Raw genomic sequence first — 56,421 nt, forward strand, 5'->3', positions numbered from 1 at the left:
GGGCTGGCATCGTCCGAAGCTCGCCAGTTCTGGCTGGCCCAGCTCGAAGGAGTGACCGAGGACACAGAGGCCGACCTAGCCGGCCCGCACCGGACCCCTCCTCCGGGGGCCTCCCGCCCCCGACCCCGTGCACGTGTCGACGATGAGGTTGAGCATGTCCGTGATCTCGCGGTTCGCCCGGGTGGCCATGGTGCCGCTGGCGACGCTGGCGCTGGTGCTGGCGCTCTGGCAGGCGGTCACTGCCGGCGGCCTGTTCCGCCCCGACCAGTTCCCCACCATGACCGCCACGCTGCAGGCGCTGGCCACCGCGCTCGGCACCGAGGCCCTGTGGTCCACCGTCGGCGCCACCCTGCAGGGCTGGGCCATCGGCCTCGCCGTCGCCGCTGTGCTGGCCGTCGTCGTCGGCTCGCTGCTGGCGGCCAACGACACCGCCTTCCGCAGCGCGGCCAGCGTCATCGAGCTGTTCAAAGCGATCCCGGCGATCGCGATCCTCCCGCTGGTGATCCTGGTGCTGGGGTCGACGCTGGACATGAAGGTCTTCCTGGTCGCCTTCGGCGCCTTCTGGCCGTTGGTGGTCCAGGTCGTCTACGGCGTCCGGTCGGTCGACCCGACCGTCCGCGACACCGCCCGGGTCCTCGGCGTGCGCGGGATCCGGCGGTTCCTCACCGTCACCATCCCCAGCGCCTCGCCGTACATGGCGACCGGGCTGCGGATCGCCTCGGCCAGCGCGCTGATCCTCTCCGTCGTCGCCGAGCTCGTCGGCGGCGCCGAGGGCATCGGCCGGGCGATCCTCTTCGCCCGCAACGCCGGCGTCACGTCCTACCCGACCATGTACGCCTACATCCTGGTCTCCGGTCTGCTCGGCATCGTGCTGACCGGCGCGTTCTTCCTGGTCGAGAAGAAGGCCATGCACTGGCACGAGAGCCAGCGCAACGCCAAGAACAACGAGTTGGGGGCCCGATGACCACCGCGACGACCGGCAGCACGGCAGCGGGACAGGACGCCGGCCGCACCGGCTCGGCGAGTGCCAGCGGTGTCGCGCCGGGCGCCGCCGTCCCGGTCACCGACGTGCCCAGCACTCAGGTCACCGGCGCCCCGGGCGGACGCCGTCCGAGTCGGGCCCGGGCCCGCGGCCGCAACGTGTTGCTGGCGCTCTGGCTGCCCGTCGTCCTGCTGGTCGGCTGGTGGTTCCTGTCCGCGAACAGCACCTCGCCGTACTTCCCGCCGCTGCAGCAGATCCTGCAGTCGGTGTGGGACGAGTGGGTTGTCGGCGACGCCAAGCAGCAGCTGCTGCCCAGCCTCCGCAACCTCGCGGCCGGCTTCGTCGGGGGCTCGCTGATCGGCGTGCTCGGCGGCGCGCTGCTGTGGCGGCTGCCGGTGCTGCGCAAGGGCGCCAACCCGGTCGTCTACTTCCTCTACGTGCTGCCCGCCCCGGCGCTGCTGCCGGCGATGATCGCGCTGTTCGGGCTGGGCGAGGCGCGGCAGATCGCGCTGATCGCCTTCGGTGCCACCTGGCCGGCGCTGCTGAACACCCTCGACGGCATGCGGGGCATCGACCAGGTCAAGTTCGACACTGCCCGGGCGATGCGGTTCAGCTCGCTGCGCACCGTCACCTCGGTGGTGCTGCCGGGAGCCTCGCCGCAGATCGCCGCCGGCCTGCGGGCCAGCCTCCAGGTCTCGATCATCCTCATGGTGGTCAGCGAGATGATCGCCGCCTCCGAGGGCATCGGGTACTTCATCCTCCAGGCCCAGACCGTCTTCGCCATCGTGACGATGTGGGGCGGGATCGTCGTCCTCTCCGTGTTGGGCACGCTGCTCAACTACCTGTTCGTCTTCGCCGAGCACCGGCTGCTGCGCTGGTACTACGGCTCCCGCGCCGTCGGCACCGACAAGTCCTGACGGCCCCTCCCGCACCCCCTCCTCGCACCTCCCCGGCACGGAATCGGAGACACGGCATGACCCAGACCCTCGGTGCACACGCGGCCGGCTCGACCCCCGGCGGCTCCGCCGTCCTCGACGTCGTCGGCCTGCGCAAGGTGTTCAACGCCGGCCGGCCGGACGAGCGGATGGCCATCGACGACGTCACGTTCAGCGTGGCCAAGGGCGAGTTCGTCTGCATCGTCGGGCCCAGCGGCGCAGGCAAGACGACGCTGCTGCGCTGCATCTCCGGCCTGTCGGCGCCCAGCCGGGGGAGCGTGGTGTTCGAGGGCACCCCGCTCTCCGGCGTGCCCGATCAGCTGGGTGTGGTCTTCCAGGACTACGGCCGCTCGTTGTTCCCGTGGTTCACCAACGGCAGCAACATCGCCCTCCCGCTCAAGGCGCGGGGGGTGGGCAAGGAGGAGCGGCGGAAGCGGGTCGCCGAGGTGCTCACCGAGGTGGGCCTGGGGCACGTGGAGAAGCAGTACCCCTGGCAGCTGTCCGGCGGCATGCAGCAGCGGGTGGCGATCGCCCGCACGCTGTCCTACCAGCCCGACCTGCTGCTGATGGACGAGCCGTTCGCCTCGGTCGACGCGCAGACCCGCTTCGACCTGGAGGACCTGATCCTCAAGGTCCGCGAGGAGGTCGGCATCACCGTCGTGCTGGTCACCCACGACATCGACGAGGCGATCTACCTGTCCGACCGGATCGTCGTGCTGTCCGGCTCGCCGAGCAAGGTGCGGGAGATCGTCGACGTGCCCCTCGGGCGCCGGCGTGACCAGGTCGCCACCCGCTCGAGCGAGCAGTTCCTCGAGCTGCGCAAGCACCTGCTCTCCCTCGTCATGCCGCACTGACGTGACCGCCGGTACGACGATCGGGCGGCCTCCCTCGGCGACCACCACGGTCGTCGAGCAGCTCGCCGCGACGATGGCGGCGCTGGGGACGACGGACCTGTTCACCCTGATGGGCGCGGGCAACCTGCGGCTGGTGCACCACCTGGCCACCGGGCACGGGGTCGCCGTGCACCACCTGCGGCACGAGAACGGCGCGGTGGGGGCGGCCGACGGGTGGGCGCGGGTCACCGGCCGGGTGGGTTGGTGCACCGTCACCCAGGGGCCGGGGTTCACCAACACGCTCACCGCCCTGCTCACCGCCGACCGGGCGCACTCGCCGGTCGTGCTCATCACCTCGGACTCCTCGGGGCTGTCGGCCCGGCAGGCGCCGTTCGCCGGCGGCGTGCAGGGACTGGACCCGGAGCTGCTGCTCGACCCGCTCGGCCTGCCGGTGGTCCGCGCCCGCGCGGAGACCGCGGCCGCCGACCTGGTCACCGCCCACCGGCGCGCGGTCGAGGAGTCGCGGGTGGTGGTGTTCGTGGTGCCCGTCGGCATCGACCTGCTGCCGGCCGGCGACCCGCCGGCCGTCGCGGCCCCGGTCCGCCGCCCGGTCCCCGAGCCGGACGCCGCAGCGCTGGCCGCGGCGGTGGCCGCGATCGCGTCGTCCCGCCGTCCGGTGGTGGTGGCCGGCCGGGGAGCCGTGGAGTCCGGCGCCGGGCCGGCGTTGCGCCGGCTGGCCGCGCTCACCGGCGCCCACCTGACGACGACCGTGCGTGCGCTCGGGCTGTTCGAGGGCGACCCGGCCGACCTCGGCATCCTCGGCGGCTTCTCCACCCCGGAGGCGGCAGCGGTGGTCGCCGAGGCCGACTGCCTGGTGGCGGTGGGCACCTCGCTGAACTTCTTCCACACCCGCCGGTCGCAGTTCGTCACCGGCCGCACGGTGGTGCACGTCGACGCCGACGCCGCCGCGTTCACCGCGTTCGACGAGCCGACGGTGGCGGTGCGGGGCGACGCCCGGGCAGTTGCCGAGCGGCTGGGCGCGGAGCTCGCCGGCCGGGTGGGGGAGCGGGCGCGGGCGGTCGCCCCGGTGCCTGGCGGCTTCGCCGACGTCTCGGCGCCCGGCCGGATGGACCCGCGCGCGGTCTCGGTCGAGCTGGACCGGCTGCTCCCGCGGCCCCGCCGGGTCTACGTCGACAACGGGCACTTCGGGGGCTTCCCGATCATGCACATGACCCACGACCGTCCCGGCTCGCTGGTCTGGCTGCCGGAGTTCGGCGCGGTCGGCAGCGCGCTGGCCGCCAGCGCCGCCGGCGCGCTCGCCGAGCCCGACGGGCAGGCGGTGCTGTTCATCGGCGACTGCGGCTTCTACCTGACCATGGGCGACCTCGAGCTGGCCGTGCGCGAGCGCCTGCCACTGGTGGTGGTCTGCATGAACGACGGGGCGGCGGGGTCGGAGCTGGCGCACATGAAGGACTGGTCGGTGCCGCCGGAGCAGGCGGTCTTCGGCTACGCCGACCTGGCCGCCGCCGCGCGGGGCATGGGTGCGCAGGCCGCGCTGGTCCAGGAGGTGGCCGGGCTGGCACCGGCGCTGCGCGACTGGGACCCCGCGGCCGGGCCGATGTTCCTGGACTGCCACATCAGCCGGGACGTCCGCTCGCCGCTGTACGACCACGTCTGACCGTCGGGCCGGTTGAGGGCGGGGCGCCGCCCACCGGCCCGACGACCTCAGCCGGTCGGTGCGACGAAGGTCTTGGCGGCGGAGCCCCGGCCCTCGGCCAGCTCCGCGAACGCCGCGGGTGCCTCGTCGATCGTCACCAGCCGCACCGACTCCGGCGGCCGCACCGTCCCGGCCCGCAGCCAGCCGACCGCCCGCTCGAAGTCGGCCCGGTCGAAGCAGTTGGCCCCGACGATGGAGATCTCTCGGCGGATGACGGAGAACCAGGGCAGCTCGGTGACGTCGCTGTGCAGCCCGACCATCACCACCTGACCGCCGGCCCGGGCCAGTTGCACGCCGGCGGCCCGGGTGGCGGCGGTGCCCACGACGTCGAACACCACGTCGAACCCGTCCTCGGCCCGCTGGGCCGCCAGGGGGCCTGCCTCCTCGGTCGACCCGACGGTGACGTCGGCGCCGGCCTCGGCGGCGGCGGCCCGGCGCCGGGGGTGCGGCTCGACCACGGTGATCTCCGGGATGCCGGAGAGCCGGGCGGCCTGCACCAGCAGCCCACCGACCGAGCCGGCGCCGATGACCAGGGCCGCCCGCGGCCGGGCGGGCAGTGCGAGCTGGACGTCGTGGCACGCCTGGGCCAGCGGCTCGGCGGTCGCGGCGAGCTCGTCGCTCACCCCGTCACCCAGGGCCACCAGGTTGCGCACGGGCGCCGCGACCCGCTCGGCGAATGCGCCGGGCCGGTGCACGCCGATGATCTCCAGGCGCGGGCAGAGGTTGTCCCGGTCGCTGCGGCAGGCCCAGCATTCGCCGCAGGTCACCTGCGAGTTGACGGTCACCCGGCAGCCGACCCAGCCCTCGTCCGCGGCGTCGCCGACCGCGGCGACCACGCCGGAGAACTCGTGCCCGCGCACGTCACCGGGCCGGGCGATCCCCATCCGCCCGCGGTAGGCGGAGACGTCGGAGCCGCAGATGCCGGCCCGGTGCACCGTGACCACCGCCTCGCCCGGGCCGGCGACCGGCTCGTCGGCGTCGGCGGCGGTCATCTCGTCCGGGCCTGCCCAGCGCAGCGCCCTCATGCCGGCCGCGGCAGTCCGCGGGCGGCCTCGGCGCCGCCCAGCCCCTCGTGCATCGCGCTGCGGAAGAAGATCAGCGGGTCGGCGTCGTGCCGGTTCGTGGCGGCGGTGACCGAGCCGATCAGCAGCATGTGGGTCGCCTGCTCCAGTGCCGCGGACAGCGTGCACTCGATGGAGCCGGCGGCGCCGGCCAACAGCGGGGCGCCGTTGCCGCCCGCCGCCCAGTCGACGTGGGCCATCTTGTCCGGCTCGCGGGAGGCGAACAGCCGGGCCACGGCCTGCTGGTCGGCGGCGAGGATGTTCACCGCGAAGCTGCCTGCGGCCTCGATCGCCTGCCAGGTCCGGGACTGGCGGGCGAGGCAGACGATCACCTGCGGCGGTTCGGCCGACAGCGAGGTGAACGAGTTCACCGTGCCGCCCTGCGGGCCGTCGGGCCCGGTGCTGGTCACGACCGTCACGCCGGTGGCGAAGGTGCCGCAGACGGCACGGAAGGCCAGCGGGTCGGGCGCGGGCAGGAGCGGTGCCGGCGGGGTGGCCTCGATCGTCATCCGGGTGGTCCTCTCCTCGCGACGTCGTCGTCGTCCGATCGGCACGTGCGCAGCACGGTGGCGCCGTTCTGTCCTGCTCTGTCTACGGCAGCGGACGGCTTCTCCGCCAATGCCCAGATAATTCCTGTGATGCCGTTCCGTGCTCTGTGCAGGAATGGCGCGGCCGCTCATTCCCCGGAGTTATGAGCAACGCACTGGTGCTCATCACTCGGGCATCGAGAATGCGTCATGGATCGCCTAGGTTCAGGACGACGGCGGCGCAGTCGGCGTTTCCCACGATGACGTAGGAGCTGAGCATGACGACCGTAGAAGTGGACCGGACGACCTCGGTCACGGGGTTCGACGCCGGCGCGGTCCTGCACGATGCCGCAGCGCTGCACGACCTGGTCGACGGGCACGGACCGGAGAACGACCGGGCCGGGCGGATCGCTGAGCCGGTCGTCGAGGCGCTGTACGCCAGCGGGGCCATCTCGGTCTTCACCCCCCGCGGGCTGGGCGGGGCGGAGATGAGCCCGCGGCAGTCGATGGACCTCTTCCGCACGTTGTCCTACGCCGACCCCTCCACCGGCTGGGTCACCATGGCGCTGGGTCTGGCCACCGGCCTGGCCGGCGCCTTCTTCGACCGGGACACCGCCGAGGAGCTGTTCGCCACGCCCCGGCTGGGCATCGCCGGTCAGGGGACCCGCCCCGGGCGGGCGGTGCCGGTCGACGGCGGTCACCTGCTCAGCGGGGAGTGGGCCTTCGCCTCCGGCATCAAGCACGCGACCCACCTGCACACCGCCGCGGCGGACACGGCGACCGGGGAGTCCCGGTTCTTCATCGTCCCGGTCGAGCAGGTCACCTTCATCGAGAACTGGGACGTCCTGGGGCTGCGCGGCACCGGCAGCATCGACTACACGCTGTCCGACGTCTTCGTGCCGGCCAGCCACAGCTACCCGAGCCTGAGCACCGAGCCGGTGACCGGGGGCGATCTCTACCGGATCGGCATCGGCAACTTCGCCAGCCTCAACCACGGCGCCTGGGCGCTGGGGGTGGGCCGTCGGCTGCTCGACGAGCTCGCGGCCGTGGTGCGCGCCAAGGCCGGGCAGCCCGGTGGGCAGGCCAGCAGCGACAGCTTCGCCGAGCAGTACGCCGCAGCCGAGGTCCGGCTGCGCGCCGCCCAGGCCCTGCTCTACGAGGTCTGGGAGGAGATCGAGGCGGTGCTGGCCGCCGGCGACGCCCTCCCGCTGCGGCTGGAGACGCTCAACCGGGCTGCGCTGAACAACGCCACCTGGAGCACGCACGCGATCGCGGAGTTCGTCTACAAGTCCGGCGGCACCGGCGCGCTGCGCTCCGGGACCATCCAGCGGCTGTTCCGCGACGTCCACGGCGGGACCCAGCACATCTCGTCCTCGCCGATGATCATGCAGTCCGCCGGCCGGGAGCTGGCCGGCCTCGCCGACGGCAAGCGGTGGGTGCACTTCTCGCTCAAGTGACCGCTGGGTCCGTGCCGCCCGACCCGAGACCGAAGGAGTTCTCACCATGAGCATCGACACCCATGCCGCGCCGGCGCAGGAGTTCGGCGACCAGGCGGACCTGCAGGAGCTGTACCGCGACCTCGCCGCGGTCGACCTCCGCCCGCTCTGGACGATCACCGAGCAGTTGCTGACCCCGACCCCGCGGCCGGCCGCCGTGCCGTGGTTGTGGTCGGCGGCGACGATGAAGCCACTGGCCCGCCGGGCCATCGAGCTGGTGCCCGTCGAGCGCGGCGGCGAGCGGCGGGTGCTCAGCCTGCAGAACCCCGGGCTGGGCGGCCGGCCGTACGCCGTCGGCACGCTGTGGGGTGCGCTGCAGTGCCTCGGGCCGCGCGAGGTCGCCCCGGCGCACCGGCACACCCCGGGCGCCATCCGCTTCGTGCTCGAGGGGGAGGGTGTCTGGACGACGGTCGACGGCGACGCCTGCGACATGCGCCCCGGCGACCTGGTGCTCACACCGTCGATGAACTGGCACGACCACACCAGCAGCGTCGACGGTGAGATGTTCTGGTTCGACGGCCTGGACCTGCCGATGGTGGCCGCGCTGGACGGCGTCTTCTTCGAGGAGTACCCGGGGCCGGGGGAGTCGCAGCCCGAGCCTGCCGAGCACAACCTCTCCGAGCGCCGGTACGCCGGCGGCACGCGGTACGTCTCCGGTGCCGTCGCCGAACAGCTGAGCCCACGGCACTCCCGGCTGCTCAACTACCGGTGGGTCGACACCAGCGCCGAGCTCGACCGCCTCGCGGCGGCCTCCGACGACCCGCTGCTCGCGGTCGAGTACGTCGACCCGGAGACAGGTGCGAGCGTGCTGCCGACGATGGCGTGCGCGGTGCACCGGGTACGCGCCGGCCGCCGCACGGCTGCCGAGCGCCGCGCCGGCAACGCGATCTACGTCGTCTTCACCGGCACCGGCTCCAGCGTCATCGACGGCCAGCGGTTCGACTGGGGCCCCGGTGACATGTTCGTCGTCCCGTCCTGGGCGGCGGTGGAGCACGCCGCCGACGAACAGGCCGACCTGTTCGTCGTCTCCGACGAGCCGGTGCTCCGGGCCCTTGGCATCGCGCGCGCCGAGGTCCTCGCCGAGCCGCAGGCCGTCACCCGCACCTTCACCGCCCGCTGACCCCGAGGAGTACGCGATGAAGCTGGCCCTGTTCGACTCCGCCGACGGCCCCGCCCGCCTCGGCATCGTCACCACCGGCGCGGACGGCGACCGGGTCGTCGACGTCACCGGCGCGCTGCCCTGGCCGCACGACCCCGACCCGCTCACCGCGGGCTGGTGGCGGGCGCTGTGCCGGGACCTGGACGCGGTGCGGCCGGCGCTGGAAGCGGCCGCCGCCGCCGGCACCCCACGCCCGGTCGACGAGGTCACGTTGCGCGCCCCGGTGCTGGGACCGACGAAGATCGTGGCGGCGGCGAGCAACTACGGCGCGCACGTCGAGGAGATGCACGGCGTCCAGGAGCGCACGCTGGGCAAGGTCGAGCCCTGGATGATGGAGTTCGACGTCTTCCTCAAGGCGCCGTCGTCGATCGTCGGGCCGGGCGCCGACATCGTGCTGCCGCCGGAGGTCGTGGCGGCCGGGCACGAGGTGCACCACGAGTCGGAGCTGGTCATCGTCATCGGCAGCGGCGGCCGCGACATCCCGCTGGAGCGGGCGATGGACGCCGTCCTCGGCTTCACCGCGGGTCTGGACATCACCGTGCGGTCGGCCGCCGACCGCTCCAAGCGGAAGTCCTACGACTCGTTCAGCCCGCTGGGGCCGTGGATCGTGACCCGTGACGAGGCCGGCGACGGCGGCGACCTGGACATCCTGCTGACCTCCGGCGGCGACGTACGCCAGTCGGTGACCACCGCCGACCTGGTCACGCCGGTGCCACAGATCGTCGCCTACGCCTCGACGATCATGACCTTGAACCCCGGCGACGTGCTGTTCACCGGCGCACCGCCCGGGGTCGGCCCGATCACCGCAGGCGAGAAGCTCGAGATGAGCATCAGCCGGATCGGCTCGATGACGGTCCAGGTGGTCTGAGTGGACGACCAGCGCGCAGCGGTGCTGGACCGGCTGTTCGACGTGCGCGGGCTGGGGGTGGTGGTGACCGGCGCGGCCAGCGGCCTCGGGTTCGCCATCGCCGAGGTGCTGGCCTGCGCCGGTGCCCGGGTGACCCTCGCCGACCGGGACGCCGAGCGGCTGGACCGCGCGACCGGCGAGCTGGCCGACCGCGGGACGACGGTGCGCAGCCAGGTGGTCGACGTCGCCGACCCGGACGCCGTCGACGACCTGCTCCGCGAGGCGGCGGAGGCGCACGGCGGGCTGCACGTCGTGTTCGCCAACGCCGGGATCTCCGCCGGGCCCGGGCCGACGTCGGAGACCGGGCAGCTGACCGCGGTCGACCGGGCGCGCTGGGACCGGGTGCTGGACGTGAACCTCGGCGGGGTGTTCGCCACGCTGCAGGCGGCCGCCCGGCACGTGACCCCGGACGGCCGCGGCCGGGTGGTGGTCACCTCCTCGGTGGCCGGGCTGGGCGGCGACCCGATGGTCGGCTACGCCTACGCCGCGTCCAAGGCCGCGGTGCTCGCCCTGGTGCGCCAGGCCGCCGCGGACCTCGGCCGGCGCGGCATCCTCGTGAACGCGATCGCCCCGGGCTCGTTCCGCACCGAGATCGCCGACGGCCGGATCCGGGAGCCCGGCGTGGCCGAGCAGTTCGCCGCCACCACGCTGGTCGGGCGGCTGGGTGAGCCGGCGGAGCTGCAGGGGCTGGCACTGTTCCTGGCCTCCCCGGCATCGAGCTACGTCACCGGCGCCACCTTCACCGTCGACGGCGGAGCCACCGCGATGCGCCCACCACCGTGGGTGGCCGGTCACCCGGCAGCGCCGGTCGGCGGCTGAGGACAGCGTCTCGCCGCTCTGCACCGCCGGCCGCGGCTCCACCGGGCGGACGGTGGGCGAGCGCGCCCGCTCGGCCAGGCCGTTGTCGGGCGACAGTGGTCTGATGGGGCAAGTCGACGGCGAGGAGGCCGACGTGCAGCAGGTGAGGCTCGCCTACGGGCGCACAGGACTGACCGTCGAGCTGCCGGACGACGCGGCGGTGATCACCCCGGTCGAGCACGCGGCCGCCCCCGACGTCGCCGCTGAGCTCCGCCGGGCACTGCGGGAGCCGGTGGGCGGTGCGCCGCTGCGCGAGCGGGTGCGGCCGGGGCAGACGGTGGCGATCTCGGCCTGCGACGGCACCCGCGCCCAGCCCCGGCACCTGATGATCCCGGCGGTGCTCGAGGAGCTGGACGGCATCGTGCGACTGGAGGACGTCGTCGTCCTGGTCGCCACCGGCACCCACCGGGCCAACACCGACGCCGAGCTGCGCGCGATGTTCGGCGACGAGGTCGTGGACACCGTGCGGATCGTCAACCACGACTCGCGGGCGAGCGACACCCACCGCTGGATGGGCACCTTCGGCGACGGGGTCCCGGTCTGGCTCAACGAGCAGTGGGTGGACGCCGACGTCCGGATCACCACCGGCTTCGTCGAACCGCACTTCTTCGCCGGCTTCTCCGGTGGACCGAAGATGGTCGCCCCCGGCCTGGCCGCGCTGGACACGGTGCTGGTGCTGCACGACGCGAAGCGGATCGGCGACCCGCGGGCGACGTGGGGCGTCACCCAGGGCAACCCGGTGCATGACGACGTCCGGGCTATCACGGCGGCCACGGACGTCACCTACTCCTTCGACGTCGTGCTCAACACCCGGCAGGAGGTCATCGCCGCGTTCGGCGGGGACACCCTCCAGATGCACGCGGTGGCGATCGAGCGGGCCCGCGAGGTGGCGATGGCACCGGTGGACGCGCCGTTCGACGTCGTCGTCACCACCGGCTCGGGGTTCCCGCTGGACCAGAACCTCTACCAGTCGGTGAAGGGCATGTCGGCGGCCGCGCAGGTCACCCGGCCCGACGGGCTGATCGTCTGCGCCGCCGCCTGCGAGGACGGCTTCCCCGACCACGGCTCCTACCGCGAGGTGCTCACCTCGGCGGCGTCACCGGAGGCGCTGCTGGAGCTGATCTCCGCGCGGGAGCAGACCGTGCCCGACCAGTGGCAGGTGCAGATCCAGGCGCGGATCCAGTCCGCGCACCGGGTCGTGATGCACACCGACCACCTCACCGACGCCCAGCTCGCCGAGGCGCACCTGGCGCAGACGACCGACATCGCGGCCACCGTCGCCGAGGCGGTCGCGGAGGCGGGGTCCGGCGCGCGGGTCTGCGTGCTGCCGGAGGGCCCGCAGACGATCCCCTACGTGAAGGGCTGACGGTCCGCCCTCCGGCCCGGGGTCACCGCCGGGGGAGCAGGAGGGCCTGGTCGGGGTAGCACCAGGCCCAGTGCTCGCGGGGCTCGGCGGAGGCGACCACCGGGTGCCCGGTCGCGGTCGCGTGCGCGGTGGCGTGCCGGCTCGGCGAGGAGTCGCAGCAGGCCACGTGGTCACAGCTCAGGCAGCGCCGCAGGTGCACCCACTGCCCGCCGTCCCGGAGGCAGTCCGCGCACGCCTCGGCCGGGCCGGGTGCGGCCGGCAGCCCCTCGGCATGCCGACAGACGGCGTCCCCGTCCACCCGCCAGGACATGGCCGGTCAGTGCGTCCGGCTCAGCGGCAGCCGGACGCAGAACGTCGTCCCCTCCGGACCGGTCGTGTACGTCAGCGAACCGCCGTGCCGCCGCTCGATGATCCGCCTCGCGTTGTCCAGGCCGAGCCCGCTCCCGTCGCCGGCCCGCTTGGTGGTCACGAACGGCTCGAACAGGTCCTGGCGCACCGCCTCCGGCACCCCCGGGCCGTCGTCGGTGACCTCCACGAACACCGCGTGCTGGTCGGCCCGGGTGCGCAGGGTCAGCACCCCGGACCCGTCCATCGCGTCGGCGGCGTTGTCGATCAGGTTGGTCCAGACCTGGTTCAGCTCGGCCGGGTAGCCGGGCACCGGGGGCAGGTCGGCGGCGTAGTGGCGGTGCACCTCGATGCCGGTGAGCTTGCGCGCCAGCATCACCAGCGTGCTCTCCAGCCCGGGCTTGACGTCGACGTCGGAGTGCCGGGCCTGGTCCAGGTGCGAGTACTGCTTCACCGCGCCGACGAGGGAGGAGATGCGGGTGGTGGCCTCCTCGATCTCGTCCATCAGCGCCTCGGTCTCCAGGGTGTAGCGCAGCCAGCCGAACGCGGCGTCCCACTCCAGCCCGCAGTCGACCTGCTCCACGACGTCGTCCACCCACTGTGCGTCCATGCCGGAGCCGGCGAACACCGGCGCGAGCTCCAGCGCCTGCTCGACGCCGATCTCCTCCAGCCGATCGGCGATCGCGTCCTCGAGGTCGCTCTCCTGGAGCGCGGTCAGCTCGGCGTGCGGCTTGAGTGCCCGCTCGACGGACATCTCCTGCGTCTTGATCAGCCGGCCGACCAGCTCGGGGGAGAGCCCGGCCTCCGACAGCAGGCCGAGCTTCCGGCGCATGCCGGCGACCCGGGAGCGCAGCTGCTCGGTGGCCCGCACCGCGGCCGCTGCCGGGTTGTTCAGCTCGTGGGCGAGGTTGGCCGACAGCGCCCCCAGCTGCACCAGGTGCTCGCGCTGGCGCATCGTCGACTCGGTCATCCGGATGCCCTCGTACAGGCCGTCGAGCAGGTGCACCGCCATCGGGCACAGCCGGTGCACCAGCGCGGCGAAGTCCTCGGCCGGCAACCGGAGGAACCGGCTGGGCCGGGTGGTCCGCAGCGTGGTCTGGAAGTTCGGGTCACGGCTCTGGGTGAACGCCCGGACGGCGCCGGCGTAGGCACCGCGATGCGTCGTGTCGTTGAGGACGACGTCCTCGCCGTCGGTGTGCTTGGACAGCAGCAGCCCACCCTCCAGCAGCACGTACAGCGCGTCGGAGGGCTGTCCCTCGGCGAAGACGACGACGTCGGCGTCGTACACCCGCACGTCGCTGCGCTCGGCCACCCAGCGCTGGTCGACGTCCTCGAGCTCGGCGAACAGGAACAGGCTGCGCACCTCGGCGAGGTCGACCCCCGAGGAGGGCCCGTGGCTCGCGGTCATCTCAGTTCGCCTCCAGGTAGCGGTGCACGAGGGTGACGGCCATCGCGCCCTCGCCGACGGCGGAGGCGACCCGCTTCACCGACTCGGCGCGGACGTCGCCGGCCACGAACACGCCGGGGACGGAGCACTCCAGGTGGTACGGGGCCCGGGTGAGCGGCCAGTCCCGCGGCGGGCGGCCCGCCTCGTCCAGCAGCGCCGGCCCGGTGCGCAGGAAGCCGCGTTCGTCGCGCAGGAACGCCTCGCCCAGCCACTCGGTGGGCGGCGAGGCGCCGATGAACACGAACAGCCGGGACGCCGGGACGACCTCGGTCGCACCGGTACGGGAGTCGGCGAGCACCAGTCGCTCGAGGTGGTCGGCGCCCTCCACGGACTGCACCTGGGTGCAGGTGCGCACCTCGATCAGCGGGTCGGCCTCGATCCGGGCGACCAGGTACTCGGACATGCTCTGCCGGATGTCGGTGCCCCGGCAGAGCACCACCACCTTGCTGGCGAAGCGGGCGAAGTGCAGCGCGGCCTGGCCGGCGGAGTTGGCCGCGCCGACGACGAAGACCTCCTCGCCGGCGCAGTCGGCGGCCTGGTGCGCGACGGCGCCGTAGTAGACGCCGCGGCCGGTGAGGTCGGCGGCGCCCTCGGCCGGCAGCAGCCGCCAGGAGACGCCGGTGGCCAGCACGACGGCGTGCGCGGCGACCTGGCTGCCGTCGGCGAAGAGCAGCGCCCGGCCGTCGCCCTTGGGTGCGATCTGCACGACCTCGGCGGCGGTGAGCAGTTCGACGCCGAACCGCACGGCCTGGTCGCGGGCCCGCTGGGCGAGCTCGCTGCCCGACACCCCGAGCGGGAACCCCAGGTAGTTCTCGATCCGGCTGCTCTGGCCGGCCTGCCCGCCGGTGGCGGTCCGCTCGACGAGCAGGGTGCGCAGCCCCTCGCTGGCCGCGTACACCGCCGCGCCCAGTCCGGCCGGCCCGCCGCCCACCACCACGACGTCGTAGAACGGGCTGCCGGCGGTCGTGGCCAGCCCGACCTGCTGCGCGACCTGCTGCAGGGTGGGCCGGCGGAGCACGGTGCCCTCGGGGAAGAGCAGGGCCGGCAGCGTCGCGTCGTCCGCCAGGTCCGCGGCGGTGCGGATGCCGGCGGCGTCCTCGCCCTGCAGGTGCCGGTAGGGCACCTGGTTGCGGGCCAGGAACTCCTTGAGCTGCTGGGTCTCCGCCGACCACTGGTGGCCCAGCAGCGTGATGCCCTCGAACGGCGCCCGGGCGGTGCGGGTCCAGTCCTCGAGCAGCTCGTCGAGCACCGGGTAGAGCAGCTCCTCCGGCGGGTCCCAGGGCTTGAGCAGGTAGTGGTCCAGGTCGACGTCGTTGATCGCCCGGATCGCGGCGTCGGTGTCGGCGTAGGCGGTGAGCAGCACCCGCTTGGCGGTCGGCGCCAGGTCCATCGCCTGCTCCAGGAACTCCACGCCGGTCATCCCGGGCATCCGGTGGTCGGCGAGGAGCAGGGCGGTGGCCTCGCCGCGCGCGGTCAGCTCACGCAGCACGGCGAGCGCGTCGCGGCCGCTCTCCGCGCGGACGATCCGGTAGCGGTCGCCGTAGTGGCGTCGCAGGTCGCGGGCGACGGCGCGGCTGACCGCCCGGTCGTCGTCGACGGTGAGCAGGACGGGTCGCGCGGGCACAGCACCTCCGGTCGGCGCCGTCGAGGTGGACCGCCCCGGTGGGCAGGCCCCCGATGGCACCTCCATCCAACCGGGTGCAGGTGAACGGCGGTAGTCCCGACCGCCAGCTCTGGCACACCGGCGCCCGGCGCGGCAGGGTGACGTCATGACCGCGCCCGCGCACGAGCCCGGAACCCGTCGATGACCGCGCCGGTCGAGACGCTCGGCTGGTGGGAGGACGGCGAACGGCTCCTCGGGACGGCGCTGGGCCGGCTGACCGACGAGGAGCTCGACGCGCCGTCCCTGCTCACCGGCTGGTCGCGGCGGCACCTCCTGGCGCACCTGGCGGCCAACGCCGACGCGCTGGTGAACCTGCTGACCTGGGCGCGCACCGGGGTGGAGACGCCGATGTACCCCTCGATGGAGGCGCGGGACGCCCAGATCTACGAGGCGGCGCAGCTGCCGGCCCCCGAGCTGCGCGCTGCCGTGGTCGCGGCGACCGGCCGGCTGGCCGCCGCGGTCCGTGGCCTGCCCGAGGAGGCGTGGACAGCCCAGGTACGCACCGCGCAGGGGCGCCAGGTGCCGGCCGCGGAGGTGCCCTGGATGCGCTGTCGGGAGGTGTGGGTGCACGCGGTCGACCTGGACGAGGGCGTCGCCTTCACGGATCTCCCGGACGACGTCCTGGCCGCGCTCGTCGACGACGTCTTCCGGATGTGGGACCGCCGCGACTCCGTGCCCGACGTCGCGCTGTTCGCCGGTGACCGGGAGTGGGGCACCGGCACCCTGGCCGTCGCCGGTCCGCTGCCGGCGGTCGCGGCGTGGGTCACCGGCCGCAGTGCGGGGGAGGAGCTGCAGGCCGACGGTCCGCTGCCGACGCTGGCGCCCTGGCTCTGACCGGCCTGCCGGCTCAGCCGGCAGGACGGTCCCGCGGCATCGCCAGCGCAGCGAGCATCGCCGCACCCAGGACGGCGGCACTGACCGCGAAGGCGACCTGGTAGGAGAAGGCGTCGGTGAGCCAGCCGGCGACCAGCGGCCCGGCCACCGCGCCCAGGTCGGCGACCATCTGGAACACCGCCACCACCCGGCCGCCCCGAGCCGGGCTGACGTCGCCGACCACCGCGGCCGGCACGCTGGCCAGCAGTGAGGCGCCCAGCCCGAAGGTGGCCATCGAGAGCAGGAACGCCGCGGTGGTCGGCGGCAGCACCAGGACGGCGATCGCCGCGGTGGCCAGCCCCGAACCGAGCAGCAGCGAGGGACGGCGGCCCCAGCTGTCCGCCAGCCGGCCGGCCCGCAGCAGCCCGATCGCCTGCGCCACCGACCCGGCCAGCAGCCCGGCGCCGGCCCAGGCCACCGTCTTGCCCAGCTCCTCGGTCACGTACAGCGGCACCAGGGAGTTGCGGACGCCGAACAGCACCCAGCCCACGCCCAGGTTGGCGACCAGCGCCGCGACGTAGGCCCGGGACCGCAGCGCCGCGCGCAGCCCGCCACCGTCGGCGCCCGCGGGGGGCACGGCCACGGCCGACGGGCCGCCGCCGCGCACCTGGTCAGCGGCGGGGGCCGGGTCGGCGGCGGGATCCGGGTCGGCCGCCGCCCCGGCGACCGGGGGCAGCGCGGCCGGGCGCAGCAGGACCAGCGCGACCACCCCCGCGACCAGCAGGAAGCCGCCGTAGACGAAGAACGGCAGCCGCGGGGAGACCTCGGCGAGGAACCCGCCGACCGCCGGGCCGGCGATGCCGCCGAGGATGAAGCCGCCCTGGTAGGTGGCCGCGGCCCGGCCGCGCTGGGCCGCCGGAGCCGTCCGCAGCAGCAGCGAGAGGGCGGCCACGGTGAACATCGCGCTGCCGATCCCGCCGGCGGCGCGCAGGGCGACGAAGAGCGGGAAGTTGCCGGCCAGGGCGGCCGCGGCGGTGGCGACCGCGACGATCGCCAGCCCGGCGGCGAGCACGGCGCGCTCGCCGATCCGCTCGACCAGGGAGCCCCCGGCGAAGGCGGAGATGAACCGGAAGAAGGCGAACGCGCTGACGGCGAACCCGACGGCGGTGGTGCCGACCCCGTAGTCGCGGACGAACAGCGGGATCGCCGGGGCGACGATGCCGAAGCCGAGGGCGACGACGAAGGCGACGATCGCCAGGACACCGACCTCGCGGGGGAGCGGGGCGTCCTTGCTGCGATGTCGCACGAGCGCCGATCCTCACACGCGGCCCGGCACGCCGCTGCGGGGCGTCAGGGGATGAGCACGAGCCGCCCTGCGACGTCCCCGGCGCGCAGCCGGTCCAGCGCATCGTTCACCTGGGTCAGCGGCAGCGTGCCGGCCACCGGTGGCGCCAGCTGCCCGGCCGCGGCGAGGGCCACCGCCTGCTCCAGCTCGGCCAGCGTGTTGCCCACGCTGGCGATGACCCGTTGCTCGGCGACCACCAGCGCCAGCGGGCTCACCGTCAGGGCGTCGGCGCTGTAGCCGACCAGCACCAGCCGGCCGCGGCGACCGAGCACCGCCGTCGCGAGCTCCAGCGTCGCCGTGACGCCGGCGAGCTCCACGACGACGTCGGCGCCCTGCCCGCCGGACAGCCGGGCCACGGTGTCGGCGAGTTCGGCGGGGGCGACCGCGGCCACCGCCCCGGCGGACCGGGCAGCCGACCTGCGGGCGTCGTCCCGGCTGACGGCCACGACCACGCCGCCGCGTCGCCGGGCCTCCTGCACCGCGGCCAGCCCCACGCCGCCGGCGCCGAGCACGACGACCACGTCACCGGGCTCGACCGCGGCCTCGGTGAGCGCGTGCACCGCGGTGGTGCCGGCGCAGCACAGCGGTGCGGCAGCCTCGAACGGCAGCTCGTCGGGCAGCCGGACCAGGCAGTGCGCCGGCACGACCAGCTGCTCGGCGAAGGCGCCGTCCGCGGCGAAGGCGAGCACGCCGCGCGGGGTCAGGCACAGGTTCTGCCGACCGCGCAGGCACCAGCGGCAGCTGCCGCAGAAGAGGTAGTAGTACACGGCGACCCGGTCGCCCTCGGCCCAGCCGGTGACCGCCGACCCGACCGCGTCGACCGTGCCGGCGGCCTCGTGGCCCAGCGTCATCGGCGTCCGGGACGGCGCGTACAGGCCGTCGGTGAAGTGCAGTTCGGTGCCGCAGACCCCGGCCGCGTGCACCCGCACCCGCACCTCGTCGGGGGCGGGTTCGGGCACCGGGACGTCGTCCAGGGCCAGGGGTCGACCGGGTGCGTGGAATCGAGCAGCGAGCATCGAGCAGCTCCCTCCGCCGGCATGAACCGGATCAGGTGTGGACGGTCGGCGGTGGTCGTCCGCCTTCTCAGCCCGCGCCCGGGCTCCCGTGTGCGCCGCTGAAGCTACCGCAGCGGGGGAACCGGCTCGACGCGGCGCAGGAACGACCGGATCGCCAGGTGGTGGGAGAGCTGCTCGCGGTGCGCCTCGCACGCCGTCCAGGTCTTCTCCCGGTCGGGGGTGTGCACCTTCGGGTTGTTCCACACCAGGACGACGGTCGCCGGCTCCCGGCAGCCCTTCGCCGAACAGATCACGCCGGCGTCCCCGGCCGGCCTCGCGTCCTCGGTCATGGGCCGAGTCTGAGCCGGTGCACACGGAACTGTCAGGAGGGGGTGCCAGGGTCGGTCCGGCCGCACTCCCTGACCCCGGGTGCGGCCACCAGCCCCCGCGGCCGGAAAGGCGCTCGCGGAGGGTGAACCCGGCCATGGGGGCGGGTAGGGCGAGGTGCATGACCGACACCAAGCCCCTCGCCCTCGTCACCGGTGCCTCCAGCGGGATCGGGTACGAGCTCGCCAAGCAGTTCGCCCAGCACGGTTTCGACCTGGTGATCGACGCCGAGGACCCGACGATCGACACGGCGGCCGCGAAGCTGCGCGCCGAGGGCGCCGAGGTGACCGCCGTCCAGGCCGACCTGCGGACCCCCGACGGGATCGAGCAGCTGTGGACCCGGGTGCAGGGCCTCGGCCGCCCGCTGGACGCCGCCGCGCTCAACGCCGGCGTCGGCCGCGGCGGTGCGTTCGTCGACACCGACTGGGCCGATGACCTGGAGGTCATGCAGCTCAACGTGGTCTCCACCGCCGCGCTGTTGAAGCTGGTGCTCGTGCAGATGACCGGTCGCAACGCGGGCCGGGTGCTGGTGACCTCCTCGATCGCGGCGACCATGCCCGGCGCCTACCAGCCGGTCTACAACGCCTCGAAGTCCTTCGTCCAGTCGCTGACCGAGGCCGTGCAGCAGGAGCTCAAGGACTCCGCCGTCACGATCACCGCGCTGATGCCCGGCCCCACGGACACCGAGTTCTTCTCCCGGGCCGACCTGGACGACACCGCCATCGGCCAGGGCCCCAAGGACGACCCGGCCGAGGTCGCCGCGCAGGGCTTCGAGGCGCTGATGGCCGGGGAGGAGAAGGTGCTCGCCGCCTCGCTGAAGACGAAGGTGCAGGGCGCGGCGAACAAGCTGCTCCCCGACTCGCTCAAGTCCTCCGCGCACGAGGCGATGGCCAAGCCGCGCGACTGACCCGCTCCGACGACGCCCCTCCCGGTCCGCCGGGAGGGGCGTCGTCGGCGTTCCGGGCGACGCCGGCTTCCGGTCAGTGGTCGGCTCCACTGCACCGAGCCGGGGCGGAGCTGGCAGAGTCAGGGCATGGACGACGTCGTCATCTGTTCCCCGGTCCGCACTCCCGTCGGTCGCTTCGGCGGGGTCTTCGCCGGTCTGTCCGCCAACGAGCTCGCCGCCACCGCGCTGCGGGGTCTGGTGGAGCGGACCGGGCTGGGGGAGGGCGAGGTCGACGACGTCATCCTCGGCAACTGCAGCCCCAGCGGTGAGAACCCGGCGATCGGCCGGATCGCCGCCCTGGACGCCGGCCTGGGCGTGCAGGTGCCCGGCCTGCAGATCGACCGGCGCTGCGGATCCGGCCTGCAGGCGGTCATCTACGCCGCGATGCAGGTGGCGGCCGGCGCCGGCAAGGTCGTCGTCGCCGGTGGGGTGGAGTCGATGAGCAACGTCGAGCACTACGCACTGGGGCTGCGCAGCGGGGCCAAGGGCGACGGCGTCATGCTGCACGACCGGCTGGCGCGTGCCCGGGAGACCGCCGGTGGCCTCCACCACCCCGTGCCCGGCGGCATGCTGGAGACCGCGGAGAACGTCCGCCGTGAGTACTCGGTCGACCGGCTGGAGCAGGACGCCTGGGCGTTGCGCTCCCAGCAGGCCGCCGGCGCTGCCATCCGCGAGGGCCGGTTCGCCGAGGAGATCATCGGCGTCGAGGTGCCCGGGACCCGCAAGACGCCGGCCCGCACGGTCACCGAGGACGAGCACCCCCGCCCGGACACGACGATGGAGGACCTGGCCGGCCTGCGCCCGGTCATGGGCCGGGTCGACCCGGAGGCGACGGTGACGGCCGGCAACGCCTCCGGCCAGAACGACGGCGCCGCCGTCTGCGTGGTGACCACCCGCGCCGAGGCCGACCGCCGTGGCTGGCAGCCGTTCGTCCGGCTGACCGGCTGGGCCGTGGCGGGCGTGCCGCCGGAGACCATGGGCATCGGCCCGGTCCCGGCGACGGCCAAGGTGCTGGAGCAGACCGGGCTGACGCTGGCCGACATGGACCTCATCGAGCTCAACGAGGCGTTCGCCAGCCAGGTGCTGGCCTGCCTGGGGGAGTGGGGCCTGGGCGGGGACGACCGCGACCGGGTCAACGTCAACGGGTCCGGCATCTCCCTGGGGCACCCGGTGGGGGCGACCGGCGCCCGGATCCTGGCCACGCTCGCCCACGAGATGCGCCGCCGGGAGGCCCGCTACGGCCTGGAGACGATGTGCATCGGCGGTGGGCAGGGGCTCGCCGCGGTGTTCGAGCGGGTCGTCTGACCGCACCCCCAGGTTCTCGATCGGGCAACGAGGGCGACGACCGGTTAGTTAGGTAAGGCTGCCCTCAGGTAGAACAACACCATGTTGCTCTCCCGGTCGCTCGCGCGACGCACGTCCACCACCGCCGTGGTCCTCCCTGTCCTCGCGGTCGCCGTCCTGGCCGGCTGCTCGTCGGAGTCCGACGAGCAGCCGGCCGAGGCCGCCGCCGGCTCGGCAGCCGAGGCCGCCTTCCCGGTCACCATCGAGCACGCCTACGGGACGACGACGATCCCGGAGGAGCCCGAGCGGGTGGTCTCCCTCGGCTACACCGAGCAGGACGCGATCCTCGCCTTCGGTGTCGTCCCGGTCGCCGTCCGCTACGCCTTCGGCCCCGAGGACGACGTCTTCTTCCCGTGGGCCGACGAGGCGGCCGGGGACGCCGATCCGGAGATCCTGTCGCGGGCGGAGGTCGACCCGGAGCAGATCGCGTCGCTCGACCCGGACCTGATCATGGCGGTCACCGCCGGGCTGACCGAGGACGAGTACGAGACGCTCAGCGCCATCGCGCCGACGGTCGTGCAGCCCGAGGAGCACATCGCCTTCGGCACCCCCTGGCAGGAGCAGACCCGGATCACCGGCGAGGCGCTCGGTCAGCCCGACCGCGCGGAGGAGCTGATCGCCGACGTCGAGGAGCAGATCGCGGCGGCGCGGGCCGAGCACCCCGAGCTGGAGGGGAAGACGGTGACCCTCTCCGGCCCGGCCTACGGCGGGGAGTACCCCTTCCACACGTCCGACGACACCCGCACCCGGTTCTTCCTGGACCTGGGCATGGTCGTCGACCCGGCCCTGGACGCCGCGGCGCAGAGCGACTTCTACGGGACCGTCAGCCGGGAGGAGGCCCGGATGCTGGACGCCGACGTGCTGGTCTTCCAGTCCGGGTCCGAGGCCGAACGGGCGGGGATCGAGGGCGACCCGGTGCTGTCCGGGCTCCCCACCGTGACCGAGGGCCGGTCGATCTTCATCGAGGACGAGGACTACGCGGCCCTGCAGTTCGCCAGCGCCCTGAGCCTGCCCTACCTGCTGGACGGCTTCGCGCCGGAGCTGTCCGAGGTGGTCGGCTGAGCTGGGGGTACCGCGGGGCCGCCGTGGACACCTCCGCGGCGGCCCGGCGGCCGCGCAGGTGGTGGTGCGGTCGACCCGCGCTCGACGAGCACCGGGGTCACCAGCTCGGTGTGGCGCGACGGGAGGTCCTGCGCGCCGGTCGTCAGCTGACCGAGCAGCAGGTCGGCCGCGCCGACGGCGAGCAGGGCGGCGCGGTTGTCGACGGTGGTGACCGGCGGCGACCACCACTCGTAGAACGGTTCGTCCTCCGTGCAGATCACCGACAGCTGGTCGGGCACCCGCAACACGCTGTCGCCGATCACCGGCAGCGCCCCGAACGACGCCTCGTGGTTGGTCACCAGCAGCGCCGTCGGCGGCTCGGGCAGGCCGAGCAGCTCGGCGGCGGCCCACCGGCCGAAGTCGGGTGTGAAGGGCCCCCGGCACACCAGCTCGTCCAGGACCGGGACGCCGGCCGTCGCCATCGCGGCCCGGAAGCCGGCGTCGTGCAGTCGGCCGGAGGTCACCGCCGGCGGGCCCTCGATCGCGGCGATCCGGGTGTGCCCCAGCTGGAGCAGGTGCTCGGTGGCCAGCCGGGCTGCGGTCTCGTAGGCGGACATCACCGACGGGGCCAGGGAGCCGGGCACCTCGCGGTTCATCGTCACGACCGCGTGCCCCGCCTCGACCAGGGCGTTGACCAGGTCGGTGTTCGCGCCGGAGCCGGCGATCACCACGCCGTCGAAGTGGTGCTGGCGCACCGTCTGCAGGAACGAGGCCTCGCGCGCCGGGTCGCCCCCGGTGGTGCAGACCAGCAGCTGGTACTCGTGCTCGGCGGCCCAGCCCTGCAGGGTCTCCGCGATCGTGTGGAACGTCGCGGTGCGCAGGCTGTTGACGACCAGGCCGATCAGCCCGGTACGCCGGGTGCGCAGTGCGCTGGCCGTGCGGTTGGGCTCGTACTGCAGGGCCGCAGCGGCCGCCTCCACCCGGGCGCGGGTGCTGGGCAGCACCGCCGGGTGACCGGACAGGGCGCGGCTCGCGGTACTGGTGCTGACCCCCGCGGCCGCAGCCACGGAGCTCAACGTCGTAGGCACAGCGCGCTTTCTACCGAAGTGGAGAAAGGGGGAAAGCGCTGGGCCGTGCACAGCCGGCGGGTGTAGGTGTGCTGTCCGGGAAGGGCACATCCGTCTATGTGTCTTTCGATGTACGAGTCCATGTGTCCTCACGTGGCCGGTCGGCGCGCCCACAGGACGGCGACACCCACGGCGCGCCGCACGAGGAGCAGCACGCGGCCCGTCGTCGGGCCCGCCCGGTTGCTCACCCGGCCTGCGGGCTGTGTGATGGTCCTCACGTCCAGTACGCCCGGATGGACCATCGCGTGACCGCCAGCGTGTCGAGACGAGGAGCCCTCGTGTGCCAGCTCCGCACCACCCCAGCACGGTCAGTCCAGCCCGGCCCGAGGAGCGCGACGTGAGCGGCCCCGCGCGCTCGTCCAAGCAGGGCATCGCACGGTCCGTACCGGTGGCGGCGTCGACCACCGGCGGCGATCCCGATGCCGAACCGGAGCGGATCGCCGAGTCGGCCACCGGGCTGGACATGATCCTGTCCGACGCCGCACTCGGGCCGCTGCGCCGGTTGGTACCGCCGGTCAGCAGCAGTCTCCGCTTCACCGCGGCGCTGGCCCGCCGTCCGCGCACCGTGCTCGGCCACACCGGCCGGCTCGTCGGGGAGTGGGGTCGCATCGGGCTCGGCCGTTCCGAGGTGGCGCCGAACGCCAAGGACAAGCGTTACGTCGATCCCGCCTGGTCGGGCAACCCGGTGCTGAAGCGGGCCATGCAGGCGCACCTGGTGACGGCGCAGACGGCGACCCGACTGGTCGACGACGCAGCCCTGCCGTGGGCCCACGACGAGCGGATCCGCTTCTCCGTGACCAACATCGTCGAGGCCCTGGCGCCCAGCAACAACCCGGCGCTGAACCCCTCGGCGTGGAAGACGGCGATCGACACGGGCGGGCGCAGCGCGGTGTCCGGCACCAGGCGGCTGGTCCGTGACCTGTCCTCGGCGCCCCGGGTGCCCTCGATGGTCGAGCCGGACGCCTTCGAGGTGGGCAAGGACCTGGCGCGCACCCCCGGCGTCGTCGTGCTGCGGACGCCGGTCTTCGAGCTGATCCAGTACCAGCCCACCACGCCGACGGTGCACGCCGTCCCACTGGTGATGGTGCCGCCGACGATCAACAAGTTCTACATCGCCGACCTGGCCGAGGGCCGCAGCATCGCCGAGCACATGGTCGCCGACGGGCAGCAGGTCTTCATGATGTCCTGGCGGAACCCCGATGCGCGGCACGCCGACTGGGGCCTGGACACCTACGGGCAGGCGGTGCTCGACGCGATGGCCGCGGCGGAGCGGATGACCGGCGCGCGGCGGACCAACCTGATGTCCTTCTGCTCCGGCGGGATGATCACCGCGATGGTGCTCGGGCACCTCGCCGCGATCGGCGAGCAGGAGCGGGTCGCCTCCGTGTGCTTCGCCGTGACCGTGCTCGACCAGGCCCGCGGCGGGACGGTGGGGGCGTTCCTGGACGAGAAGTCCGCCCAGTCGGCTGTCCGGGCGTCGACGAAGAAGGGGTACCTGGACGGCGCGACGCTGGCGGAGGTGTTCGCCTGGCTGCGGCCCAACGACCTGATCTGGAACTACTGGGTCAACAACTACCTGCAGGGCAAGCCCCCGCCGGCGTTCGACATCCTCTACTGGAACTCCGACACGACCCGGATGACCGCGGCACTGCATCGGGGCTTCCTGGACATGGCCGTGCACAACTCCCTGACCAAGCCGGGTGCGGCCACCATGCTCGGCACGCCGGTGGACCTGTCCGCGGTCACGGTCGACGCTTACGTGGTCGCCGGCATCGCCGACCACATCTGCCCGTGGCAGTCCTGTTATGCGACCACCCAGCTGCTCGGTGGGGACACCCGCTTCGTGCTCTCCACCAGCGGGCACATCGCCTCGCTGGTGAACCCGCCGACCAACCCGAAGTCGACCTGGCGGACGGGCTCGCCCAACCTCCCGGACGCCGACGAGTGGCTCGCCGCCGCACACACCGAGAAGGGGTCGTGGTGGACCGACTACGCCCGGTGGGTGGGTGAGCGGGCCGGCGACGGGGCCGACGCGCCGGCGGAGCTCGGCGGCGGCCGGCCCACCCTGGGCGCGGCTCCCGGCACGTACGTGTTCGACAAATGAGCGCCGGGCAGGGAACCCGCCGGGCCGGCGACCCCCCGCTGCGCACGGTCACCGTCGGGGGCCGGACGCTGCGTGTCTCGGTCCACCCTGGCGACGGCACGCTGCCGCCGCTGCTGTTGCTCAACGGCATCGGCGCGAGCCTGGAGGTGCTGCAGCCCTTCGTCGATGCGCTCGATCCCCGGCGTGAGGTGATCCGGTTCGACGTCCCGGGTGTGGGCGGCTCCCCGAGGCCGGTCATGCCCTACACGATGATGACGTTCGCGCCCGTCGTGGCTGGGTTGCTCACCAAGCTGGGCCACCGGGAGGCCGTCGACGTCCTCGGCTTCTCCTGGGGCGGCGGTCTGGCGCAGCAGTTCGCCGTGCAGCACCGGCGGCGGTGTCGGCGGCTGGTGCTGGCCGCGACCGGGACGGGGTCGCTCATGGTGCCGGCGCACCCGCGGGTGCTGTCCAAGATGCTCACCCCACGGCGGCACCGCGACCCCAGCTATGCCCGGACGATCGCGGGGGAGATCTACGGCGGCACGATGCGTCAGCACCCCGAGCGCGCGGCCGAGGTGCTGCACGCCGACTCGCGGCTCGGCCCGCGGCGCGGCTACTACTACCAGCTGGCCGCAGGTGCCGGCTGGTCGAGCCTCCCGCTGCTCCGCATGATCAAGCAGCCCACCCTGGTGATCGCCGGCGACGACGACCCGATCATCCCCGCGGTGAACCCCCGCCTGATGGCCCGGCTCATCCCCGACTCGCAGCTGCACCTCTACCGCGGCGGACACCTCGCCCTGGTCACCGAGGCGCCGGAGCTGGCGCCGGTGGTGGAGCGCTTCCTCAGCTGACCAGTGCTGTGGGAGGGGAGCGGCCGGCGCCTCCGCCGACGTGTCGTACCCCCGCCGTACGGTCGCTGCAGCTCCTCCACGAGGGGGAGGGGACGGGGGCAAGGTGTACGAGTTCGACGGCGCGCTGGTGGTCAGCGCCAGTGACCTGACCGGCTTCATCGAGTGCGAGCACCTCACCCGGCTCTCCCTCGAGGTCGCCCGCGGCTCCCGCAGCCGCCCGCCGGCGGTCGACCCGATGACCGAGCTGGTCGCCGCCCACGGCATGGCGCACGAGGAGCGGCACGTGCAGCGGCTGCGCGACCGGGGCCTGTCCGTCGTGGAGGTCACCGGGCCGTCGGGCAAGGACGCCGCCGGGCTGCGTCGCGCCCAGGACGAGACGCTCGCCGCGATGCGCGCCGGCGCGGACGTCGTCTACCAGGCCACCTTCTTCGACGGCACCTGGCGCGGGCACGCCGACTTCCTGCTCAAGCGCACCGACCGGGTCAGCGACCTGGGGGCCTGGGCCTACGACGTCGCCGACACCAAGCTCGCCCGCCGGATCAAGGTGCCGGCCCTGCTGCAGATGGCGCTGTACGGCGACCTCCTGGCCGGGCTGCAGGGCGTGCCGCCCGACCTGCTCACCGTGGTCACCGGCGACCAGCAGGAACTGGTCTTCCGGTACTCCGACGCGGAGGCGTACACCCGGGCCGCCCGCACTCGGTTCCTCTCCCGGCTCGATGACGGGGAGCTGGCGCCGCCGTACCCGAACGCGCACTGTGGCGTCTGCCCCTGGCGGGAGACCTGCACGGCGCGCTGGCGCGAGGAGGACTCGCTGTCCCTCGTGGCCTTCATGCGCCGCGACCACGCGACCGCGCTGGTCGAGGCCGGTGTCCCGACCGTCACCGCGCTGGCCACCCGCGCCCCCGACGAGCTGCCCGACGCCATCGGCCGCAGCTCGCGGGAGCGGCTCACCCAGCAGGCGCGGCTGCAGGTGGCCGAGCGCGAGTCCGGGCTGCCGAGCTACGAGTTCCTGCCGCGCGAGCCGGGGCGCGGCTTCGAGCTGCTGCCGCCGCCGAGCGCCGGCGACCTGTTCTTCGACATCGAGGGCGATCCCTTCGCCGGTGACGCCGGGCTCGAGTACCTGTGGGGGGTCCTGGACACCGCCGGGGAGTTCACCGCCTTCTGGGGCTGTGACCCGGCCGCGGACGACCAGTCCGATGCCGAGCGTCTCGCGTTCGAGGCGCTGGTCGACCACCTGACCGCGGCCCACGCCGCCGACCCGGCGATGCACGTCTTCCACTACGCGCCCTACGAGCCGGCCCGGCTCAAGACGCTGTCGGCCCGGCTGCAGACGCGGGAGGCCGAGGTCGACCGGTTGCTGCGGGGCGACGTCCTCGTCGACCTCTACGCCGTGGTGCGCCAGGGGCTGCGGCTGAGCAAGGAGTCGTACTCGATCAAGCAGGTGGAGGACTACTACCGCGGGCACACCCGCACGCACGGCGCGGACGTGTCGGACGCCGGGGAGAGCATCGTCGCCTTCGAGCGCTGGCTCGCCACCCGCGACCAGGCGCTGCTCGACCAGATCGAGGCCTACAACCGCGATGACTGCGTCTCCACCCGGGAGCTGCGCGACTGGCTGGAGGCCCGGCGCACCGAGCTGCTCGCCTCGGGCGCGCGGCTGGGCCGGCCGGAGGACGGCGACCCGGACGGCTCCGCCGAGAACGCCGCGGCCCAGGAACTGCGCGAGGAGCTGGAGCTCCGGCTGACCGCCGGGCTGCCCGACACCGACCGGACCCCAGAGCAGGAGGCCACCTGGCTGCTGGCCCAGCAGCTGGGGTGGCACGCCCGGGAGGCCCGCTCGGCCTGGTGGGAGTACTTCCGGCTGCGCGACCTGGCGGCCGACGACCTGGAGCGGGAGACCCCGGCGCTGGGCCCGCTGGAGGCGCCCGAGCTGGTCGGTGCGGCGCAGCGGTCGCAGCACTGGCGCTACCGCTTCCCGCCGCAGGAGACCAAGGTGTCGGCCGGCAACCGGTACGAGCACCTGGTGCCCGACGCGGGCGGGAAGCGGCTCACCAGCTCGGTCGTCGACATCGACCCGACCGCCGGCTGGGTGGTGCTGGCGCGCGGCGCGGCCGCCGCGCTCGAGCACCCGACCGGGCTGCTGCCCACCTCGCCACCGAGCGACAAGCTGTTCCGGGCCGCACTCACCGACCTCGGTGAGCAGGTCGCGGTCAGCGGCATCGACGCCCCGGGCCCTGCGCGGTCGGCCCGCGACCTGTTGCTGCGCCGACCGCCGCGACTGCTCGCCGCGGCGCCGCAGCGCGAGCCGGGAGAGGAGTCGGCGGCCGCGGTGCGCCGGCTGGCCGGACTGCTCGACGGCGGGGTGCTCGCGGTCCAGGGCCCGCCGGGAGCCGGCAAGACCTACACCGGGGCACGCGCGGTCGTCGACCTGATCCGCGCCGGCAAGCGGGTGGGGGTGACCGCCTCCAGCCACAAGGTGATCGGCAACCTGCTCGATGCGGTGATGGCGGCCGCCCGCGAGGCCGGGGTGCCGGTCCGGGCGCTGCAGAAGGCCGACGAGCTGCAGCGGTGCGGCGACGTCGACGTGCAGTGCGTCGGCTCCAACGGGCAGGTCGTCGACGCACTCGACGGCGGCGACGTCGACCTGGTGGCCGGCACCTCGTGGCTGTTCGCCCGCCCGGAGCTGGCCGGCCGGCTGGACGTGCTGGTGGTGGACGAAGCCGGGCAGCTGTCCCTGGCCAACACCCTGGCGGTGAGCCGGGCCGCGGCCGGCCTGGTGCTGCTCGGCGACCCCCAGCAGCTCCGCCAGCCGGGCCGGGGGATCCACCCCGACGGCGCGGACGTCTCCGCACTGCAGCACGTGCTCGGCGAGCAGGAGGTGCTGCCCGCCGACCGGGGGGTCTTCCTGGACCGCAGCTGGCGGATGGCGCCGGCGCTGTGCCGGGTGGTCTCCGGGCTGTCCTACGGCGGGGAGCTGCAGCCGGCGCCGGTCACGGCCGACAATGAACTCGACGCCCCGGCCCGGTGGGCGGCGCCGGCCGGGATCGGCTGGGTGCCGGTGGTGCACGAGGGCAACGGCTCCGCCTCCCCGGAGGAGGCGGCCGTCGTCGCCGAGCTCGTCGCCGGGCTGATGGGCCGGAGCTGGCGGACCGGCGGGGTCGAGCGGGTGATGGGGTCGGCCGACGTCCTGGTCGTCACCCCGTACAACGCGCAGGTCAACCAGGTGCGCAGCGCACTCGCCGCGGTCGGGCTGGGTGAGGTAGAGGTCGGCACGGTGGACAAGTTCCAGGGCCGGGAGGCGGCGGTGGCGGTCTTCTCCCTGGCCGCCTCCAGTGGTGCCCACGTGCCCCGGCGGCTGGACTTCCTGCTCGATCGGCACCGGCTGAACGTCGCGCTGTCCCGGGCGAAGACCGTCGCCTACCTCGTGGGCAGCCCGGCTCTGCTCACCTCACCGGTGCAGACCCCCGAGCAGCTGCGGCTGGTCAACGGGCTGTGCCGGCTGGTCGAGATCGCCACCGCGGCGGCCCGGCCCGCGCCACCGGCCCCGGCCGTCGCCCAGGTGTGAACACGGCGGCGGCGGTCGACCTCCGGCGCGCCCCGGTCCCCTCGTCGGCTCCGGTGCGGGCCCGGTTCCGCCGGCAGGGGAGGCGGGACACCGCACCGGAGCTCGCCGTCCGCCGGCGGCTGCACGCCCGCGGGGTCCGCTACCGGGTCGACGTCCGGCCCTGTCGCGCGACGCGGGCCCGTGGCGACCTGGTGTGGAAGGGCCGGCGCCTCGTCGTCTTCATCGACGGTCGAAGGACCTCTCTGCCCCCCACCACTCGCAAGCTCGCGGCGGGCCCCTGCAGAGAGGCCGATGGGCGGCGAAGCTGACCGCCAACGTCGCCCGCGACCGGCGCACCGACGCGGTGCTGACCGGTCTCGGATGGCGGGTGCTGCGCTTCTGGGAGCACGAGGACCCGGAGTCGGTGGCCGACGCGATCTGTGCGGCGCTGGGGCGGGCGGCGCGCGTTCGATGAGCCGCGGCGGGCAGCCGTTCCTGCTCCAGGGATTCCCTCGATGGTCTGGTTAGGCTAGCCTCACCATCGTCCGGTTGCGCACGAGCCGGTCACGACGAGCGCGGGAGCAGCGATGACCACGGCGGTGACCGGACGTGCCGGAACGGCGGTTCTCGAGAACCTCACCGAGCCGCAACCGGCGGTCGCCGCACCGAGCTACCGCTTCTTCAGCGCCACCGTGAGGCGCGTCCAGCGGCTGAGCCCCAGCTTCCTGCGCCTCACCCTCCGCGGCCCGGAGCTCACCGGCTTCGGCGCGGCCGGTGACGACCAGCGGATCAAGCTGGTGCTCTCCCGGGACGGCGCCCCGGTCACCGAACTGCTCACCGACGGCCCGACCTGGTACCAGGACTACTGCGCGCTCCCCGACGAGCGCCGTCCGTACCTCCGCACCTACACCGTGCGCGCCGCCCGCCCGGAGCTCGGCGAGCTGGACGTCGACGTGGTGCTGCACGGGGTCAAGGAGGGCCACTCCGGCCCGGCCGCCAGCTGGGCCGCCGCCGTCCCGGGCGACCCGATCGTCGTGCTGGGCCCCGACCGGCCCCGCCCCGGCCGGGCCGGGTCCGGCCGGCCCTGGGGGGTCGAGTGGGCGCCACCGGCCGACGGCCCCCTGTTCCTCGCCGGGGACGAGACCGCCGTCCCGGCGATCAGCGCGATCGTGGAGGGGCTGCCCGCCGGCCGGCGCGCCATCGCCGTGCTCGAGGTCCCCGAGGCCCGCGATGTGCTGTCGCTCGCCGTGCCGCCGGGGGTGGAGGTCCGCTGGCTCGTCCGCGGCAGCCGGGCCCCCGGCGAGGCGCTCGGCACGGCGGTGCACGCCGCCCTCTGCGAGCTCGGCGTGGCCGCCCGCACCGCCGGGCAGGAGGTCGAGGACGTCGACCTGGAGGGCGGCGTCCTCTGGGAGGTGCCCGACGAGGGCGGCGCCGACGGCTGTTACGCCTGGCTGGCCGGGGAAGCGGGCATGGTCAAGAAGCTGCGCCGCCGCCTGGTCCGCGACCTCGGCGTGCCCCGCACCTCGGTGGCGTTCATGGGCTACTGGCGGCTGGGCGCAGCTGAGGGCAGCTGACCCTCGCTACGGTCGGACCCGTGCTCCGTCTCCTGCTCCTGCTGCTCCTCGTCTGGGTCGCCGTGACCGTGGTCGGCGTGATCGTGGAGGGCCTGTTCTGGCTGGCCATCGTCGGCCTGCTCTTCTTCGTCGCCACCGCGGTCCTCGGCACGTCCCGACGACGATGACGACCCTGCTGGTCGACGTCGCCAACACCGTGGGTGCTCGGCCCGACGGCTGGTGGCGCGACCGGGCCGGCGCCACCGCCCGGCTGCTGGAGCGGCTCGCCGCCCTGCCCGGCCGGGAGCTGACCGGGCCCGACGGCGAGCCGGTACCGGTGACCGCACTGGTCGCGGTGGTCGAGGGGCAGGCCCGGGACGTCTCCGCCCCGGCCGGCCTGCGGGTGGTCCGGGCGCCCGGCAGCGGCGACGATGCGCTGGCCGAGACCGCCGCCGACCTCGCCGACGGCGACGACGACCTGCTGGTGGTCACCGCCGACCGGGGGTTGCGGGACCGGCTCCCCGCCGTCGCCCGGATCGCCGGGCCCGGCTGGCTGCTGGCCGCGGCCGACCGAGCGGCCGACCCCGCCGAGGGCTGAGCCACCCGCACGGCTGAGCCACCCGCACGGCGGAGGCACGTCCCCCGAGCGGGGGAGCCGGTGGCCCAGCGCGCTCACGACGCTGGACGGCGACCCCGGGATCCACCCGGGCCGCTGATCCGGAGGTCCACCGTGACCCTCGACCCTGCACCCGCCGTCCCAGCCCATGCTGTCGGCCACAGCACGCCCACCGTCGGCCGGCTGTTGGTCGCCGGCGTCGGTTGGAGCGTGCTGCACGCCCTGCTGGCCCTGCGCTGGCTGCTGGACCCGGGCAGCTGGCCCGGACTGGACGCCGACGAGCGGTACGGCGTGCTCACCCTGCTCGATCGCACGTCCACGGCGTGGACCGTGCTGGCGCTCTCCGGCGCCGGCCTGTTCCTCGTCCTGCTGACCCGCCGGCGGGGCGGGTCGCCCCCGCTGGTGGCCGCCATGGCGGTGCAGGCTGCGGTCCTCGGTGTGCTCGCCGCTGACCTCGGCTCGCTGGTGCTGCTGGGCTACCTGGCCGCGATCGTCGGCCCGGCCACCTTCCTGGTGGTCTTCACCGTCGGGGCGGCGCGGGACCGGCGCACCCGGCCCTGGCTGATCGGGGTGGCTGCGGTGCTCGTCGCCGGTGTGGTTGCCGGACTGCTGCGCCCGGACACGGTCACCGACCTCGCCGGCGAGCTGGGCTCCGGCTTCGCCGAGCACGCGATGCCGCACCTGCACCTGGCGCTGCTGCTGGCCGGTGCCGTGCTCTGGGGCGTCACCGCGATGTTGCTGCGGCGGTCGGCGACCGGCCGGTGCGCGGTCTGCGGGCGCCCCGGTGCCGCGTGGACCCGGCCGGCCGCGGCCCGGCGCTGGGGGACAGTGGCCACCTGGATCGCCGTGGCCGGTCCGCTGCCGTACGCCCTGCTGCGGATGACCTGGCTGACCCCGTGGCCGCTGGGCATGCCCACTGATGGGGTGCTGGAGCCGCAGATGCGGTTGTTCGGGCTGGGCCTCGGCTTCGCCGCGCTCGGCGGGGCGGTGCTCACCCTCGGGCTGATCCGGCCGTGGGGTGAGGTCTGGCCGCGCTGGGTGCCCGGGTTGCGCGGCCGCCCGGTGCCGGTGCGGGTCCCCGTGCTGGCCGGCGGGGTGGTCGCCGTGGCCCTGCTGGCAGCCAGCCCGGCGTTCCTGGCGATGGCGGTGGAGCAGCTGCTGGCCGGCGACCTGGGCGACGCTGCTCTCGTGCTGGTCTTCCCGACGCTCCCCTGGGGACTGGCGCTGGCCGCGGCGGTGACCGGCTACGCGTTCCGGCGCCGGGGTACGTGCGCCACCTGCGGGCAGGGCGAGCCGGCGCTGTCGGTGCGCGACTGACCGGGGCCCTCGACGCCCGCGCCGATCGGGTGGCGCGGGCGTCGTCGGGGTCTTGTCCGGCCGGAGAGGATGGCGTCGTGGCTCGAGAGGTGGTGCGGCGGACGGTGGCCCAGTCGCTGCACCGCTGGCTCTACCTGCTGCTGGGCGGGGCCATCGGGGTGGCGGTCGGGATCGTGCTGGCCTGGCCGGTGCAGGTGATCGTCACGTCCGGCCTGCCGCCGGTGCTGATCGGGGTGCTCGTGGCGCTGCTGGTGGCCGCCCCGGTCGTGGCGGTCGGCGCGCTCGCCGAGGTCCGGCCGGTGGAGGCGGTCGCGGTCGGTGGGCTGCTGGCCCGTGGGTTCACCGACCGCCCCGGGCCGTCGACCACCGCGCCGCAGCGGGCCCGCACCGCGCTGCTGCTGGCCCTGCACGTGCTGGCCGGCACGGCCGCCGGTGCCCTGCTGGTCATCGGTGTGCCGTCCGCGGTGGTGCTGGTGGCCGTGCCGGGCGGCGCGGGAGCGGAGGACCTGCTGGGGATGGCCGTGCCCGCTGGATGGCCGGGCCGGGTCGTGCTGACCGCCGGCCTGCTGCTGCTCGTCGTGGCCGGCGGGGAGCTCCCCGGCCGGGGCCTGGCCGCGGTCGCCCCCCGGCTGCTGGCCGGCTCCACGGCCGAGCGGCTGGCTGCGGCCGAGGCATCGGTGTCGGTGCTGACCGGCCGGGACCGGCTGGCCCGCGAGCTGCACGACAGCGTCGGGCACGCGCTGAGCCTGGCCAGCGTGCAGGCCGGCGCCGCCCGCCGGTTGCTCACCCGCGACCCGGTGGCCGCAGAGGAGGCCATCCGGGCCACGGAGGACGCCACGCGGCGGGCGCTGGTCGACCTGGAACACGTGCTCGGCCTGCTGCGCGAGGAGGAACAGGCCGCCACCGACGTCGCCCCGGCCCCGGACCTGCGCGACCTGACCGAGCTGGTCGGCACCGCCCGGGCCGCCGGTGCAGTGGTCTCGGTGGAGGTCCGCGGTGCCGTCGAGAGCCTGCCGGCGCTGGTCTCCCGGGAGGCCTACCGGATCGTGCAGGAAGGGCTGACCAACGTGCTGCGGTACGCCCCGGGCACCGCCTGCCGGCTGGTGGTCGACGCCGCCGGCGACGACCTCGAGCTGGTGCTGGCCAACACCGGGCCGGGCGCCGCGGCTGCCGGCGCCGGCGGTGGGCGCGGGCTGCGCGGCGTGCGGGAACGGGTGCGCGACCTCCGGGGCGAGGTGCGGGCCGGCGTCGGCGACGACGGCCGGTGGCAGCTCGCCGTCCGGCTGCCGGTGCACGCCCGGAGCGCGGTCCGGTGACCGTCCGGGTGGCGCTGGTCGACGACGAGCCGATGATCCGCCGCGGCCTGGCCGCCGTGATCGGCGCTGAGCCGGACCTGTCGGTGGTCGGGGAGGCCGGGGACGGCGCCGACGTGCTGGACCTCGTCGGCCGCACCTCGCCGGACGTCGTCCTGATGGACGTGCGGATGCCCCGGCTGGACGGGATCGCCGCCACCCGGGCGCTGGTGCGGGCCGGCTCGCCCGCCCGGGTGCTGGTCCTCACCACCTTCTCCAACGACGACCACGTCTTCGACGCACTGGCCGCCGGCGCCGACGGGTTCCTGCTCAAGCGGTCGACGCCCGAGGAGCTGCTGCACGGCATCCGGACGGTGGCCCGCGGGGAGTCGCTGCTGTTCCCCGACGCCGTCCGGGAACTGGCCCGCCGGCACGTGCGCGCCGCCGACCCGGTCGCTGTGCCGGGGCTGGCGCGGCTGACGGAGCGGGAACGCCAGGTGCTCGGGCTGATGGCCCAGGGGCTGAGCAACGCCGAGATCGCCGGAGAGCTGTTCCTGGGCGTGGAGACGGTGCGCACCCACGTCGCCGGGGTGCTCGCCAAGACCGGGGCCCGGGACCGGACGCAGGCCGTGGTGCTGGCCTACCGCTCGGGCTTCGTCCCCGGCTGAGCCACCGGGCGGGCAGGGTGCAGGCTGCCCGCATGACCTCGCTCCTCAGCCCGCCCGCCGCGGTGCGCGCCGCCTCGGACCTGGCCGCCACCGCGCTGGTCGCCGTCCGCCCCGAACAGCTCACCGCGCCCACACCGTGCGGCGACTACGACGTCCGCGCCCTGGTCGACCACCTGGCGTGGGCCGCCCTGCTGTCCCAGCGGTCGGCGACCGGCATGCCGCTGGAGCAGGACGGGGCCAGCCTGCGGCCGGCGCCGTTCCTGGACGGCGTGCCGGTGGAGCAGTGGGCCGCTGCCGTCCCCGTCGAGCTGGACACCGCGGCCGACGCCTGGGCCGACCGCGCTGCGTGGCAGGGCGAGACGCTGCTCGGCACGACGCCGATGCCCGCCGGGGTCGTCGGCCCGCTGATGCTCGCCGAGTTCGCCCTGCACGGCTGGGACCTGGCCCGGGCGATCGGCGCCCGCTACGACGTCCCGGCCGGGCTGGGGGAGGCGGTGCTGGCGGCGGTCGAGCCGCTGGCGCCGATGGGCCGGGACGGCGGCTGGTACGGGCCCGCGGTGCCCGTGCCGGCCGACGCCCCCGCCTTCGACCGGGCGCTCGGGCTCGCCGGCCGGGACCCCGGCTGGCGGGCCTGACCGGTCAGTCGAGCATCGTGACCACGCGCAGCCGGGTCGAGCGCCGGCGGCCGGGCAGGCAGGCGGACAGCGCCAGGACGACGGCCACGCCGTCCTCGATCAGTGCGGCCTGCCAGTCCGGCATCAGGTCCGCTGCCCAGCGCCGCCAGGCCAGGCCGCCGAAGGAGCCGGCCGCGGCACCGGCGGCGCCGGCCAGCACCGGCAGCGCGGCGTTCTGCCCCTGACGCCGGGCGAGGAGCCCGGCGCCGCCGGCCCCGCTGGCCAGGCGCGCGGGCAGGACCGCAGGACTGGTCCGTGGCGGGATGCCGGGCTGCTTGTCGGCGTAGACCTCGCCGCCCACGGAGAGCAGGGAACCCAGCTTCTTGACGACGCCGGTGTCGGCGGCGGTGAGCGTCGGCGCGGCGAGCCCGAGGGAGCTGCGGCACCCGGCCGCCGTGCCGAGCAGCAGCGAGCGGGCGACCAGCCCGGCCGAGGCGCGCTGCTTGACCAGGACCCGCTCCTTGCGCGTCGGCAGTGCGGAAACGACCGCCTGCACGGCCGCACCGTAGGCGAGGTGGGGCACCGCGTCGGCCGCCCAGTCCGAGGACGTCCAGGTGCGCGGATCGGTCACGCCCAGCGCCGCCGTCGGCCCGTCGGTGGCCGCCATCGACGCCGCACCGACGACGACCGCACCGACCGGCCCGGGCATCCGCACCCCGCCGGCGCGGGCCAGGCTGGCCAGCAGGCCGACGCCGAGGCCGTTGCCGATCCCCAGGAGCGCACCGAGCCCGGTGGTCCGGGCCTCCCGCTCCGCACCCCTGCCCGGCACCTCCACTCCGGCGGCGTCGGCGAGCGCGGCGGCGGTCTGGCCGGGCACGGTGCTGGCCGGACGGCCGCGGCGCAGCATGTCGGCGTAGGTCAGGGCGTTGAGGGCGGTCGTGCCGGCGGCGCCGGCGAGCAGCCCACGAGCGAAGGTCCCGGTCATCCCCTGACCCTCGTTCTCCCGCGCTGCTCCGGCAACTGCAGAGGCGGCCGGGACGTGCGGTGCGACACCGTGGGCGCTCTCACCCCCGGTCGACCCCGGATCGACACGCATCGTGCACATCCGAGTGGCACCGTGGGAGACAGCGCCCGAGGTCGTGTGCTCCCCGACCCCCGCCACCCGTTCCGCGGTGCTGCGCGTCCACTCCCTGAAGGTCTCCCATGGTCATTCCTGTGCCCTCCCGTGCCCCGGGGCTGCTCCGTTCGGTGCTCGCCCGGGCCGTCCCCTCGTCCACCCCGCCCTCGCTGCGCCGGCTGCGGGTGGCCGTCGCCGTCCTCTTCGGTCTCGACGGCTTCGTCTTCGGCAGCTGGGCCGCCCGGGTGCCCGACGTCAGCGCCGCCACCGGCGCCGGCCACACCGCCCTGGGCGTCGCGCTGCTGTGCCTGTCCCTCGGCGCGCTCGCCTGCATGCAGGTCACCGGTGCGCTGTGCACCCGGTTCGGCACCGGGCGGGTGGCGGCGCTGGCCGGCGTCGCCGCCAGCCTCAGCGCCGTCCTGCCCGGGCTGGCCGGCACCCTCCCGGCGCTGTGCGCCGGACTGTTCCTGTTCGGCGCCGTCACCGGTGCGGTGAACGTCGCGGCCAACAGCGTCGGGGTGCAGGTCGAGGCGCGCGCCGGGCGGCCGTTGCTGTCCGGGCTGCACGCCGCGTTCAGCGGTGGTGGTCTGGTCGGTGCCCTCGTCGGCGGGCTCGCTTCGGCCGTGACGGGGGTCGCCCCGCACCTGGCCGGCGTGGCGATCATCGGGCTGCTCGCGATGGCCTGGGCCGGGCCGGTGCTCGTCCGCGGCGACCGCCCGGAGCCGGCGGTCGACCTGCGGGGGCCGGCCGCCGAGGGCACCCGCGGCGTCCGTCCCACCGGCGTCCTGGTGCTGCTGGGCGCCGTGGCCGGGGCGACCGCCTACGGCGAGGGCGCGCTCAGTGACTGGGGTGCGCTCCACCTGCGCGAGCAGCTGGCCGCCGCCCCTGCCCTGGCGGCGGCCGGGTACGCCGGCTTCTCCTCGGCGATGGCCGCCGGCCGGCTGGCCGGCGGTCGGCTGGTGCTCGCCCTGGGTGAGCGGCGGCTGCTCGTCGGCGGCTCGTTGCTGGCCGCGGCCGGTGCGCTGGCCGCGGTGACGACGACGTCGCTGCCGGTCGCCCTGGCCGGTTTCGTGCTCGTCGGGCTCGGGCTGGCCAACGTCTTCCCGCTGGCGATCGCCCGGGCCGGTGCGCTCGGCGGGCCCTCGGGCGTCGCGCTGTCCACCACGGTCGGGTACACCGGCCTGCTCGGTGGCCCGCCGGTGATCGGCTTCCTCGCCGAGCACGCCGGGCTGCCCGCCGCGCTGGGCACGGTGGCGCTGATGGCGGTGCTGGCCGCGGTGCTGGTGCTCGGCATCGAGGGCGAGCAGGTGCGGCGCCCGCCGCTGCCCCGGCGCGGCTGGACGCAGCCGGTGCTCTTCGGCCGGCGCCCGGTGGCGGTCGTGCTGCGCCCGGTCGGTGTGGCGCTGCGTCCGGCCGCGGCCCGCGTGAACGTCGGCGCCTGCAGCTACGTGCGCGACCTGCAGCTGCTCGAGGTCGGCTGACCGGCGCTTGTGAACAACGTGTTCCGGGACGTCGCACCCCGTTGACCGGCGGGTGTGAGGAGAACACGCTGGCCCCCGCCTGATCCCAGGGGCCACGAGCCGGAGGACCGCAGATGACCGTCGAACCCGCACCCGCCCGAGCAGCACACGGACCGGGGCGGGGGGTCGAGGCGGAGACGGTCGACGCCGGCTACCTGGAGAAGCGGCAGCTCCGCGGCGGCACCGCCGGCTGGGTGCTGCTCGCCGGGCTCGGCGTCGCCGCGGTCATCTCCGGTGACTACGCCGGGTGGAACTTCGGGCTGGAGCAGGGCGGGTTCGGCGGGCTGCTGATCGCCGTCGTGCTGATGGCGGTCATGTACTCGGCGATGGTCTTCGGCCTGGCCGAGCTGGGCTCCGCGCTGCCCACCGCCGGCGGCGGGTACACCTTCGCCCGCCGGGCGCTGGGGCCCTGGGGTGGTTACGCGACCGGCGTCGCGGTGCTGATCGAGTACGCGATCGCCCCGGCGGCGATCGCCACCTTCATCGGTGCCTACGTGGAGTCGCTCGGGCTGTTCGGCATCACCGACGGCTGGTGGGTGTACCTCGCGGCCTACGGCCTGTTCATCGGCATCCACCTGCTGGGCGTCGGTGAGGCGTTGAAGGTGATGCTGGTGATCGCCGCGGTCGCCGTGGCCGGGCTGGTGCTCTACCTGGTCGGGGCGGTCCCGGCCTTCGACGCGGCCAACCTCACCGACATCGCGCCCACCGACGCCGCCGGCGCCTCGGAGTTCCTGCCGTTCGGGCTGATGGGCATCTGGGCGGCGTTCCCCTTCGCCATCTGGTTCTTCCTGGCGGTGGAGTGCGTGCCGCTGGCGTCGGAGGAGGCCAAGGACCCGGCCCGGAGCATGCCCCGGGGGATCGTCGCCGCGATGGGCCTGCTGCTGGTCCTGGCGGTGCTGATGCTGGTGTTCACCGCCGGCGCCGGCGGTGCGCAGACGATGTCGGTCAGCGGCAACCCGCCGGTGGAGGCGCTCGAGGTCGCGGGGGCCTCCAGCGGGCTGACCACGGTGATCAACTACGCCGGGCTGGTCGGCCTGGTCGCCAGCTTCTTCTCGATCATCTACGCCTACTCCCGGCAGACCTTCGCGCTCTCCCGCGCCGGGTACCTGCCGCGGGCGCTCTCGGTGACCAACTCCCGCAAGGCGCCGACGCTGGCCCTGCTGGTGCCCGGGGCCATCGGCTTCGCGCTCTCGCTGACCGGGCAGGGCGCCATGCTGCTGAACATGGCCGTCTTCGGGGCCACCGTCTCCTACGTGCTGATGATGGTCAGCCACATCGTGCTGCGCCGCCGGGAGCCGGAGCTGCACCGGCCCTACCGCACGCCCGGCGGCACGGTCACCACCGGCGTGGCCCTGGTGCTGGCCGCCGCCGCGGTGCTCGCCACCTTCCTGGTCGACCCCGTGGCCGCGGCCTGGACGCTCGCCGCCTACGCCGTCTTCCTCGGCTACTTCGCCCTCTACAGCCGCCACCACCTGGTCGCCTCCGCGCCGGAGGAGGAGTTCGAGCTGCTGGCCGCCGCCGAGGAGGACGTGCGATGACGGTCCGCCGGACGACGCTGGGCGGGCACACCCACGAGTTCCGCTCGCTGACCGACGTGCTGGCGAAGGCCACGCCGGCCCGCTCCGGTGACGTGCTCGCCGGGGTGGCCGCGGAGTCGCAGGCCCAGCGGGTCGCCGCGCAGCACGTGCTGGCCGACGTCCCGCTGGCCACCTTCCTCACCGAACCGGTGGTCGGCTACGACGAGGACGACGTCACCCGGCTGATCCTGGACACCCACGACCCGGCTGCCTTCGCCCCCGTCTCCGCACTGACGGTGGGGGAGTTCCGCGACTGGCTGCTGGCCCGTGCCGCCGAGCGGGACGAGGCGGCGATCTCCGGCCTGGCCCGCGGGCTCACCCCGGAGATGGCCGCCGCCGTCTCCAAGGTGATGCGCAACGCCGACCTGATCGCGGTCGCCCGCCGGACCCGGGTGGTCACCGGCCTGCGCAGCACGCTCGGGTTGACCGGCCGGCTGGCCTCCCGGCTGCAGCCCAACCACCCCACCGACGACGCCGTCGGGGTGACCGCGGCGATCCTGGACGGGTTGCTGCACGGCAGCGGCGACGCCGTCATCGGGATCAACCCGGCCACCGACTCCCCGGCGCAGACCATCGCGCTGCTGGAGCTGGTCGACGCGGTGATCAGCCGGTACGAGATCCCCACCCAGTCCTGCGTGCTCGCGCACGTGACCACCACGCTGCGGGCACTGGAGGCCGGCGCGCCGGTCGACCTGGTCTTCCAGTCCGTCGCCGGCACCCAGGCCGGCAACCGCGGCTTCGGCGTCACCCTCGACCTGCTCGCCGAGGCCCGCGCCGGCGCACTGGAACTGCGCCGGGGGACGGTGGGGGACAACGTCACCTACTTCGAGACCGGGCAGGGCTCGGCGCTGTCGGCCGACGCCCACCACGGCGTCGACGGCCCGGTCGACCAGCAGACGCTGGAGTGCCGCGCCTACGGAGTGGCCCGGCACTTCGACCCGCTGCTGGTGAACACCGTGGTCGGGTTCATCGGCCCGGAGTACCTCTACGACGGCAAGCAGGTCATCCGGGCCGGGTTGGAGGACCACTTCTGCGGCAAGCTGCTGGGCCTGCCGATGGGCGTGGACGTCTGCTACACGAACCACACCGACGTCGACGGCGACGACACCGACACCCTCACGCTGTTGCTCGGCGCGGCGGGCTGCTCGTTCGTCATCGCCGTCCCGGGCTCGGACGACGTGATGCTGCACTACCAGTCGCTGTCGTTCACCGACGTCCTCACCGCCCGCTCGGTGCTGGACCTGCGGCCGGCGCCGGAGTTCGAGGCGTGGCTGACGATGATGGACCTGCTCGACGACGCCGGCCACGTGCGCGAGCTGACCCCCGAGGCGCCCGCGGCCCGCGCCCTGCTCGCCGCCGCCCGCCCATGACCACCCCGGGCCACCACAATGGCCATCTTGGTGGGGAGCCGGACCCGTGGGCGGTGTTGCGGGACGCCACCAGGGCGCGGGTCGCGCTGGGTCGGGCCGGTGACGGGCTGCCGACGTCCCGGGAGCTGGAGTTCCGCGCCGCGCACGCGGCCGCCCGCGACGCGGTGCACACCGCCCTGGACCCCGATCGGGTGCGGACGGCGCTGACCGAGGCCGGGGTCGGGCTCGACGTGCTGGAGGTGCACAGCCAGGCACCGGACCGGACCACCTACCTGCAGCGTCCGGACCTGGGCCGGCGGCTCGATCCGGACACCCGGTTGCCCGGCGGCACGCACGACCTGGCGCTGGTGCTCGCCGACGGGCTGTCCCCGCGGGCGGTGCACGAGCACGCGGCCGGCACCGTGGCCGCCGTGCTGGCCCGGCTGCCCGGCTGGTCGGTCGCCCCGCTGGTCCTCGCCCACCAGGCACGCGTGGCCCTCGGCGACCCGGTGGGCGAGGCGCTGGGCGCGGGGATCGTCGTCGTCCTGGTGGGGGAGCGGCCGGGGCTGAGCTCCGCCGACAGCCTCGGCCTGTACCTGACCCACGGCCCGCGCCCCGGCCGGGCGGACTCCGAGCGCAACTGCATCTCCAACGTGCGTCCACCGCACGGCCTCGGCTACGCCCAGGCCGCCGACACCCTCGCCGGGCTGCTCCAGGCGTCCCGACAGCTGGGGGCCTCCGGGGTCGTGCTCAAGGACGAGGGGACGACGCTCCCGCCGGGCGCGGACTGATGGACCCTCTCTCCCCCCACCCCTCGCACGCTCGGGGCGGGCCCCTGAGAGAGGGCCGTCAGAAGCGGCGGAGGGGCCCGACCCGCATCACCGTGCTGAGCAGCGCCTCCATCGGGTGGCGCTGCGGCCGCTCGACCTCGGCCGGCCAGTCCGGGACGAGGTCCGGGTCGGCGTCGGCGGTCGCCACCTCCGCCACCCGGCCCTGCAGCCGGGCGCGCACCTCCTCCGGTGAGTAGGCCCGACGGTGGCGTTCGTGGCGGAGCAGGACGGTGCCGGTCGCGGCAACGCCGACGATCCCGGCGACTCCGAGCAGCTTCGAGAGGCGCATGAACCGTTACGGTAGTGGTGTGGCTCACTCTCGCGCTGGGTTCCGCACTCCGTCCGCCCGCGTCCTGCCGCTGCACGACGCCGTCGAGCTCACCCGGACCGGCGACGTCTGGGTCTTCCGTGGTGGGTCGGTGGCCGACCGGGCCATCCAGGCCGTCACCAACGCCCCGGTCAACCACGTCGGCATGGCCGTCGTCATCGAGGACCTGCCGCCGCTGCTCTGGCACGCCGAGCTGGGGCACTCCCTGTCCGACGTGTGGTCCGGCCGCCATCAGCGCGGCGTCCAGCTGCACGACCTCTCCGATGCGGTCTGCGTCTGGAAGAAGCGTTACGGCCAGCAGGCCTGGCTGCGCCAGCTGGTCGGCCCGGCCGACGACGGCGGGGTGCCCCGGGAGATGGAGGACGCCGTGCTGCGCACCATCGCCCGGCTCGACGGCAAGCCGTTCCCCACCACCCGGCACCTGGCGCACGGCTGGGTCAACGGCAAGCTGCGCCGGCACCAGACGAACGACACGATCTTCTGCGCCGAGCTGGTCGCCACCACCTACACGGCGATGGGCCTGCTGCCGAAGAACCGGCCGCTCAACGCCTACGACCCGGGCAGCTTCTGGTCCGGCGACGACCTGCCGCTGGTCGACGCGGAGCTGGGCCCGGAGATCCAGGTCGACGTCCCGGCGGGGCCGCCCTGCGACTGAGCCGACTCAGACCCGCACCCAGCGCTCCACGAGGGCCACGATCGCGTCCAGCTTGGCGGTCACGTCGGCGGAGTCGCCCAGTGACAGCACGGCGCGGTCGGTGTCGGCCCAGCGCAGCAGCCCGGTGTCGTCCCCGAACGCGAAGCCCGCGGTCTCCTGGGGCTTCGCACCGCGGTGGAAGACCAGCTGCAGGTGGTCGGCCGGGAACAGCCGGAAGGTCACCCGGTCCACCCCGCGGGCGCAGAAGCTCGGCGCCCGCCACTTCACGTGTTCGGTGAGCTCGGCGTCCGAGGCCATGATCGCCGCGCGGAGCCGCCGGACGTCGTTCAGGCGGGGGTGGTCCAGGGCGTCGAGGAACTCCTCGACCGTCGGCTGCGCCATGGGCCCAGCGTGCCCCATGCACGCGCCCGCTCAGGGTCCGCCGGGCCGTCCGACGACGTCGGCGGTCACCAGCCGGCCGCTCACCAGGTCCGCCGCCACCGAGTCGACCGAGCGTCCCGTGGCCCAGGCGTGCGCCCGCAGCACGGCCAGCGCGGCTCCCGCGTCGGCGTCCAGCGACACGCTGAGCGACCCGACCGCGCGCCAGACGGCGGCCCGGCGCACCGCGGCCGGGCTGTGCAGCCAGTCCGGGCCCGCGGCGCCCGACTGCGCCGACCACGCCACGGCGTCGCTGAGCGCGCCGGACACCAGGTGGCCGATGGCGAGGGCGTCGAACACGTCCAGCCGCAGGACGTCGTCGGGGTCGACGAGGAAGAGGTCCAGCGCACCGGCGCCGGCCAGTGCGTTCGGGATCGGCAGGGACACGACGCCGCGGTAGGGGGTGCTGGCCACCAGCACGTCGGCGAACTCCGGCCACCGTCGGCGGAGGTCCTGCTCGGCGGCGAAGACCGGTTCACCGGTGGCGTGGGCCAGCAGGCAGGGGCCGGTGCCCACGGTGAACTGCAGCCGCTCGGCCCGGCCGGCCTCCGGTGAGCTCGCGCCCAGCGGGCAGCGGCCCCGGGTGCCGGTCAGCACGCTGAGACCGGCACCGTCGACCGCCAGCACCCGGACGGTGGCCCGGGTCAGCTGGTCGGGGAGCAGGTGCCCCTCATCGTCCGCCGCCGCGGCCGCCTCCGCCGCCGCCGCGGCGGCGAAGCGCTCGGCCAGGGTCATCCCGGAGACGTGCCGCAGCAGGAGCCGCGGCAAACCGGTCAGCGGCGCGCCGGAGCCGGCGTGTGCTCGGGGACCATCCCGTCCAGCCGCAGGACGCTGTCGTGCTCCTCGGCCACCGCGGGGTCGTGGGTCACGCAGACGACCAGCCGGCCCGCCAGCGCCCGGCGCAGGTCGGCCACCAGGGCGGCGGCCGTCGGCGGGTCCAGGTGGGCGGTCGGCTCGTCCAGCAGCACGACGTCCCGGTCCGCCAACAGCGCTCGCGCCACCGCCAGCCGCCGCCGCTCGCCACCGGACAGCGAGGTGCCGCCCGCCCCGACCGGGGTGTCCAGCCCTGCCGGCAGGCTGGCCAGCAGCGCACCGAGCCCGGCGTCGGTCAGGGCCCGGCGCATCGCCTCCTCGCCGTCGGCACCGGCCAGCTCGCCGCGGGGGCGGGCCAGCGCGAGGTTGGCCCGCAGCGGAGCGTCGAAGACGTGTGCCTCCTGCGGGCACCAGGCGATGGTGCCCTGCACGTCGGCCCGGGTCAGCCGGTCGGCCGGCACCGGACGGCGCCCGTCGCCGAGGACGTAGGCGCCGGCCGCGGGACGCAGCGAGGCCATCAGCACCGACAGCAGCGTCGACTTGCCCGATCCGGACGGGCCGGTGACCACCAGCCAGTCGGACCCGGCGGTGGCGACGGCGTCCAGGTCGCGCAGCACCGCCGGGCGCCCCGGCCAGCCGGCGGTGAGCTGCTCCAGCGCCAGCTCGCGCACCGGCCGCGGCGGGGCCACCCGCTCGGCCGGCGCCGGGTCGGCGGCCACCGGCTCGGCGAGCACGGACTCGACCCGGGCCTGCGCGTCGTGCCAGGCCAGCCGGTGCCGCTGCGCGGCGCCGAGTGCGGTGAGCGGCTCGAGCAGCGCCAGGGGCGCCAGCGCCAGGACGGCGGCGGTGGGTGCGGAGAGCTCCCCGGCGCGGACGCCGACGGCCGCGACGGCCAGCGCACCGACGGCGGCGGCACCGGTGGCCAGCACCGCGAGCGCGTCGCCCAGTGCCGTGGCGGTGGCCCCGGCCCGGGCCGCGCGGCCCTGCCGGCGGCCCAGCTGGTCGAGCCGGTCGACGGCCTCGCCGGTGAGGCCGTGCGCCCGCAGGTCGCCGGCGGCCTCGAGGGCTGCGCTGGTCTCCCGCAGGGTCACCGTGCGCAGCTCGGCGGCGTATCGGGCGCTGCCCCGGTCGGCCCGGCGGTGCACACCGAGCACGCCCAGCACCGCGACCCCGACGAGCGCGGCGACCAGTGCGCCGGCCCGCGGGTCGAGCAGGGCCAGCACCGCCGTCGTCCCGACCAGCACGATGCCGGAGACCAGGGGCGGGGTGACCACCCGGACGGAGAGGTCCTGCAGCAGGCCGACGTCCCCGACGACCCGGGCCAGGGCCCGGCCGGGGGTGCGGTCGGCGGCCGGGCCCTGCGCGACCAGCGCGCGCCACACCTGCAGCCGGGTGCTCGACGCCAGCCGGAAGGCGGCGTCGTGGCCGGCCAGCCGCTCCAGCCAGCGGAGCCCGGCCCGGGCCAGCCCGAAGCCGCGCACCCCGGCCGTGGCCACCAGCAGGGTGAGGATCGGCGGCTGCTCGGCGGCCCGGACGATCAGCCAGCCCGAGACCGCGGTCAGCGCCACGGCGGACGCCGCCGAGGCCGAGCCGGCGGCGACCGCCCGCACCACCGCCCGCCGTGGCCAGCTGAGGCCGGCGGTGCCGCGGTCCGCCTCGGGGGCGGCGCCGGGCTCGGCGAGGGCGGCGGGGAGCGGGGCACCGGCGTCCTCGGTGCTGCCGGTGCGCTCGGGCGCCGGGACGGTGGTGAGCGGCGGCAGGGCGTCGGGTCCGGTGAGGTCGACGGCGCGGTCGGCGAGCGCGGCCAGCGCGGGGGAGTGGGTGACCAGCACGGTGCAGAGCGAGCCGCGCAGCCGGACCAGCAGCTCGGCGACCTGCGCGGTGCTCGCCGCGTCCAGCGACGCCGTCGGCTCGTCCAGCAGCAGCACCCGGGCGCCGCGCTGCACCCGGACCAGCGCCCGGGCCAGCGCGACCCGCTGCAGCTCGCCGGGGGAGAGGGTGCGGCAGGCGCGCTCGCGCAGGTGCCCGGCGTCCAGCCAGGCCAGCGCGGTGTCGGCCAGGTCGGTGGCCCACTCGTCGGGGACGTCGCCGGCGTGCCGGCGCAGCTCGTCGAGCACGGTGTCGGCGACGGTGTGCGGGAACTGCGGGACGACGGCGACGTCCGCAGGTGCCAGCACCACGCCGTCGACCTGCGCGGTGGCCCCGTCGAGGAGCTGGCCGGCCAGGACGGCGAGCACCGTGGACTTGCCCGATCCGCTCGGCCCGCGCAGGGCCACCAGCTCGCCCGGCGCCACCTCGAACGAGGCGCCGTCGACGGCGGGCCGGCTGCGGCCGGGGAAGGAGACGGTGAGGCCGTCGACGGTGACCCCGCGCAGCTGCCCGGCGGGCGGAGCGGCGAGCACCGGCCGGGGGGCGGGGGCGGCGAGCACGGCGCGGGCCTCGGCGGCGGCCTCGGCGGCATCCTCGGAGGCGTGGTGCGCGGCGCCCAGTGCCCGCAGCGGCGCGAACGCCTCGGGGGCGAGCAGCAGCGCGAGCAGGCCGACGTCCAGGCCCATGTCCCCGTGCACCAGCCGCACGCCGACGGTCACCGCGACCAGCGCGACCGACAGGGTGGCGAGCACCTCGAGGACCAGCGAGGAGAGGAAGGCGATCCGCAGGGTGGCCAGCGTGCGCCGGCGGTGGGTCTCGCCGAGGTCGGCCAGCGCGGACAGCTGGTCGGCGGCGCGGCCCAACCCGACCAGGACCGGCAGGCCGCGGACCAGCTCGGCGACGTGCCCGGCGATCCGGTCCAGTGCCCGGGCCGCCTCGACCGTCCGGTCCCGGGTGTGCAGCCCGACCAGCGCCATGAACAGCGGCACCAGCGGCAGGGTGACCGCCACCAGCAGCGCGGAGAGCCAGTCGGTCAGGCCCAGCACCACCAGCAGCACCGGCGGGACGACGATCGTCTGCGCGAGCGCCGGCAGGTAGGTGGCCAGCGCCGGCCCCAGGTCGTGCAGTCGGGTGCTGGCCAGCACCGCCGCCGGCCCGCTGCCGCCGGCGGCCGCGACCGCCTCGCCCTCGCCGGCCAGCAGCCGGGTGAGCAGCCGGCGGCGCAGGGTGTCCTCGGCCCGCCGGGCGTCCCGGGTGGCCAGCACGCTGCCCAGCCCGCCGGCGGCGGCCCGGATCCCGACGCCGAGCAGCGCCACGAGCAGCGACGTCCCCGGGGTGACGCCGTCGGCGACGTCCGCCACGGCGCGGGCGAGCCCGGCCGCGAGCAGGACGACCCCGACGGTCTGCCCGAGCGCGGCGACCGCGGCCCGCACCAGCGCCCCGGTCAGCCCGGGCACCCCCGCGAGCGGCCCCAGCGGCCCCCGCCCCCGCTCGGCACCACCAAAATGGCCATTTTGGTGGCTGTCAGGCGAGGTCATGCGCGCACCTGCTCCTCGGTGGCGTCGGCGTGCGGGGTCTCCGGGTCGGCGGTGAGCCGCTTGCGGAACACCCAGTAGGTCCAGGCCTGGTAGCCCAGCACGACCGGGAGCCCGAAGCCGGCTGCCCAGGTCATCACGGTCAGCGTGTAGTCGCTGACCGAGGCCTCGGCGATGGTGACGTCGAAGGCCGGGTCGATCGAGGAGACGACGACCACCGGGTAGACGGCGCCGAAGATCGTCGCCGCCGAGGCGAGCATGACGACGGCCCAGGCGGTGAACGCCGGTCCCTCCCGGTCGACCCGGATGCTCGCCCAGGCGACCAGCACCGCCAGTGCGGCGACCAGCCACAGCACCGCGGTGACGGCGGTGCCCTCGCGCAGCTGCACCAGCCCGGCCCAGGCCAGCAGCGGCACCGCCGCGACCAGCGACCAGCGGCGGGCGAAGGCGCGCGCGGCCAGCCGCACCGGCCCCTCGGTCTTCAGCGCCAGGAAGACGGCGCCGTGCACCATCGAGTAGGCGAGCACGGCCACCCCGCCCAGCAGTGCGGACCAGGTGACGCCGGCGAAGGCGCCGCCGACCCGGATGCCGTCACCGTCGATCGGCAGGCCCAGCGTGGTGCCGCCCAGCGCCGCGCCGACCCCGAGGGCGGCGATGAGCGATCCGGTGACGATGACGTTGGTCCAGGTGCTGTCCCACTGCGCGGTGTGGTGCGAGTGCCGCCACTCGAAGGCCACGGCCCGGATGATCAGGCCGAACAGCACCAGCACGAACGGCAGGTACAGCGCCGGCAGCCAGGTGGCGTACCAGCCGGGGAAGGCGGCGAAGACGGCGCCGGCCGCGGTGATCAGCCAGACCTCGTTGCCGTCCCACACCGGGCCGATCGACCGGAGCATCAGGTGCCGGTCGGCCGGGCGGCGCCCGATCACCGGGATCAGGGCGGCGACGCCGAAGTCGAAGCCCTCGAGCAGCAGGAAGCCGGTCCAGAGCACGGCGACCGCGGCGAACCAGAGTGTCTGCAGGTCCATGGGAGTGTCTCTCTCGGTCTCAGGGCCGGTCAGTAGGCGAAGGAGAGGACGTCGTCGTCGGCCCGCCGGGTGCTCGCGCTGCCCGGGGTGACGTCGGCGTCGGGGTCGCCGTCGGGGGTGTGGCCCGGGGTCGGGGCGCCGTCGCTGGTGGTGACCCCGCGACGGACGAAGTTCACGATCAGCCAGAGCTCCACCACGGCCAGGGCGCCGTAGACCAGCGTCAGGCCGATCAGCGAGGTCCAGACCTCGGCCGCGCTGACGCCGGGGGAGACGGCCTGGGCGGTGAAGAAGTAGACCTGGTCCTCGCGGGGCACGTCGGGGTTCGGGTGGACGACGAAGGGCTGGCGGCCCATCTCGGTGAAGATCCAGCCCGCGGCGTTGGCGACGAAGGGTGCGCCGACCGCGAGCAGCGAGCCGTAGACGCCGATCTTCGACGTCGGCACCCGGCCGCGCCGGGTCGCCCACAGCGCGTAGGCGGCCACCCCGGCCGAGACCATGCCCATGCCGATCATCAGCCGGAAGTTCCAGTAGGTGACCGCGAGCAGCGGGGTGTAGTCGATCGGCTCGCCGGCCTTGTCGCCGAAGGACGGGTCATCGGGGTAGGTCGCCCCGTAGGCCTCCTCGTACGACTCCTGCAGGTCGTTGACCCCGGGCACCGCGGTGGTGAAGTCGCCGTGCGCCAGGTAGGAGAGCAGCGCCGGGACGGTCCAGGAGTGCACGTCGTCGCACTCGTTGCTGCCGAGCTTGCCGAAGGCGAAGACCGAGAAGGGCGCCGGCGCCTCGGTCTCGCAGAGCGCCTCGGCCGAGGACATCTTCAGCGGCTGCTGCTGGTACATCAGCTTGGCCTGGTAGTCCCCGGTGATCGCGACGAGCACGAACGCGATGAGGGAGGCGAACCCGCCGATCCGCACCGAGCGGCGCCACACGCTGTGGTCGACGTCCTCGGGGGAGAGACCGGCCAGCCGGCGCTTGCGCAGGTGCCACAGGCCGATGCCGACCAGCAGCGCGGCGGCGACCATCAGCGCGCCGACGATGGTGTGGCTGAACGCGGCGAGCGCGGTGTTGTTGGTCAGGACGGCGAGGAAGTCGACCTGCTCGGGCCGCCCGGTGGCGTCGTTGGTCACGACCCCGACCGGGTGCTGCATCCACGAGTTGGCCGCGATGATGAAGTACGCGCTGACGATCGAGCCGATCACCGCCGCCCAGAGCGCGGCGAGGTGCACCTTCTTCGGGATCCGGCCCCAGCCGAAGATCCACAGGCCGAGGAAGGTCGACTCGAGGAAGAAGGCCAGCAGGGCCTCGAGGGCGAGCAGCGACCCGAAGACGTCGCCGACGAACCGGCTGTACTCGCTCCAGGCGAGCCCGAACTGGAACTCCTGGACCAGTCCGGTGGCCACCCCGAGGACGAAGTTGATCAGGTAGATGCGGCCCCAGAACCGGGTCATCCGCAGCCACTCGGGGTTGTCGGTGCGCACCCACATCGTGTGCATGACCACCAGCAGGATCCCGAGCCCGATGGTCAGCGGGACCATCATGAAGTGGTAGACGGTGGTGATCCCGAACTGCCAGCGCGCTACGTCCAGGACGTCCACGGCTGTTGCCTCCCTGTCTCCTACGACCGGCGCGTAGTCTTCTACATGTCGTAGAACTCATTTCTACGCTTCGTAGAACTTCTCGTCTACGACCCGCAGAGACCATCGGTTGTGAGACACCGGACAGAGGAGGGACCAATGGCCTCACTCGGTGAGTTGGAGCGCACACTCATGGACCGGCTGTGGGCGGCCGCCGGTCCGGTCAGCGCGACCGAGCTGCAGCAGGAGCTGGCCGACCGCGGGCTCGCGCTGACCACGGTCCACACGGTGCTGAGCCGGCTGGAGCAGAAGGGGTTCGTCGTCCACGACGACCGGCGCCCCCGGCGCTTCGCCCCCCGGGCCACGCGTGAGGCGCACGCGGCCGAGCTCATGCACGAGGTGCTCGGCCAGGCGGGTGACCGGCAAGCGGCGCTGGCCCGGTTCGTCGGCAGCGTCGACGCCGAGGACGCCGCCATGCTCCGTGAACTGCTCGGCGGCGGCGGCGCAGCAGCCGGTCCGGACGCCACCGGCGCTCGCTGAGCGTGCTCCCGGCGACCGCCCTGGCGCTCGGCGTCCTCGCCGCGCTGCTGGCCTGGCCGGTGCCGGCCGCGCTGGCCCGGGCCCGCTGGCCCCGGCGCGACCCGCTCGCGGCCCTGGTCTGCTGGCAGGCGATCGGCCTGGCCGGAGGGCTGGCGATCATCGGTGCACTGCTGGTGCACGGGCTCGCGCCCTGGGGGCACTCGCTCCCCGAGGCCTGGTGGCACTGGGTGACCCGGCAGCCCAGCGCCGAGCCGGTGCGCGGTGACCACTGGGTCGCCCAGACCCTCGCCGCGGTGCTGGCGCTGGAGCTGCTGGGGGTGCTCGCGCTCTCCGGTGTCCGCACCGCGCGCACCCGGCGGCGGCACCGTGCGCTGCTGGAACTGCTCGTCCGGCCCGGCGCGTCGTCGGGGGAGCCGGCATCGGGGGAGCGGGCGTCGGCGGAGGAGACGCTGCTGCTCGACCACCCCGCGCCGGTGGCGTTCTGCATCCCCGGAGCGCGCCCGTTGCTGGTGCTCTCCTCCGGGATGGTGGCCGAGCTGGACGGTGCGCAGCTGGACGCCGTCGTCGCCCACGAACGGGCGCACCTGCGCGAGCACCACCACCTGCTGCTGCTGCCCTTCGTCGCCTGGCGGGCGGCGCTGCCGGTGCTGCCGGCGGCCGACCGGGCGCACGACGGGGTGCGCGACCTGGTCGAGATGCGCGCCGACGACGTCGCCCTGCGCTCGCTCTCCGGGCCGGACCCGCGGCGGACCCTCGCCGTCGCGATCGTGGCCGCCGCCGGTGGGGCAGGGGGCCAGGTGCCGGAGGGGGCGCTCGCGGTCACCGGGGGACCGGTCGCGGTCCGGGTCCGCCGGCTGCTCGCTGCACCGGACCCGCTGCCCGCCCGCGCCCGCTGGGCCGCACTCGCCGGCGCGGTCGCCCTGCTCCTCGTGCCCACCCTGCTGTTGCTGCTCCCCGCTCTGCTCTGAGCCGGAGCGCGCGGCGGCCTCCGCTCGCCTAGCGTCAGCCCGATGGACGCAGCAGTGCTCACCGAGCCCGGCACCCCCACCTTCGACTCGTTCGACGAGCCCGCCGCCGGCCCCGGGCAGGTGGTGGTGGACGTCCGGGTCGCCGGGGTCAACCCGGTCGACGTCGCCATCGCCGCCGGCGCCTTCGTCACCAAGCCACCGTTCCCGTCGGTCGCCGGGCGTGAGGGCGTCGGCACGGTCGAGGGCCGGCGGGTGTACTTCAACGGCTGCGTCGCGCCGTTCGGCTCGATGGCGCAGCGCACGCTGGTACCGGCCGACTCGCTGTTCGACGTGCCCGACGGGCTCGACGACGGGCTCGCGGTCGCCCTCGGCATCGCCGGGCTGGCGGCGTGGCTGCCGCTGCAGTGGCGGGCCCGGCTGCAGCCGGGGGAGACGGTGCTCGTGCTGGGGGCCAGCGGGGTGCTCGGCACGATCGCCGTCCAGGCGGCGAAGGTGCTCGGTGCTGGCCGGGTGGTCGCGGCTGCCCGGGACGCCGAGTCGCTCCGGCGGCTGACCGACCTGGGTGCGGACGCCACCGTCGAGCTCACCGGCGACGAGTCGACCGCCGCGCTCGGCGAGCGGATCCGGGACGCGGCCGGCGGCGGGGTCGACGTGACCATCGACCCGGTGTGGGGTCAGCCGGCGCTGGCTGCCATGGCGGCTGCCCGGATGGGGATGCGGCACGTGCAGATCGGGCACTCGGCGGCGCCGGCGGCAGAGGTGGTCGCGGGCGGCTTCCGGGAGGCGATGGTCGACCTGCTCGGCTACACGACCCGGCACGTGCCGCAGGACGTCGTCGCCCGGGGATGGGCCGAGCTCACCGGGCACGCCGCCGACGGGCGGATCGCCGTGGAGGTCGAGCGGGCACCGTTGGCCGACGTGGCCGAGGTCTGGCAGCGGCAGACCTCCTTCGCCCACCGCAAGCTGGTGCTCGAGCCCTGATCCGCTGGCTCAGCGGCGCCGGTCGCGCAGCTCCTGGCGCACGGCGTCCCGTTCGTCGCGGGCGTGCTCGGCGTCGGCGACGGCCTCGGCCAGGTCGTCCTGCAGCTGCACGATGACCTGGGCCGAGCCGAGCAGGTGGCCGTCGTCGAGGAGCACCCGCACCCGGGCGGCCAGCTGGAGCTGGTGCCGGGAGTAGCGCCGGTGCCCGCCGGGGGAGCGGTGTGGGTGCAGCACGCCGGAGGAGTCCAGGCTGCGCAGGAAGGCCGCCTGGACGCCGAGCAGGTCGGCCGCCTGGCTCATGGTGAGCACCGGGTGGTCGGGGTCGTCCAGGGGCTGGAGCGGGTCGGTGCTCATGGGTCCTCCGGAAGACGCCGGGAGGGGCGGGACCGCTGGGTCCCGCCCCTCCCGGGTTGCTGTCGATCAGCTCTCGACGGAGGGCTGCTCACCCTCGATGGTGTGCGCCTCCACCGCGGCCGGGGTGTCCGCGCGGGTCACCGTGATCTTGCGGGCCTTGGCCTTCTCGGCGACCGGGATGCTCACGGTGAGCACGCCGTCGTGGTAGCTCGCCTCGAGCCGGTCGGTGTCCAGGCTGCGGCCCAGCACCAGCTGCCGGGTGTAGCTGCCGAACGGACGCTCGGCGACCTGCCACTGCGCGCCCTCGATCTGCGGCACCGACCGCTCGGCGCTGATGGTCAGCGTGGTGCCCTCGACCGACAGGTCGATCGAGCCGGGGTCGACGCCGGGCAGGTCGAAGTGGGCCACGAAGTTGTCGCCCACCCGGTAGGCGTCCATCGGCATGCCGGCCAGCGGGCGGGCGGTGGTCGTGCCGGATCGGCCGGTCAGCTGGTCCAGCGCGCGGAAGGCGGCGGACGTCGCGGCGAAGGGGTCGTAGGAAGTCAGCATCATGGCTGCGTACCTCCGGATGTCGTGCTGGTCCGATGTCCTGATGTCGCGGCCGCTGGATGAACCTCCAGCGACGACTGGAGATTACCTCGGCTGGGCGTCGAAGTAAACGTCGCCGGAGCAGAAAACCTGTAGTGACCGGTGCAGGGTCGCCCCGGCTCAGTACCGCCAGCGGACGGCGGCGGTGAGCTCCTCCGGCGACGTCTCCGCGAACAGGGCGATCTCCCCTCGCCGGACCTCCGCGATCGTGGTCGCCAGCTCCGGCCCGAACGCGGCGAGGAGCACGTCGTCCCGCTCAAAGGCGGTCACTGCCTCTTCCAGCGAGGTCGGCAGCGCGACGATCCCGGCCTCCCGGCGTCCCTCCTCGGTCAGCGTGCCGGGGTCGACGGCGACCGGGTCGGGGAGGACGGAGCCGGCCCGTAGTCCCGCCTGGCCGGCGGCGAGCAGCCCGGCCAGCAGCAGGTACGGGTTGGCCGCGCCGTCGACGCACTTGACCTCGACGTTGGCCGCAGCCTGTCGGTTGCCGCTCGGACCGGTGACGAAGCGGACGGCGGCCTCCCGGTTCTCCAGACCCCACACGGCGTAGGCGCCGGCCCAGTGCGAGGGCACCAGGCGCAGGTAGGAGGCGACGCTCGGGCAGCCGACGGCGAGCAGCGCGGGCAGGTGGGCGAGCAGCCCGGCGGTGAACCCCTCGCCGTCCTCGGTCAACCCGAAGGTCCCGGGCCCGCCGTTCATCAGGTTCTCCGCCCCGCGCCACAGCGACAGGTGCACGTGGCCGCCGTTGCCCACCCCGTCGGCGGTCACCTTGGGGGAGAACGAGGCGCGCAGCCCGTGCGCGATGCTGACCGCCTGGATGGTGGTGCGCACCAGGAGCGAGGTGTCGGCGGCGGCGACCGGGTCCTGCGCGCCCACCGACACCTCCAGCTGACCGGCGGCGTACTCCGGGTGGAACTGGTCGACCGCGACCCCTTGGGCGTCCAGCGCCTCCAGCAGGTCCCGCGCGTAGTCGGAGACCTCGACGTGCCGGGTCATGCCGTAGGCGGGCCCGGCGAGCGCCGGCCGGAAGGTGCGGGGGTCGGAGCCGGGTGGCCCCGCACCCTCGCCCAGCGCCCACTCGACCTCGATGGCGGCCTTGACGCTCAGCCCCTCCTCGGCGAGCTCACCGACCAGCCGGCGCAGCAGCGAGCGCGAGCACTGCACGTGCGGTGCGCCGTCCTGCGTGTACCGGTCGACCGGCGCCCACGCCCAGCCGTCCTGGCCGGCCAGCACCCGGAGTCCGGACAGGTCGGGGTGCAGCCGCAGGTCACCGATCGCACTGCCGGCGTGGGTGCCCGCGACGATGGAGTCGTCGACCAGGAAGCCGTCGAAGACCTGGCTCATGCCCGCGCCCCACTGGGCGGCGCTGGGCAGCCTGGCCAGCGGCACGGACTTCATCCGGGTGATGCCGCTGGTGTCGACCCAGGGCAGGACGACGCCGACCACCCCCGCACTCGCCAGGTCGTCCAGCACCGCCTCGGCCGCGGCCCGTCGCTCGTCCCGCTCGTGCAGTTCCATGTGCCCTCCGGCGTCGGTCGGGTCGCGCTCGGTCCGTGCTGTGCTCAGTCCGTGCTGCGGTCGGGTGGGTCGAAGGACACGTGCACCGTCTCGAAGCCCTTGGTCCGCTGGGCCTTCGCCATGCCGGTGTAGCTGCGCCGGTCGCCGGCGGTGAGGTCGACGTCGTCGGTGAACGGGGTGAGCAGCGCCCGCGGCCACAGCCGGTTGACCCGCACCGCGTTGATCTCCACGCACAGCACGCCGACCACCGCGGCCAGGTACAGGAACGCGAGCAGGCCGAGCACCAGGGCGAAGACGCCGTTGGTGGCGCTCGCCGTGGTCATGACCCGGCTGACGTAGGTGACGCCGAAGGTCTGCAGCAGCTGCCACAGCACTGCGGCGGTGAACGCCCCCGGGAGCACCTGGCGGATCGTCAGGGGCCGGGCGGTGGCCAGCCGGAAGGCGAAGACGAAGACGGCGGCGTTGATCGCCACCGACCCGATGACGGTGAGGATCCGGGACGCCCCGCCCATCGAGCCGGCGTGGCCGGCGGTGAAGGTGGCCAGCGCCGTCGTCCCGATGACGGCGAGCCCGGCGGTGGCGACCAGCAGCAGGCTGAGGCCGCGGGCGAGGAACGGGTTGGGGCGGCTGTTGCGCGGCACCGCCCAGGCGGTGTTCATCGCGTACTGGATCGCCTGGGCGACGCCGAGGGCGCCGTACAGCGAGCCCAGGATGCCGACGACCACCCCGAGCACGCCGCCGCTGAGGCCGCGCGGCTCCCCGATCTGCTGGCCGACCACGGGGAACTGGCTCACCGCCGACTCGAGCAGCTGCTGCTGCAGCTCAGGGTCGTTCACCAGGACGTTGCTCAGGATGGTGGAGAACAGCAGCAGCAGGGGGAACAGCGAGACGAAGGCGTAGTAGGTGATCAGCGCGGCGAGGTAGGGGCCGGAGTCGTCGACGTACTTGTAGATGACGGCGATGGGGAACCCAGCCGCGCGGCGCCGGCGCTGCAGCCGGTCGAGCTTCTCGACAACGGACACCGCGGCAGTGCA

The 56,421-nt window shown here is 74.8% G+C and carries 52 protein-coding genes and 1 riboswitch; of the genes, 32 read left to right on the top strand and 20 right to left on the bottom strand.

The window, feature by feature from the left end; genetic code table 11:
- The first annotated feature begins 154 nt into the window (after nt 1–154).
- The 4 genes from O2W15_RS22465 to O2W15_RS22480 are packed head-to-tail and all read left to right on the top strand — an operon-like array spanning nt 155 to nt 4,428.
- A complete protein-coding gene (locus O2W15_RS22465; protein WP_269163782.1) occupies nt 155–964 on the top strand; it encodes an ABC transporter permease in 810 nt (269 codons plus the stop codon).
- Nucleotides 961–1,899 (top strand): ABC transporter permease, encoded by a 939-nt coding sequence (locus tag O2W15_RS22470; RefSeq protein ID WP_269181061.1) that lies wholly within the window; start codon nt 961–963, stop codon nt 1,897–1,899. The genes O2W15_RS22465 and O2W15_RS22470 overlap by 4 nt, the downstream gene beginning before the upstream one ends.
- A gap of 56 nt (nt 1,900–1,955) precedes the next feature.
- Nucleotides 1,956–2,771, top strand: coding sequence for an ABC transporter ATP-binding protein (locus O2W15_RS22475; RefSeq protein ID WP_269181062.1), 816 nt, complete (start codon nt 1,956–1,958; stop codon nt 2,769–2,771).
- Nucleotide 2,772: 1 nt separating this feature from the next.
- Nucleotides 2,773–4,428, top strand: coding sequence for a thiamine pyrophosphate-binding protein (locus O2W15_RS22480; RefSeq protein WP_269181063.1), 1,656 nt, complete (start codon nt 2,773–2,775; stop codon nt 4,426–4,428).
- A gap of 47 nt (nt 4,429–4,475) precedes the next feature.
- Here O2W15_RS22480 and O2W15_RS22485 read toward each other — a convergent pair whose 3' ends face one another.
- Nucleotides 4,476–5,492 carry a zinc-dependent alcohol dehydrogenase gene (locus tag O2W15_RS22485; protein WP_269181064.1) on the bottom strand — a complete coding sequence of 339 codons (1,017 nt, stop codon included), beginning with the start codon at nt 5,490–5,492 and terminating at the stop codon, nt 4,476–4,478.
- Complete coding sequence (locus tag O2W15_RS22490) at nt 5,489–6,037, bottom strand: flavin reductase family protein (protein ID WP_269181065.1); 549 nt, start codon at nt 6,035–6,037, stop codon at nt 5,489–5,491. The genes O2W15_RS22485 and O2W15_RS22490 overlap by 4 nt, the downstream gene beginning before the upstream one ends.
- Nucleotides 6,038–6,333: 296 nt before the next feature.
- On the opposite strand from O2W15_RS22490, the gene O2W15_RS22495 reads away from it, so the two are divergent.
- From O2W15_RS22495 to larA, 5 genes are all read left to right on the top strand, one after another.
- Nucleotides 6,334–7,512 (top strand): acyl-CoA dehydrogenase family protein, encoded by a 1,179-nt coding sequence (locus O2W15_RS22495; protein WP_269181066.1) that lies wholly within the window; start codon nt 6,334–6,336, stop codon nt 7,510–7,512.
- 46 nt (nt 7,513–7,558) lie between these two features.
- Nucleotides 7,559–8,671, top strand: a complete 1,113-nt coding sequence (locus tag O2W15_RS22500; protein ID WP_269181067.1) for a cupin domain-containing protein — start codon at nt 7,559–7,561, stop codon at nt 8,669–8,671.
- 16 nt (nt 8,672–8,687) lie between these two features.
- Nucleotides 8,688–9,578, top strand: a complete 891-nt coding sequence (locus tag O2W15_RS22505; RefSeq protein ID WP_269163790.1) for a fumarylacetoacetate hydrolase family protein — start codon at nt 8,688–8,690, stop codon at nt 9,576–9,578.
- Nucleotides 9,579–10,436 carry an SDR family NAD(P)-dependent oxidoreductase gene (locus O2W15_RS22510; protein ID WP_269181068.1) on the top strand — a complete coding sequence of 286 codons (858 nt, stop codon included), beginning with the start codon at nt 9,579–9,581 and terminating at the stop codon, nt 10,434–10,436.
- Between the two features lie 103 nt (nt 10,437–10,539).
- Nucleotides 10,540–11,841 carry a nickel-dependent lactate racemase gene (gene larA / locus O2W15_RS22515; protein ID WP_269181069.1) on the top strand — a complete coding sequence of 434 codons (1,302 nt, stop codon included), beginning with the start codon at nt 10,540–10,542 and terminating at the stop codon, nt 11,839–11,841.
- Nucleotides 11,842–11,863: 22 nt separating this feature from the next.
- Here larA and O2W15_RS22520 read toward each other — a convergent pair whose 3' ends face one another.
- Genes O2W15_RS22520 through O2W15_RS22530 form a run of 3 tightly spaced genes read right to left on the bottom strand, consistent with a single transcriptional unit; the run spans nt 11,864 to nt 15,257 of the window.
- Entirely contained in the window at nt 11,864–12,151 is a 288-nt protein-coding gene (locus O2W15_RS22520) for a UBP-type zinc finger domain-containing protein (RefSeq protein WP_269181070.1), read from the bottom strand.
- Between the two features lie 6 nt (nt 12,152–12,157).
- Nucleotides 12,158–13,594, bottom strand: coding sequence for an ATP-binding protein (locus O2W15_RS22525; RefSeq protein WP_269181071.1), 1,437 nt, complete (start codon nt 13,592–13,594; stop codon nt 12,158–12,160).
- Nucleotide 13,595: 1 nt separating this feature from the next.
- Nucleotides 13,596–15,257: an FAD-dependent oxidoreductase gene (locus O2W15_RS22530; RefSeq protein WP_269181072.1), complete on the bottom strand. Its 1,662-nt coding sequence runs from the start codon at nt 15,255–15,257 to the stop codon at nt 13,596–13,598.
- 180 nt (nt 15,258–15,437) lie between these two features.
- Here O2W15_RS22530 and O2W15_RS22535 point away from each other — a divergent pair, with 180 nt between their 5' ends.
- On the top strand, nt 15,438–16,130 hold the full coding sequence (locus O2W15_RS22535; RefSeq protein ID WP_269181073.1) for a maleylpyruvate isomerase family mycothiol-dependent enzyme: 693 nt from the start codon (nt 15,438–15,440) through the stop codon (nt 16,128–16,130).
- Between the two features lie 13 nt (nt 16,131–16,143).
- On the opposite strand, the gene O2W15_RS22540 is transcribed toward O2W15_RS22535, so the two are convergent.
- The 3 genes from O2W15_RS22540 to O2W15_RS22550 form a co-directional block, all read right to left on the bottom strand.
- Nucleotides 16,144–17,415, bottom strand: a complete 1,272-nt coding sequence (locus O2W15_RS22540; RefSeq protein ID WP_269181074.1) for an MFS transporter — start codon at nt 17,413–17,415, stop codon at nt 16,144–16,146.
- A gap of 44 nt (nt 17,416–17,459) precedes the next feature.
- The gene (locus tag O2W15_RS22545; RefSeq protein WP_269181075.1) at nt 17,460–18,470 is read right to left on the bottom strand and encodes an alcohol dehydrogenase catalytic domain-containing protein; all 1,011 of its coding nucleotides are present in this window, start codon (nt 18,468–18,470) and stop codon (nt 17,460–17,462) included.
- A riboswitch (TPP riboswitch) is annotated at nt 18,461–18,570 on the bottom strand. (Overlaps the previous gene by 10 nt.)
- Nucleotides 18,571–18,574: 4 nt before the next feature.
- Nucleotides 18,575–18,799: a hypothetical protein gene (locus O2W15_RS22550; RefSeq protein WP_269163800.1), complete on the bottom strand. Its 225-nt coding sequence runs from the start codon at nt 18,797–18,799 to the stop codon at nt 18,575–18,577.
- A gap of 158 nt (nt 18,800–18,957) precedes the next feature.
- Between O2W15_RS22550 and O2W15_RS22555 the strand changes: the two genes are divergently transcribed.
- From O2W15_RS22555 to O2W15_RS22565, 3 genes are all read left to right on the top strand, one after another.
- Nucleotides 18,958–19,743 carry an SDR family NAD(P)-dependent oxidoreductase gene (locus O2W15_RS22555; protein ID WP_269163801.1) on the top strand — a complete coding sequence of 262 codons (786 nt, stop codon included), beginning with the start codon at nt 18,958–18,960 and terminating at the stop codon, nt 19,741–19,743.
- A 126-nt stretch (nt 19,744–19,869) separates the two neighbouring features.
- Nucleotides 19,870–21,087 (top strand): acetyl-CoA C-acetyltransferase, encoded by a 1,218-nt coding sequence (locus O2W15_RS22560; RefSeq protein WP_269181076.1) that lies wholly within the window; start codon nt 19,870–19,872, stop codon nt 21,085–21,087.
- 81 nt (nt 21,088–21,168) lie between these two features.
- Nucleotides 21,169–22,188, top strand: coding sequence for an iron-siderophore ABC transporter substrate-binding protein (locus O2W15_RS22565; protein ID WP_269181077.1), 1,020 nt, complete (start codon nt 21,169–21,171; stop codon nt 22,186–22,188).
- Here the strand turns inward: O2W15_RS22565 and O2W15_RS22570 are convergent.
- Entirely contained in the window at nt 22,140–23,234 is a 1,095-nt protein-coding gene (locus O2W15_RS22570) for a LacI family DNA-binding transcriptional regulator (RefSeq protein WP_269181078.1), read from the bottom strand. The two genes, O2W15_RS22565 and O2W15_RS22570, sit on opposite strands and share 49 nt — an antisense overlap.
- 397 nt (nt 23,235–23,631) lie before the next feature.
- Between O2W15_RS22570 and O2W15_RS22575 the strand changes: the two genes are divergently transcribed.
- The 11 genes from O2W15_RS22575 (at nt 23,632) to O2W15_RS22620 (ending at nt 35,853) form a co-directional block, all read left to right on the top strand.
- Nucleotides 23,632–25,398, top strand: a complete 1,767-nt coding sequence (locus O2W15_RS22575) for a PHA/PHB synthase family protein (RefSeq protein ID WP_269181079.1) — start codon at nt 23,632–23,634, stop codon at nt 25,396–25,398.
- Nucleotides 25,395–26,228 (top strand): poly(3-hydroxyalkanoate) depolymerase, encoded by an 834-nt coding sequence (gene phaZ, locus O2W15_RS22580; RefSeq protein ID WP_269181080.1) that lies wholly within the window; start codon nt 25,395–25,397, stop codon nt 26,226–26,228. The genes O2W15_RS22575 and phaZ overlap by 4 nt, the downstream gene beginning before the upstream one ends.
- A gap of 103 nt (nt 26,229–26,331) precedes the next feature.
- On the top strand, nt 26,332–29,793 hold the full coding sequence (locus O2W15_RS22585; protein WP_269181081.1) for a TM0106 family RecB-like putative nuclease: 3,462 nt from the start codon (nt 26,332–26,334) through the stop codon (nt 29,791–29,793).
- A gap of 53 nt (nt 29,794–29,846) precedes the next feature.
- Nucleotides 29,847–30,101: a hypothetical protein gene (locus O2W15_RS24120; protein WP_442929284.1), complete on the top strand. Its 255-nt coding sequence runs from the start codon at nt 29,847–29,849 to the stop codon at nt 30,099–30,101.
- Between the two features lie 258 nt (nt 30,102–30,359).
- Nucleotides 30,360–31,346, top strand: a complete 987-nt coding sequence (locus tag O2W15_RS22590; protein WP_269181082.1) for a siderophore-interacting protein — start codon at nt 30,360–30,362, stop codon at nt 31,344–31,346.
- A 20-nt stretch (nt 31,347–31,366) separates the two neighbouring features.
- On the top strand, nt 31,367–31,513 hold the full coding sequence (locus O2W15_RS22595) for a hypothetical protein (RefSeq protein WP_269181083.1): 147 nt from the start codon (nt 31,367–31,369) through the stop codon (nt 31,511–31,513).
- A complete protein-coding gene (locus O2W15_RS22600) occupies nt 31,510–31,923 on the top strand; it encodes a hypothetical protein (protein WP_269163809.1) in 414 nt (137 codons plus the stop codon). The genes O2W15_RS22595 and O2W15_RS22600 overlap by 4 nt, the downstream gene beginning before the upstream one ends.
- Before the next feature lie 132 nt (nt 31,924–32,055).
- Nucleotides 32,056–33,258 carry a hypothetical protein gene (locus tag O2W15_RS22605; RefSeq protein ID WP_269181084.1) on the top strand — a complete coding sequence of 401 codons (1,203 nt, stop codon included), beginning with the start codon at nt 32,056–32,058 and terminating at the stop codon, nt 33,256–33,258.
- Between the two features lie 77 nt (nt 33,259–33,335).
- Complete coding sequence (locus O2W15_RS22610; RefSeq protein ID WP_269181085.1) at nt 33,336–34,574, top strand: sensor histidine kinase; 1,239 nt, start codon at nt 33,336–33,338, stop codon at nt 34,572–34,574.
- On the top strand, nt 34,571–35,218 hold the full coding sequence (locus O2W15_RS22615) for a response regulator (RefSeq protein ID WP_269181086.1): 648 nt from the start codon (nt 34,571–34,573) through the stop codon (nt 35,216–35,218). The genes O2W15_RS22610 and O2W15_RS22615 overlap by 4 nt, the downstream gene beginning before the upstream one ends.
- A gap of 32 nt (nt 35,219–35,250) precedes the next feature.
- On the top strand, nt 35,251–35,853 hold the full coding sequence (locus O2W15_RS22620; RefSeq protein WP_269181087.1) for a TIGR03086 family metal-binding protein: 603 nt from the start codon (nt 35,251–35,253) through the stop codon (nt 35,851–35,853).
- 4 nt (nt 35,854–35,857) lie between these two features.
- On the opposite strand, the gene O2W15_RS22625 is transcribed toward O2W15_RS22620, so the two are convergent.
- A complete protein-coding gene (locus O2W15_RS22625; protein ID WP_269181088.1) occupies nt 35,858–36,817 on the bottom strand; it encodes a hypothetical protein in 960 nt (319 codons plus the stop codon).
- A 218-nt stretch (nt 36,818–37,035) separates the two neighbouring features.
- Between O2W15_RS22625 and O2W15_RS22630 the strand changes: the two genes are divergently transcribed.
- The 4 genes from O2W15_RS22630 to eutC all read left to right on the top strand — a co-directional run bounded on the left by O2W15_RS22630 (nt 37,036) and on the right by eutC (nt 42,186).
- A complete protein-coding gene (locus O2W15_RS22630) occupies nt 37,036–38,430 on the top strand; it encodes an MFS transporter (RefSeq protein WP_269181089.1) in 1,395 nt (464 codons plus the stop codon).
- 113 nt (nt 38,431–38,543) lie between these two features.
- Nucleotides 38,544–40,007 (top strand): ethanolamine permease, encoded by a 1,464-nt coding sequence (gene eat, locus O2W15_RS22635; protein WP_269181090.1) that lies wholly within the window; start codon nt 38,544–38,546, stop codon nt 40,005–40,007.
- Entirely contained in the window at nt 40,004–41,416 is a 1,413-nt protein-coding gene (locus O2W15_RS22640) for an ethanolamine ammonia-lyase subunit EutB (protein WP_269181091.1), read from the top strand. The genes eat and O2W15_RS22640 overlap by 4 nt, the downstream gene beginning before the upstream one ends.
- Nucleotides 41,413–42,186, top strand: coding sequence for an ethanolamine ammonia-lyase subunit EutC (gene eutC / locus O2W15_RS22645; RefSeq protein ID WP_269181092.1), 774 nt, complete (start codon nt 41,413–41,415; stop codon nt 42,184–42,186). Before O2W15_RS22640 ends, eutC begins: the two co-directional genes overlap by 4 nt.
- 58 nt (nt 42,187–42,244) lie before the next feature.
- Here eutC and O2W15_RS22650 read toward each other — a convergent pair whose 3' ends face one another.
- The gene (locus O2W15_RS22650) at nt 42,245–42,514 is read right to left on the bottom strand and encodes a hypothetical protein (RefSeq protein WP_036337054.1); all 270 of its coding nucleotides are present in this window, start codon (nt 42,512–42,514) and stop codon (nt 42,245–42,247) included.
- A gap of 19 nt (nt 42,515–42,533) precedes the next feature.
- Between O2W15_RS22650 and O2W15_RS22655 the strand changes: the two genes are divergently transcribed.
- Complete coding sequence (locus O2W15_RS22655) at nt 42,534–43,208, top strand: hypothetical protein (RefSeq protein ID WP_269181093.1); 675 nt, start codon at nt 42,534–42,536, stop codon at nt 43,206–43,208.
- 6 nt (nt 43,209–43,214) lie between these two features.
- On the opposite strand, the gene O2W15_RS22660 is transcribed toward O2W15_RS22655, so the two are convergent.
- Genes O2W15_RS22660 through O2W15_RS22680 form a run of 5 tightly spaced genes read right to left on the bottom strand, consistent with a single transcriptional unit; the run spans nt 43,215 to nt 50,462 of the window.
- Nucleotides 43,215–43,589 (bottom strand): DUF1801 domain-containing protein, encoded by a 375-nt coding sequence (locus tag O2W15_RS22660; RefSeq protein ID WP_269181094.1) that lies wholly within the window; start codon nt 43,587–43,589, stop codon nt 43,215–43,217.
- A gap of 30 nt (nt 43,590–43,619) precedes the next feature.
- Nucleotides 43,620–44,393, bottom strand: a complete 774-nt coding sequence (locus tag O2W15_RS22665; protein ID WP_269181095.1) for a GAF domain-containing protein — start codon at nt 44,391–44,393, stop codon at nt 43,620–43,622.
- A 5-nt stretch (nt 44,394–44,398) separates the two neighbouring features.
- On the bottom strand, nt 44,399–47,845 hold the full coding sequence (gene cydC / locus O2W15_RS22670; RefSeq protein ID WP_269181096.1) for a thiol reductant ABC exporter subunit CydC: 3,447 nt from the start codon (nt 47,843–47,845) through the stop codon (nt 44,399–44,401).
- Nucleotides 47,842–48,870: a cytochrome d ubiquinol oxidase subunit II gene (gene cydB, locus O2W15_RS22675; RefSeq protein ID WP_269181097.1), complete on the bottom strand. Its 1,029-nt coding sequence runs from the start codon at nt 48,868–48,870 to the stop codon at nt 47,842–47,844. Before cydB ends, cydC begins: the two co-directional genes overlap by 4 nt.
- Nucleotides 48,871–48,899: 29 nt before the next feature.
- Nucleotides 48,900–50,462, bottom strand: a complete 1,563-nt coding sequence (locus O2W15_RS22680) for a cytochrome ubiquinol oxidase subunit I (RefSeq protein ID WP_269181098.1) — start codon at nt 50,460–50,462, stop codon at nt 48,900–48,902.
- Nucleotides 50,463–50,600: 138 nt separating this feature from the next.
- Here O2W15_RS22680 and O2W15_RS22685 point away from each other — a divergent pair, with 138 nt between their 5' ends.
- From O2W15_RS22685 to O2W15_RS22695, 3 genes are read left to right on the top strand one after another with little or no spacing between them, the layout of a single operon-like run.
- Entirely contained in the window at nt 50,601–50,981 is a 381-nt protein-coding gene (locus O2W15_RS22685) for a BlaI/MecI/CopY family transcriptional regulator (protein WP_269181099.1), read from the top strand.
- A gap of 2 nt (nt 50,982–50,983) precedes the next feature.
- A complete protein-coding gene (locus O2W15_RS22690; RefSeq protein WP_269181100.1) occupies nt 50,984–51,949 on the top strand; it encodes a M56 family metallopeptidase in 966 nt (321 codons plus the stop codon).
- A 42-nt stretch (nt 51,950–51,991) separates the two neighbouring features.
- Nucleotides 51,992–52,930: a quinone oxidoreductase family protein gene (locus O2W15_RS22695; RefSeq protein ID WP_269181101.1), complete on the top strand. Its 939-nt coding sequence runs from the start codon at nt 51,992–51,994 to the stop codon at nt 52,928–52,930.
- Between the two features lie 9 nt (nt 52,931–52,939).
- Here O2W15_RS22695 and O2W15_RS22700 read toward each other — a convergent pair whose 3' ends face one another.
- From O2W15_RS22700 to O2W15_RS22715, 4 genes are all read right to left on the bottom strand, one after another.
- Nucleotides 52,940–53,284: a helix-turn-helix domain-containing protein gene (locus O2W15_RS22700; protein WP_166755593.1), complete on the bottom strand. Its 345-nt coding sequence runs from the start codon at nt 53,282–53,284 to the stop codon at nt 52,940–52,942.
- 66 nt (nt 53,285–53,350) lie between these two features.
- On the bottom strand, nt 53,351–53,833 hold the full coding sequence (locus O2W15_RS22705) for an Hsp20/alpha crystallin family protein (protein WP_269163829.1): 483 nt from the start codon (nt 53,831–53,833) through the stop codon (nt 53,351–53,353).
- 159 nt (nt 53,834–53,992) lie between these two features.
- Entirely contained in the window at nt 53,993–55,387 is a 1,395-nt protein-coding gene (locus O2W15_RS22710) for a glutamine synthetase family protein (protein ID WP_269181102.1), read from the bottom strand.
- Nucleotides 55,388–55,431: 44 nt separating this feature from the next.
- Nucleotides 55,432–56,409, bottom strand: coding sequence for a YihY/virulence factor BrkB family protein (locus tag O2W15_RS22715; protein ID WP_269181103.1), 978 nt, complete (start codon nt 56,407–56,409; stop codon nt 55,432–55,434).
- Between the last annotated feature and the right edge of the window lie 12 nt (nt 56,410–56,421).

Source organism: Modestobacter sp. VKM Ac-2979 (genome assembly GCF_026967995.1).
In the GTDB taxonomy this organism is placed as follows: Bacteria; Actinomycetota; Actinomycetes; order Mycobacteriales; family Geodermatophilaceae; genus Modestobacter.

Coding starts and splice junctions, on each gene's coding strand:
- O2W15_RS22660 (WP_269181094.1), bottom strand. CDS start 43,589: ATGGCGCAGCCGACGGTCGAGGAGTTCCTCGACGCCCTGGACCACCCC.
- larA (WP_269181069.1), top strand. CDS start 10,540: ATGGGGCAAGTCGACGGCGAGGAGGCCGACGTGCAGCAGGTGAGGCTC.
- O2W15_RS22630 (WP_269181089.1), top strand. CDS start 37,036: ATGGTCATTCCTGTGCCCTCCCGTGCCCCGGGGCTGCTCCGTTCGGTG.
- phaZ (WP_269181080.1), top strand. CDS start 25,395: ATGAGCGCCGGGCAGGGAACCCGCCGGGCCGGCGACCCCCCGCTGCGC.
- O2W15_RS22500 (WP_269181067.1), top strand. CDS start 7,559: ATGAGCATCGACACCCATGCCGCGCCGGCGCAGGAGTTCGGCGACCAG.
- O2W15_RS22560 (WP_269181076.1), top strand. CDS start 19,870: ATGGACGACGTCGTCATCTGTTCCCCGGTCCGCACTCCCGTCGGTCGC.
- O2W15_RS22495 (WP_269181066.1), top strand. CDS start 6,334: ATGACGACCGTAGAAGTGGACCGGACGACCTCGGTCACGGGGTTCGAC.
- O2W15_RS22525 (WP_269181071.1), bottom strand. CDS start 13,594: ATGACCGCGAGCCACGGGCCCTCCTCGGGGGTCGACCTCGCCGAGGTG.
- eat (WP_269181090.1), top strand. CDS start 38,544: ATGACCGTCGAACCCGCACCCGCCCGAGCAGCACACGGACCGGGGCGG.
- O2W15_RS22620 (WP_269181087.1), top strand. CDS start 35,251: ATGACCTCGCTCCTCAGCCCGCCCGCCGCGGTGCGCGCCGCCTCGGAC.
- O2W15_RS22520 (WP_269181070.1), bottom strand. CDS start 12,151: ATGTCCTGGCGGGTGGACGGGGACGCCGTCTGTCGGCATGCCGAGGGG.
- O2W15_RS22490 (WP_269181065.1), bottom strand. CDS start 6,037: ATGACGATCGAGGCCACCCCGCCGGCACCGCTCCTGCCCGCGCCCGAC.
- O2W15_RS22565 (WP_269181077.1), top strand. CDS start 21,169: ATGTTGCTCTCCCGGTCGCTCGCGCGACGCACGTCCACCACCGCCGTG.
- cydB (WP_269181097.1), bottom strand. CDS start 48,870: ATGGACCTGCAGACACTCTGGTTCGCCGCGGTCGCCGTGCTCTGGACC.
- O2W15_RS22695 (WP_269181101.1), top strand. CDS start 51,992: ATGGACGCAGCAGTGCTCACCGAGCCCGGCACCCCCACCTTCGACTCG.
- O2W15_RS22465 (WP_269163782.1), top strand. CDS start 155: ATGTCCGTGATCTCGCGGTTCGCCCGGGTGGCCATGGTGCCGCTGGCG.
- O2W15_RS22700 (WP_166755593.1), bottom strand. CDS start 53,284: ATGAGCACCGACCCGCTCCAGCCCCTGGACGACCCCGACCACCCGGTG.
- O2W15_RS22640 (WP_269181091.1), top strand. CDS start 40,004: ATGACGGTCCGCCGGACGACGCTGGGCGGGCACACCCACGAGTTCCGC.
- O2W15_RS22685 (WP_269181099.1), top strand. CDS start 50,601: ATGGCCTCACTCGGTGAGTTGGAGCGCACACTCATGGACCGGCTGTGG.
- cydC (WP_269181096.1), bottom strand. CDS start 47,845: ATGACCTCGCCTGACAGCCACCAAAATGGCCATTTTGGTGGTGCCGAG.
- O2W15_RS22505 (WP_269163790.1), top strand. CDS start 8,688: ATGAAGCTGGCCCTGTTCGACTCCGCCGACGGCCCCGCCCGCCTCGGC.
- O2W15_RS22625 (WP_269181088.1), bottom strand. CDS start 36,817: ATGACCGGGACCTTCGCTCGTGGGCTGCTCGCCGGCGCCGCCGGCACG.
- O2W15_RS22545 (WP_269181075.1), bottom strand. CDS start 18,470: ATGCTCGCTGCTCGATTCCACGCACCCGGTCGACCCCTGGCCCTGGAC.
- O2W15_RS22555 (WP_269163801.1), top strand. CDS start 18,958: ATGACCGACACCAAGCCCCTCGCCCTCGTCACCGGTGCCTCCAGCGGG.
- eutC (WP_269181092.1), top strand. CDS start 41,413: ATGACCACCCCGGGCCACCACAATGGCCATCTTGGTGGGGAGCCGGAC.
- O2W15_RS22590 (WP_269181082.1), top strand. CDS start 30,360: ATGACCACGGCGGTGACCGGACGTGCCGGAACGGCGGTTCTCGAGAAC.
- O2W15_RS22705 (WP_269163829.1), bottom strand. CDS start 53,833: ATGCTGACTTCCTACGACCCCTTCGCCGCGACGTCCGCCGCCTTCCGC.
- O2W15_RS22535 (WP_269181073.1), top strand. CDS start 15,438: ATGACCGCGCCGGTCGAGACGCTCGGCTGGTGGGAGGACGGCGAACGG.
- O2W15_RS22475 (WP_269181062.1), top strand. CDS start 1,956: ATGACCCAGACCCTCGGTGCACACGCGGCCGGCTCGACCCCCGGCGGC.
- O2W15_RS22470 (WP_269181061.1), top strand. CDS start 961: ATGACCACCGCGACGACCGGCAGCACGGCAGCGGGACAGGACGCCGGC.
- O2W15_RS22550 (WP_269163800.1), bottom strand. CDS start 18,799: ATGACCGAGGACGCGAGGCCGGCCGGGGACGCCGGCGTGATCTGTTCG.
- O2W15_RS22710 (WP_269181102.1), bottom strand. CDS start 55,387: ATGGAACTGCACGAGCGGGACGAGCGACGGGCCGCGGCCGAGGCGGTG.
- O2W15_RS22600 (WP_269163809.1), top strand. CDS start 31,510: ATGACGACCCTGCTGGTCGACGTCGCCAACACCGTGGGTGCTCGGCCC.
- O2W15_RS22485 (WP_269181064.1), bottom strand. CDS start 5,492: ATGAGGGCGCTGCGCTGGGCAGGCCCGGACGAGATGACCGCCGCCGAC.
- O2W15_RS22650 (WP_036337054.1), bottom strand. CDS start 42,514: ATGCGCCTCTCGAAGCTGCTCGGAGTCGCCGGGATCGTCGGCGTTGCC.